Here is a 57,671-nt window from a genome sequence, read left to right as displayed (position 1 = left end):
AAAGGGGTGGCAGTGGCTTGTTCTTTTTTGATGCTGGCGCTGGCGGTAGAGGTCAGCGCGGTTTTAATCTGAGCGGCGCTCCAGTCGGGATGTGCCTGGCGCAGCAGTGCGGCAGCACCTGCCACCTGGGGTGACGACATACTGGTGCCACTGATGAGGGCAAACACCGGCTGCTCATTATCCGGATCCGACATGGGCGGCAGGCCTGGCGGAAATATCACATCCGGGCGAGGTGCGGCGGCAGACAGAATATCTGTGCCTGGTGCGGTGATATCGGGTTTAAGCACATTGGGATTGGTATTCGGGCCCACCGAGCTGCCCGGATTTAACTGGTTATACAGGCTTTCATCTACCAATGCCTCGCGGTTGCCGGATATCGTGACACTGATTGGAGTCAGCGCCCGCTCCTGCAACATGCGCCCCTGTTCTCTGGTCAGGCCTAATACCGGTACGGGGAAATCACCGGAAATCTGGTTAAAAGGCCGCAGCGTCTCAAAATCAGATAAGTTTTCCTGATAAATCAACAGGGCCTGGCCACCGGCCTGTGCAACGTTGTGCGCCAGGGTATCCAGTGGGCAGCCGTTGTTGTAATCAATCAGTGCTGCTGCCCCGCTAAATACCGTTGTACTAATGCTGTTGCAGGCATCAGAACTGAGATTGCGGGCTGACATCAGAGGCAGTTGCAAGTCCTCAAAGGCCAGCAGATTATCACCCGATGAGCTGACAATCTGCATATCCCCAAGGGTTATCTTATGCCCAAAAGTGCGGCCGTGGGTGCTGTTTGCTACCGTGATACCAGACTCGATACAACCTGGGCAATTAATCGCATTATCACCCCAGGCACCATTGTTCCCGGCGGAATTGACTATCACTATGCCCATTTGCTCTGCCACAGCAAACACTGCGGCAAACACCGAGGCTTGCGGGTCTTCGTCCTGGATGGCGCCCCAGGAGTTATTAATCACGTCTGCGCCGTCTTTTACCGCGTATTCCAGCGCTTGTAGTAGCATGGCATCCGAGCCCCTGACAACGCCGCCATTATCAAACAGCGCCTTGTAGACCATCAGATAGGCACCGGGTGCCACGCCGGACAAGCTTACATTCACATCTTCGAAGGTGACATCAATCGGCACACCGGCGGCGATACCGGCCACATGGCTGCCATGGCGGTTGTTGTCCAGTGGTGAAATCTCGACGCCAGGTTCTAAGTGAAATATATCGTCTTCCGAAGGCGGAAATACCCGGGCGATAATCACCTTATTGTTGCAAAAATTTGGGTCTCCCCCGACCTGACGACAATAGTCCGGGTTTTCCTGAAGCCAGCTATGCTTGGCCAGATCCGGCGCATCCAAACCGTTGTCGGAAAACATTGGGTTACGCGGCTGAATACCAGAGTCGATAATGGCAATCTTTACCCCTTTGCCAGCATGCTGCTGCCCGCCCAGCAGTTGCCAGCCCTGCACACTGCCGGTGACCTGATGACTGGCATCCAGATGGGCATAACGCATTCTTACCGGGTAAATCTGTTTCACTGCCGGTAGCGCCAACAAGGCGGGTAACTGGCTGTCGTCGATAGCCACTTCCACCGCATTGATCAAGGTATCAAAACGACGTTTTATGCGGGCGCCTGGCACCTGCCGTTTTACCTGCCGGGAAAATACCTGCTGCTGATGATGAACTTGCTGACGGGCAAGGGCAGAAACCGACTGGGTTGCCAGTTGCAGCTGGTCAGAGGGCGCTGAGATTGTTGGTCCATCCAGAACAACGATATAGTGGCCGGCAAGGCGCTCTGCAGAACCCTGAGCATAGGTTGCTGTCGCCATAAAAATGGCTAGCACTTTGGCTGAACAGACGAAATAACACCGGCAGAAATTAGGCATTGTCCCTTCCATTGGCATGATGGGGCGAAAAGTTAGTCAGATGTTAATTAGAAAGTCAGAGCAAAAAACGAACAGTTAGTGAATAAGTGCTACAGGGTGTAATTGGTTTGCCAGCAGTGATTGGAAACTTGTGGTTTCTGAACTGCAAAGTTTCGGTAAACGTATCTACCGTAACCAGATACCCAGACTATGGTTTATCTCCATCTTTACTTAATCTCTTGCCATTGGTGCTATTGCCCTTTCTGGCGCGAAATGCTGCCACTTTCATGCGGTTTCCACAGGTTGCCATACTGCACCATCTGCGTCGGTGTGACTTGGTTAAGTCATGAAAAAGCAAAACGCAATCATCTGCTTCACAGCACCTGACATATTCAAACTTACTGCTGGTGAGCAACTGCGCAAGTGCTTTCGCGACAGGCTCAAGCAGACAGGCTGGACTGTTATCACGGATTTGGGTAATAAGCTTGTATGCATTGTTTTCACTATCCCACGTCAGCTCCCTTCTTGGGCGTCCCAGCTCCAATATTTGGTTGATCAGTTCAGACTTTGCTGAAGAGCCGGTCATTGCCGCAGCCACTACTTCTCTTGCTTGATTGCGCAACTGGCGTGCGAGCACGAGCAGCCCGGTAGGGGCTTTGTTCTGAACTTCAGGCGAAAGCAACTTGGCCGCCTGCAGCCAAGTCATGACGCTATTGTCATCGGTGAAACCATCGTGATGGTGGTCACCTGCCCCATATTGGGTATTGATAAAGTCGAGGGCAACATTGTCTGCCAAGAAGAGCGTGCCAGCAGGCAGTTGGGTCGTTGATTTCATAATTCAAATGTAACCTTAAAAATGATATTTGACAGGTTACCAAAGTGTGGCGTAACCTTCAAATTTGGTTTTAGTGGTTACGATGGCTTTATGAGTTTTAACCAGATATGTCTGACAGGTCTTATATTAACTGGCATCGTGCCAGTATCTGAGGCTGCGCCCAATCAGATTAGTTATCGCTATGAGCAAGTTGGAGACGTCAACGTTTTCTATCGTGAGGCGGGAAGTGTTGAAAAACCTACTGTTCTGCTCTTGCATGGATTTGCAGCTTCTTCTTTTATGTTTCGCGATTTAATCCCCCAACTGGCCGACAGCTATCACGTGGTAGCACCAGACCTACCGGCCTTTGGGTTTACCCAATCACCTGCCAGAGCTAATTACAGCTACACCTTCGGTCAGTTGACACAGACCATTGATCAGTTTACCGAGCAACTTAAACTGGATAGCTATGCTTTGATAGTGCATGACTACGGGGCTCCTGTCGGTTGGCGTCTGGCCATTAAGCACCCTTCCCGGATAACCGCTATAGTATCGCAAAATGGCAATGCCTATGAAGACGGCTTGAGCGAAGGCTGGGCACTAATTCAAAAATACTGGCGCGAGCGCACGCAAGACAGCCGTGATGCCTTGCGAGAGTTCTTCACTCCAGCATCGATAAGGTGGCAATATTTGGAAGGCGTATCAAATAAGCATCTGGTATCACCAGATGCTTATACTTTGGAAGGAAAGCATATTTCTCAAGCTGGCAACGCTGAGATTCAGTTAGATTTGGTGCTCGATTACGCCAGCAATGTGGCGATGTATCCTCAGTTCCAAGCATATTTTCGCAAGCATCAACCGCCTTTGCTGGCCGTTTGGGGCAGAAACGATCCCTTTTTCCTACCCGCAGGGGCACAAGCATGGAAACGTGATATTCCCAATGCGGATATTCGCTTTTACGACACCGGGCATTTTGCGTTGGAAACTCACGGTAATGAGATCATCCCTGTTATTCGTGCGTTCCTGGATGAAAATATCAAGTGATAGTCAAAATATTAAAAAAGGGGCCCGAAGGCCCCAAAGGCTTTGGTTGGAAACTTATTCCACGGTCACAGATTTGGCCAGGTTGCGTGGCTGGTCGACGTCGGTGCCTTTAATAATGGCGACGTAGTAGCTGAGCAACTGCAGTGGCAGGGTATACACGATAGGCGCGGTCACACTGTCCACATGCGGCAGGTTAATCACCCGCATGGTGGCGTCGCTGGCAAATTTTGCGTCTTTGTCGGCAAATACATACATGATGCCGCCGCGAGCGCGTACTTCTTCAACGTTGGATTTAAGTTTTTCCAACAGTTCATTATTCGGTGCTACCACAATCACCGGCATTTCATCGTCAATCAGCGCCAGCGGGCCATGTTTAAGCTCACCGGACGCGTAAGCTTCGGCGTGAATATAAGAAATTTCTTTAAGCTTTAGTGCCCCTTCCATGGCAATGGGATACTGATCGCCACGACCCAGGAACAAGCTGTGATGTTTATCGGCAAATTCTTCCGCCAGTTTTTCAATACCAGCGGACAGCGCCAGGGTTTCTTCCAGTTTGGCCGGCAGACTGTGCAGAGCACTGACAATCTTGCCATGGTCGCTGGTGGTCATGCCGTTAAACTGCCCCAGCGCCAGTGTCAGCATTAACAATCCGGTTAACTGGGTAGTAAAGGCTTTAGTGGAAGCCACGCCGATTTCTGCGCCCGCCAGGGTCATAAAGGCCAGATCGGACTCCCGTACCAAGGACGAACCAGGTACGTTACAAATGGTCAGGCTGGCCATATAGCCCAGTTCCTTGCCCAGGCGCAGTGCCGCCAGAGTGTCGGCGGTTTCACCAGACTGGGAGATGGTGACCAGCAAGCTGTCAGGGTGAACAAACGACTTGCGGTAGCGGAATTCTGAGGCGATCTCCACGTTGCAGGACACATTGGCATATTGCTCCAGCCAGTAACGGGCCGTCATACCTGAGTGATAGCTGGTGCCACAGGCGACAATCTGTACATGCTTAACCTTGGCCAGTAAATCCGGGGCCATGGCGCCAAAAATACGCGGATCCACCCCTTCGTCACTTAAGCGGTCCTGCAGGGTATTGCGCACCACGGTAGGCTGCTCATGAATTTCCTTGAGCATATAGTGGCGATAGCCGCCTTTGTCACCGGCATCGTGTTCAATATCCGAGTCATGTACCGGGCGCAGTACTTCATGGCCGTCCTTGTCGAATATATGTACCTGGGTACGGCTAATCTGTGCCACATCGCCTTCTTCTAAAAAGATAAAGCGGCGGGTTACCGGCAGTAACGCTAACTGATCCGAGGCAATAAAGTTCTCATCAATACCCAGACCAATCACCAGCGGGCTGCCTGAACGGGCCACCACCACATGCTCGGGGTTTTGCTGATCCATCACCACTGTGCCGTAGGCACCATGGAATTTTTTCACCGCACGCTGCACTGCGCTCAGCAGACTGTCGGCGCTTTGCAGTTCCAGCTCCACCTGATGGGCAATGGTTTCGGTGTCGGTGTCGGAACTGAAGTGAAAGCCCTGGCCGCGCAATTGTTCACGCAGTTCCAGATAGTTTTCGATAATACCATTATGTACCACCGCAATGCGTTCGGTGGAAAAGTGCGGGTGGGCATTGGCCTCGGTGACGCCGCCATGGGTGGCCCAGCGGGTATGGGCAATACCGGTACTGCCTTTAATGGGACTGCTGGCCAGTGCATCGGCCAGTTCCTGCACCTTGCCGGTGCGACGTACCCGCTGCAACTGACCTTCGCTATCCAGCACGGCCACACCGGCGGAGTCATAGCCGCGGTATTCCAGACGTTTTAATCCTTCCAGCAAAATGCTGACTACGTTACGTTCGGCGATGGCGCCCACTATTCCACACATGTTGTTTCTCCGTTTATTCGGTTTTGGCGCAGATTACCTGTACGCCTTTCTGTTCAATCTGTTGTCTGGCGGCTGCCGGGATCTGATCGTCCGTGACCAGCACGGAAATTTGTGACCAGGGCAGCTCCAGATTGGGTATCTTGCGTTGCAGCTTTTCGGATTCGGCCAGCACAATCACTTCGCGCGCCACTTCGGCCATTACCTTGGATAACTGGGTTAATTCATTAAAAGTGGTGGTACCTTTGTCCAGGTCCAGCCCGGCTGCGCCTAAAAAGGCCTGGTCAAAGTTATAGGCCCTAAGCATCTGTTCGGCCATCTGGCCCTGAAAAGAATGTGACTGGTTGTCCCAGGTGCCGCCGGTCATCAACACGGTGGGCTCGTTTTCCAGTTCCAGCAAACTGGCAGACACATGCAGGGCATTGGTCATGACCACCAGGCCACGCTTATGATTGAGTTCCGGGATCAGGGCCGAGGTGGTACTGCCGCTGTCGATAATGATGCGGTTATGGTCGCGGATCAGTTGACTGGCGGCTTTGGCAATGGATATCTTTCGAAACGAAACTTCTTCTTCCAGTTCCGGGGCATCCTGCGGCAGCAACATCGCACCGCCGTACTTACGCACTAATAATCCACTGCGTTCAAGCTCGGTCAGATCTTTTCTGATGGTCACTTCGGAGGTGCTGAATTCCTTGGTCAGGGCATCCACTGTCACTTCTCCCTGCGACATCAGGCGGTCGACTATGGCGCGTCGACGAAATTGAGTGTTTCGTTTATACATCAAATCGAAATATTAAGTTTCACAACGAAACTTATGATAGTAGATCTTTTACTCTATGCAAGTAAAAAATGCCCAGAGGTCAGATCGGCTTGTGTTTTGTCAGACCATCGCCATCCGGCAGCAAGGGTATCAGTTGGCGTAAACCGACAACGCTTTGCTTTGGCCGTTATAAAGTTCCAGTTTTTTGCCGACATCATCCAGAGTTGCCGCATAACTGAAAGTATTAGATCAAATTAATGAAAGACTTTCAGTTTTGCTGAAAAAATATTCGCTTTGTTTGGCCAACAAAGCCTTTATTACTGTATGATGCGCGGCAAAAAATAATACTGAAATACCGTCTGAAAGTTTTTAATCTGGAGTACCCCGATGACCTCTGTTCCCCCCAATGTGTTAGTGGATTTAACCCCTGCCGAGTTAATTGAACAAGCGCTGGCCCGCGGCGAAGGAAAACTGGCCGCCAATGGTGCGCTGGTGGTGGAAACTGGTGCCCGCACGGGTCGTTCACCCAAAGATCGTTTTATTGTCAGGGAAGCCTCTACTGAACAGGACATTGAGTGGGGCGCGGTGAATCGCCCATTCGATGCAAGCCAGTTTGATGCACTTTGGGACAGAGTCGAAGCCTATTTACTGGGTAAAAGCCACTTTATGTCGCACCTGGAAGTGGGCGCTGATCCAGAACATTACCTGCCGTTGCAGGTACGCACAGAGACAGCCTGGCACCAATTGTTTGCCCGTAACCTGTTTATTCGCCCGCAAAACTGGAATCACGCCGGTAAAGATGCCTGGCAAATTCTGAATGCCCCAGGCTTTATCTGTCAACCCGAGCGTGACGGCACCAACTCAGACGGTGTGGTGATTATCAATTTCGCCAAACGCAGAGTCTTGCTGGCGGGAATGCGCTATGCCGGGGAAATGAAAAAATCCATGTTCTCGGTGCAAAACTTCCTGTTACCGGGCAAAGATGTATTACCTATGCACTGTAGTGCCAATGTTGGTGAACAGGGTGACGTGACATTGTTCTTCGGCCTGTCTGGCACCGGTAAAACCACGTTGTCAGCCGATCCTTCGCGTTTTCTGATTGGTGACGATGAGCATGGCTGGGCACCTGGCTCGGTATTTAATATTGAAGGCGGTTGTTACGCCAAATGTATCGACCTGTCACAACAAAATGAACCTGTCATCTGGGACGCTATTCGCTTCGGTACGGTACTGGAAAACGTGGTGCTGGATGACAAACGCAAACCGGACTATCAGGATTGCAGCCTGACTCAGAACAGTCGCGCCGCTTACCCGCTGGAGCATATTGAAAAGCGTGAAGTGGCCAATCGTGCCGGTGAACCCCGCGCCGTAGTGTTTCTGACTTGCGATGTCAGTGGTGTATTGCCACCGGTATCTATTCTGTCAGAACAGGCGGCTGCTTATCATTTCTTGTCTGGCTACACCGCCAAGGTGGGCTCCACCGAAATTGGCTCCACAGCCGCCATTGAGTCCACCTTCTCTACCTGCTTTGGTGCCCCCTTCTTCCCGCGTCCGGCTGGCGTCTATGCCGAGCTGCTGATGAAGCGGGTACGTGAATTCGGTGCCAAAGTATATCTGGTGAATACCGGCTGGACTGGCGGTCCTTATGGTGAAGGTAAGCGCTTTGATATTCCTACTACCCGTGCGGTGGTGGACGCCATTGTTAACAATAAGCTGGATGGGGTGGAAACCCAACATATTGAACAGCTTAACCTGGATGTTCCAGTGGCTGTGCATGGGGTGGACAGCAAACTACTGAATCCCAGAAATACCTGGGCAGATCAGGCTAAATATGACGAGTACGCCAGCCGTTTGGCCGCAGAGTTTAAACAGAACTTTGCCAAATACGCCGTATCTGAAGAGATTCGTCAGGCTGGCCCTAAGGCCTGATAGGCTGAAACGTAAAAAGGGTTGCAACTGCAACCCTTTTTTCTGGCTACTTAACCGCAGATTGTAAGGTCAGTTATGCTGCAAGGCTTCAATAGGGTCTAATTGCGATGCCTTGACCGCCGGATAAATACCAAAACCCAGGCCTATAGCGGTACAGATACTGAAGGACAGAATAATCGCGGCCAGTGACCAGCTCACCGCCCAGCCACTAAACAAGGCGATAACTTCCGACAGGCCAATACCAAATAAAATCCCCAGCAGGCCGCCGACAATGGAAATGGTCAGGCTTTCTGCCACAAACTGCACGCGAATATCCTGGCAGGTAGCGCCTACCGCGCGCAGCAGGCCGATTTCTGTGGTGCGCTCTAATACGGTGGCCAGCATAATGTTCATAATGCCAATGCCGCCAACCAGCAGGGAAATCCCCGCCACACAGGACATGACGATATTAAAAATCTGCTGAGTTTGCTTTTGCTGGGCCAGCAAAGCGGCCGGCACCAGCATATCGTAGTCGTCAATCTGGTTATGACGCTGTTCCAGTAACCTGTTAATGGCCTTAGCCGCCACCATAGGATCAGTGTCTTCGCTGATTTTCAGCTTCAGGCTGCTGATCTCGCTGTCCAGCCATTCGGCCGGAAACTTACGCATGGCAGTTTGCAAGGGAATAAACACCTGGTTTTGTTCACCGCCCAGCTTAATCCCCTGGAATTCTTCTTTACTCAGAAACGGGGCTTGCAGCACACCTACCACCTTAAACCACAAGTGGTTAATTTTGATATTCTGCCCCAGCGCATCGCCGAGCGGGAACAACTGGGCAGCGGTATTGGCCCCCAGCAACGCCACCTGAGCCAGATGGCGTTCGTCTTCGTCATTCAGTACCCGGCCTTCGGCCAGGTCCAGCTTACTCAGTTCAAAATAACTGGCACTGACCCCGACGGCTTCACCGTCGCTGCGCCCGGACAGGCTGAATAACTCGTAGGTGTCCAGTTTGCGTTGTGCGGCGAAATCGCTGACAAAGGGCAGGCTGGTGGTGGCAATTTCACCGTCACGCAAACTCAGGCCGCGGGAATGCTTACGCTGTTCCTGTAAGGCTTCCTGCTCGAATTCACGCGCATTAATGATCAGATTGCGCAGGCCCATGCTGTCGATCATACGCAGGGCTTCACGTTCGGCCCCGGCCCCGATATTCAGCATGGCAATCACCGCGCCAACACCGAAAATCATTCCCAGCAGAGTTAAAAAGGTGCGCAGGGCATGCTGGCGCAGCTCTTCCAGGGTATCCAGCAACAACATCAGGTACTTCATGGCTGTGCATCCTTAACATTCACCAACGCCACTTCATCGCCCTCTTCCAGACCGCTGAGGATCTGAGCAAACGACAAACTGGTACGTCCTATCTGCACGGGAACAGGGTCGAAGCCACTGCCGTTTTTGCGATAAACAATATGCTGGTTTTGTTGGTTAAACAGGCTTTGCAGCGGCACCACCAGGCTGTCTGGTTGGTCCAGCACCTGAATCTTTGCTTCCACTTTCCGCCCTGGCACCAAAAGATCCCTGTTCTGCTGATTCAGGCTGACGGTTACTTCATAATATTTCTGCGGATCATTGCGGCGGATGCTGGATGGCATAGGCGCCACCGATTCCACCTCGCCTTTCAGTTCGGTCTGCGGTTGTGCTACCAGATACAGGCTGACAGCCTGCCCCGGGGCCAGGCTTAGCGCTTCGGCTTCCAGTACAAAAAGCTTGGCCTTGATCAGGCTTAAATCTGGCAGTGTGGCAATTTTCGAGCCTGGCCACATAGTCTGCCCGACACTGGGTTTTTGCCCAGACCAGTCGGCATAATACACCAGGGTGCCATCATGGGGGGCTTTGACTTCCAGCAAATCCAAACTGCTGGTAAAAGACTCCAGGCGCTGTTGGTGCTGAGATTTTTGCATGGCCAGCAAGCCCAGCTCACCGGCGGAACTTTGCTGGAAGCTGTCGTCTTTCCAATGCAGATATTCCTGCTTGGCACCCAGATATTCCTTGTCCTGCAAAGACTCCAGTATTTCCAGTTTAGAGCGGATCTGCAGGTCTTCGATGGCGAACTGCTCGGCAAAGGTTTTTTCTTCTCCCACCAGTTCGATGTCTTTGCTGATAGCATCGCCCTGGGTACTGAGTTCGGCATCTTTTTCCTGAATATCCAGGTCGCTCAGGGCCATGCGGTGTTGTGACTGCTCTGCCCGTAATTGCAAGCTTTCGGCGTCAAAACGGGCAATCACGTCTCCTTTGCTGACCTGGCTAAACTCAGGAGCCAGCCAGGCCAGACTTTGTGGGCCATTACGAAAGGCCGGGGCCGTTACCATTTCTGAACGGGCCGCAAACAACTCACCACTGGCGGGCACCACCACAGACAAGGTTTGCTGATTGGCCTCGTACAAGGGAATTTGTTCTGTATCTTCACTGCAGGCACCAAGCAGTAACAGGGCAAAAGGCATCAGTTTTTTCATGGCAGCACCCAATCCCCTTCGCTCAGCCCCTGATTAATCACAGCCTTACCCTGGGTCAGTGACGTGACTTCCACATCCTGGCGGGAACCGTCGGCCAGCATTACCCAATAACCCTGCTCATCCTTCTTCACCAGTTGCTGAGGTAAGGTCAGGGCTTCATCAAAGGTTTGGGTATGAATTTTAACCCTGGCGGTCATACCGGGTCGCATACTGTCCAGATCGACCGTATCCAGTACGATGGCGGCATCAATAATACGCCGTTTATCCTGGCGCGACATATTGCGAAATACCTGGCCCAGGGACTCCACCTTGCCGCTGACCACCACTTCCTGACTACCGGACAGAATAACTTCAACGCTTTGGCCGGGTTTCACCTGACCACTGTCGGATTCACGTACCTGGGCAATCACCTGTAGCTGATCGGGCTTGGCAATTTCCAATACCGCCTGGCCAAAATTAACCGATTCCCCCACCAGGGGCTTTTCGCCATTCCAGTCTGCTTTGTACAGCACTATGCCGGCAAAAGGGGCATGGATCTGTAGCTTGTCGATAGATTGCTGTAACTCGCGTACTTCCCCTTGCAGGCGCTCAACTTTACCGCTGGCCAATTTAATGTTGCGGGCCTTGGAGGCATGATGATGATTGAGTTTCTCCTTGGCGAGGTGCAGATCAATTTGTGCGATTTTAAAGTCCAGTACGCTTTTTTGCCGTTCCAGTTCGGAACGGGAGTTATCAACGATGTCAGCCCGGCGTTTGGCTTTATCGTAATTCATCTGCATTTCTGCCAATTGCAGTTTTAATTCCTCGCCATCGGCTTCTTGCTTGAGTGTCTGGTTTTCCAGTTCTTTTTCTGCGGTGGCCAGCTCTGCCTGCTTGTCCAGCAACCGGTCTCTGACCTGTTTATCGTCAAAGGCCAGTACCAGTTGTCCTGCTTCAACCCGACTGTTATCCGGTGCCATATGCTTGATCTGGAATTGCCACATGCGTTCCACCGCAGGTGGTGCCAACACCGCGCTTTGCAGCGGTTTCAGCTCACCACTGGCTTCCACCAGATTGGTTAGTTTTTCCCGCTGTGCCTGTTGACCTTGTGGTGGGCTGCAGGCGGTTAACAGGCCCAGCCACAGCAGCGATAGCCATTTATACATCCTGTTCTCCCTGCAGTTCCAATTGTGCACTCATACCCGGCAGCAAGGTCAGATTGTCCGGCACATCAAATTCAAAGGTGGCGCGGAAATAGGCATCATTACCCCATTCGCGCCGTTGTTCGGGTTGTTGCGAGACATCCTTGAGTTTTGCCTCAAAGCGCCGCTGGGGGAAGGCATCCAGGCTCAACCAGGCGGCCTGGCCGGGTTGCAGTCTTGCCTGGTCGGCTTCGTGCACCCAGGCCTCTACATATAAACCGGAAATGGCCGGAATTTCGGCAATACGCCAACCGGGCTGGGCAGTAGCGCCGACAAACATTTTTTCACCATTCCAGGGGTGATCGGCATAGATAACCGGGCCGCTACGCTGGGCGGTTTGATTCATCAGGGTCAGCTTGTGGCGGTGGTAGGCCAGTTGCCGCTCATGGTTTTCAATTTTAAGTTGCTGCTTCTCCAGGGCAGTCTGGTGGCTGAATTTGGCCTGATCCAGCTTATCCACCGCTTTGGTTTTGGCAACCAGGGCCTTTTCCAGCTCCAACTGATACTTCTCATAATCAAAGGTGCTGTGTGTGCCCTTGGGTACCGACGCATCCAGCCGTGCTTTTTGTACCAGCAGCTCAGCTCTGTCCAGGCCCGACTGGGCTTCCAGTACTTTTAGCTCTCCGTCTGACTGCTGGCGAACCAGCTCTTCTCGGGCATTGATCAGGCTGACTTCTTCCTGATCAATACTGGCCTGAATACCACTGCCATCGAATACCACTACGGGATCGCCGACCTGGGCAACCTGACCTTCCTTCATCATCCAGTCTACCTGCACACGCCAGTTGTCGGTGCGTGGTGCATAAAACACCTGACTGTCTGCCGCCCTGACCTGACCTGTGAGTAATAAGGGGCTGGCCAGCAAGGGACATGACAACCAGGCCAGCAATAGAATTCTTAATTGCATAAGCTGTCCTCCACTACCAGACCATCTTTCATGCGGATAATACGGCCGGCATGGGCGGCAATATCTTCCTCATGGGTGACCATGACGATGGTTTGCCCTTGTTTATGCAGCCCGGTTAGCAAAGCCATTATTTCTTCGGAAGTACGGGTATCCAGGTTGCCGGTGGGTTCGTCGGCAAAAATCACTTTGGGTTGATTGACCAAAGCCCTGGCAATAGCCACCCGCTGGCGCTGCCCACCAGACATTTCAAATGGTTTATGGTGAGCGCGATGACCAAGGCCCACCTGAGCGAGCATATCACTGGCACGCTGACGGGCGTCCTGAATACTGATATCTGAATAACGTAGCGGCAGCATGACATTCTGCACCGCATTTAATCGCGGCAATAAATGGAATGTCTGGAAGATAAAGCCAATCTGGCGGTTGCGGATCCCTGACAGGGACTCATCATCCAGGCTGGCGATATTCTGGCCTGCCAGTCGGTACTGGCCTGTGGTGGGAGAATCCAGGCAGCCGAGAATATTCATCAGGGTGGACTTACCTGAACCCGATGTACCCATGATGGCGACAAATTCATTTGCACCGATGCGCAACGACACATCATCCAGTGCTGTTACGCGGGTTTCTCCGCTACCATAGATGCGACTCAATTTTTCTACTTCAATCATCCCTGCGACTCGTGTGGGGCTGGCGGGGCAGCAACATAATGCAATCAAAGGGCACCGGTGCATCGCAGCACCGGCAAAGCCCAGGCCTTAGAGGCCGTAAACAGATTTAAGTTCGGCAACCTGACCAAGCTGTTGTTGCACGGCAGGATCACCTACAACGACCAGTGTCATTTTGTCCAATGGCAGGTACTTTGCCGCCAGTGCGGAAATCTGCTCCGGGGTCAAAGCATTCACTTTCTGCAGGTAAGTTTGCAGATGAGACAGCGGCAGGCCATGACTCTTCAGGTTCCACAACTGGTTGATAATGGCGGTGCGCGATGAATTCTGCAACACATAAATGCCAGACAAATAGTTTTTAAAACCCTCTAATTCTTGTTTAGCGGGCGCTTCAGTCTGCAGGCGCTTTATCTCTTTAATAATCTCTGCAATGGCCGCGCCGGTTGACTCTGCCGTGACATCAGCACCCTCATACCAAAGGGCAGCACCCACACGCGTGGCCAGACTGCTGTTTGGTGAGTAGGTATAGCCCTTGTCCTCACGAATATTAGAGGTAATGCGACTGGAAAAAGCCCCCCCGAGCAGGGTATTCATGGTGGTCAGGCCGACAAAATCCGGGTGTGACGGATCCACCACGGGTAAGCCGAGGCGAATGGTGGACTGTGGAGCCTGCTCCCTGGCGATAAATACCAGCTCGGCTTCGGCCTGATGGCTGGGTTTGGTCAATGTCCGCGCCTGGCCGCCAGACATGTCGGCAAAGGCCTGGCGCACCGCCTGCTCAGTGCTGGCTTCGTCAAACTGGCCTGACACATATAAGTGGCTGCGTTTGGCCACAAGGTTAGTACTGACAAAGCTCTGCACGTCGGCCAGGGTCAGTGCCTGAACCTTGGCTTCATCGGCAAACACATTGGCATAGGGATGGTCGCCATACACGGCACGGTAGAAAGCTTCGGTTGCCTGACTCTGCGCCTGAGATTTACTGACTTTCAGATCCCGTACAAAGTTGGCGACGGCCCGTTGCAGGTCCGCTTCGGCAAATTTCGGACGGATAGCCAGGTCGGCCAGCAAGCGCACCGCATCCGGGGCAAATTCGCTCAGGACATCCATTTGCAAAAAGCTGGCATTGGTGGCCACCGAGGTATTCACCTGTCCGCCCATCTCTGCTGCAGCTTCGGCGATTTGTTTGGCGTTGAGGGTTTGGGTGCCTTCAGTCAGCAACTGATAGCTGATATCCGATACCGCGTCTTTACCCTGATCATCCACGTTGCCGGTGTCGGTAATCAGGCGCAGAGTGACCTTGGGCGTTTTGCCATATTGCACAAAGGTCACCGTCAGACCGTTGTCCAATTGAATGTCGCGGGTTTGAGTCAGTTTAAAATCCTGGGGTTGCCCACCTTGTGGTGGCAGTTCCTTGGCCTGAACATGAACATTCAGCAACAGGGCACCACACAGCATGTACAAAGCGTTTCTCATTGTTGTTCTCCTTGCGAGGCTGCCTGGGATGGGGCTTCACCCGGTGTCAGGGTTAGGATGGTGCGATTACCCGGACGTAAATACTCTTTTACCGTGGCCTTGATAAGCTCAGGGGTAACGGCCTTGAAGTTGGCTTCCAGTTCGTTAATGCGTGCCGGGTTGTCATCGAACAAGGCGAAGCTGGCCAGCAGGTCCAGTTTGCCAAAGCCGTAGAAGCCATCAATGTTGTCATACAGATCTGAACGCAGTTTCACCAGGGCGCGCTGGATATCTTTTTCATCTATGGGTTGCTCGGCCAGCCTGGCCACCACCGCATCCACTGCTGATACCAGATCTTTTTCGCTGTGTTGCTCGTCATGGGTAAATGAGCTCATCCACAACATGGGGCCGTTATAATTAAACATGTTGCCCAGCAAATAATTGATACCCCCGCCCACATCACCTGTCACCTGGCGTTCTTTAACCAGTTCCTGATGCAGCAGACTGTCATCGCCTTGCACCAGCAACTGATCAATGATGCCCATGGCATAATATTCAGGTGTGTTACGTGGCGGCATTTTATAGGCAAACGCAAAGGCCGGTTTAGGCGCTAACCGGTCAAATTTGTTAAAGCGCTTTTCCTGCTCCTGACGCAGTTCGGTCAGATCTGGCTGGGCCGCTAATTCGGCGCTGGGAATGGCCCCAAAGTATTGCTTAACCATGGCCAGGGTTTGGTCTACGTCTACGTCACCCACTACCACCACCACGGCATTATTGGGCGCATAGTACATATCGAAGAAGGCTTTTACATCTTCCAGGGTCGCGGCATCCAAATCGGCCAGGTCGCCGTAGAAGTTGTGCGCGTTATACCAGTTATTGAAGGCGTACTGCGGCATATCCAGCCAGGGGAAACCACCATAAGGTTGGTTAAGAACGTTCACTTTCACCTCGTTCTTAACGACCCCTTGTTGGTTTGTCAGGTTTTCCTGAGTAATGGCCAGACCCTTCATGCGGTCAGCTTCGGCCCATAGCATGGTTTCCAGCTTGTGCGCCGGAACAATTTCAAAATAGTTGGTGTAATCAAAGCGGGTCGAACCGTTCAGCACGCCGCCATTGTTTTGCACCAGACTGATAAATTCCATCTTGCCCAGATTTTCCGAGCCCTGAAACATCATATGCTCAAACAAGTGGGCAAAACCGGTTCTGTCTTTGGGCTCGATGCGAAAGCCAATGTTGTAGTAAACCCCAACAGTCGCGATGGGGGCGGTGTTATCCGGTGAGATAACCACTTTTAAGCCATTGTCCAGCTTACTGTAATGCACCGGGACATTAAAACTCACCGGGCTGGACATGGGCTGGGCTTTTTCTGCCAGTTTATCTGCCATGGCGTCGGTACTGGTGTCTGCAGGTTTGGGACTGCAACCCAGCATCAACATGGCCGCGGCGAGTGCAACGACTTTATATGCCATAATTATTCCTTACTATTGTTATCAGAGGCTGTTTGTCATTTTTCGGCGAAGGTAGTCAAGCTCATAGTACCAGCCGCCCAGATGGCCGCAATGTTAAGCAAGGATTGCCATAGGTTAATGATGTGGGAAAATTGTAAAATTCTGTGTGTGTGGTGCTAAGGTAATTTGCCGCTGCTGTCCAGCTTGCTCGGCAAAGCCACTTTGGCAATCAGCCCTCCATCCGGATGATTTTCCAGTCTGATACTGCCAAGATGCATATCAACGATACGTTTAATAATGGCCAGTCCCAAACCCGAGCCGAGGCTGCCCCTGGCCTTGTCGCCCTGCGTAAAGGGTTGAAACAGATTGTCGATTTGATCTTCTGGAATGCCCGGGCCATGGTCTCGCACACTAAAGGTCACTTCGCGGCGTTTTTTGTTGTAATCGGAACTAATCTCTATATGCGGGCTGCCGTAACGAAATGCGTTTTCAATCAGATTGTCCAACACGCGCTTGATGGCCACTTTGCGCAGTTGTAAGTCCGGCACTTCGGCCAGTTCAAGCTTGATGTGGTGATTTTCTTCGATGTCCCTGACGCGCACAACATCGTCGATCAGACTGTTAAGATTAACTCGCTCCAACTTCTCTTGTCGGTCCTGGCGCACATAATTGATAAATTGATCGATGATATCGTTCATATCCTCAATATCATGATTAATGCCATCGCGAATCCATTCCTGTTGGTCTGGTAACATTTCGGTGGCCAGACGGATACGGGTTAACGGCGTGCGCAAATCATGGGAAATTCCTGCTGTCAGCAATGCCCGGTCGTCTTCAAGCTGCTTAATACCTCGTGACATCTGATTGAACGCACGGGTTACCGCCATAATCTCACTTGAGCCACTTTCTTTCAGCGGGGCTGGAAAATTACCCCGGGCCACGGCCATGGCGGCATGTTGAAGGGCCTGCAGGGGTTTGTTAAGGCGCCGCACAAATAACCAGCCGCCCGCCACGCTGAGTACACCAATGACCATCAGATAGATAGTCAGTGGCGAAATGTCGGTTTCGCCCAGACCCTGCATGGGAATGGTGATCCACAAATTGGGGTCCTGTGGAGGATTGACCCAGAACATATAGGGATCGCCCGGCGTAATACGCACATCGGCACTGCCACCCAGGCGCTCCGACATTTGTCTGGATAATGACTGATAATGTCTGGCCTGGTCCAAACCCTGTTGTCTGGCCTCTGCTTCGGACAAAATACGAATACCCGTGGCATCAAAGAATTCCCTGTGTAAATCAGGGTCCTGATGGTCCAGTCCTTCCAGGAAAATCACATTAACCTGATTTGCCAGCAGATGATTGATCTGCTGGTAAGTGGGACGAATAAAGTAATAGGTCACCGACAGGTAAGACACCACCTGGTTGATCAACAGCAACAAACCGATCAGCAGTACGGTCTGACCAAAGGCGCTCTTAGGCAATACACGCATAATGTTAATTGATATTCAGAACTAGGCGTTCTTCTTCTCACCATCCGGCACAAACACGTAGCCTAAACCCCATACGGTCTGAATATAGCGAGGGTTGGCAGGGTCGTCTTCCAGCATACGACGCAGACGCGAAACCTGCACATCAATGCTGCGCTCCAGCGCACTGTAGTCGCGGCCTCTGGCAAGGTTCATCAGTTTATCTCTGGACAACGGCACTCTGGGGTGGGTCACCAAAGACTTAAGTACGGCAAATTCACCACTGGTCAGTGTCATCGGCTGACCGTCTGCATTCATTTCACGGGTGGCCAGATTAAGACTGTATTTACCAAATGTGACCATTTGTTCTTCTTGCGAAGGTGCACCAGGAGCTTCGGTGGTACGACGACGCAATACGGCCTTGATGCGGGCCAGCAGCTCACGCGGATTAAAGGGTTTGGGCAGGTAATCATCGGCACCCATCTCCAGGCCGATTATGCGATCTACTTCATCGCCTTTGGCTGTCAGCATCACAATAGGGATTTCATTTTCGCGCTGACGCAGGCGACGACAAATGGACAGGCCGTCTTCACCGGGTAACATCAGGTCCAGCACCATCATATGGAAGTTTTCCCGTTCCAGCAGCCTGTCCATTTGTTCTGAATTGGCTGCCGTTCTGACCTGATAGCCCTGCTCAACCAGATAGCGTTCCAGCAAGCTACGCAGACGCATATCATCATCAACTACCAGTACCTTAGGTGTTTCCTGTCCCATTGCTTATTTACCTGCAAAAAATACCGCTGATATCCAACACCAAAAGGGGACTTGGTGCAACTCAGCCACAATGTTTGTCACTATAAGGTAAAGCATAAGTAAATTAAAAGCTTGCCTGCCTGACATGCGCAGTTGTTACAAAGTTTGTGTGTCTGCATGGCGCTGGCGTAAAACCTTACCTTTAGGCAAAATAACCGCAAACAAACGCGTCTGGCCACAATGTGCCAGGCACTATGGAGTGAAACGAATGCAGGCATCAGTTAAGTGGGTGGATGGTTACCGTTTTGTTGGCACGTCAGACAGCGGCCACGCGGTAGTGATGGATGGTGACAAAAGTAGCGCCGCTAGTCCGATGGAAATGGTGATGATGGCCGCGGGCAGTTGCGCCTCGGTGGATGTGGTCAGCATCCTGAAAAAGGCCAAACAGAAAGTAACAGGTGTTGAAGTGAAACTCAGCGGTGAGCGTGCGGATGCCGTGCCTGCAGTATTTACCAAGCTGCATTTACACTTTGTGGTCAGTGGCCAGGATGTAAGTGAAAAACATGTGGAAAGAGCAGTAAATCTGTCGGCCGAAAAATACTGCTCGGTGTCCATTATGCTGGGTAAATCGGTGGCAGTAAGCCACAGTTTTGAAGTGCTTGAAGCCGAGTTCTGAGATTAAAACTGTACTCAAAAGGTTAACACGCTCTACTTATGTCCAATTTTTTTACAGTGCTGGGTTGGTATTTTTCCAGTACTTACTTTTGTTTATTTTTATATCTTTGAATTGTATGGATATTATCCAAAGTTGGATTGCTGGCATTGACTATGCATTGGGCAAGCTCGGTCGGTTGTGAATCGGCATAGTGCCGGTCAGACTGTCAGTAATCTTTGGAGACGTTTATGCAAAAGTCCGTTATTTTTCGGCCAAAATCTCTGAGCCTGGCCGTTGCCACTATTCTGGGTGTGGCCGTTATGCCAGCCCAGGCAACACTGTTAAATTACACTATTTCCACTGAGACCGGATACCAGATAGGTGATCCGCTGTATGACGAGGACAGCAACAGCGATTCTGATCCAAGCTGGTCTTCGTCCTATATCGACAGATACGGCTCAGACGCCGACACCTCGGGTGGGGCCAGCGGCAACGATGTAGGCTGGATGTATTCCCGCTCCTATGGCGTGGGCGCACATTACCACCAATTTTCTACTGTTACCCAATCCGTTGATGTTCTGAACAGCAGTGGCCTCGCCCAGCTATATAGTTATGATTTCAGCATTAACCGGGGCTCCCTGGATGCTGAAAACTATGGCTTTACCACGTCGGAAGAGTTTTCTACCGCGGGTTATATTGTTGATATCAGCGTAGACGGCAACTCGCTATGGAGCAGCATGTTTACTCTGGATACTGATATCAATGGGTCACAGGCAACCTATTCCGGCACTATGCTCGGCAGTTACCAGAATGGCGACAGCTACTACTGGTGGTCCGCCTTTTCCGACACCCTGAACCTTGGTGTATGGGGAGCCGGTGAGTCGTTCAATCTGACCTACAGTATCACGACCTTTGTGCAAGGTAATCACCTGAAAAGTTGCGACAACGGTTATGGCAATTATGGTACAGCAAACCTGGCAAGCGTCAGTGCGGTTACCGAGGATTGCGGCTATGGTGAATACGGCGAATATGGTTCCTGGGGCTCTTACACTGGCTATACCTATGCGCAGTTTGGTGACCCAAATGGTTTCAGCACCGTGCCTGTTGCCTTTAACGACAACAATATCAGACAAAACTCCACCTCGGTGCCAGAACCCGCCAGTATCGCGCTGTTAGGTGCGGGCCTGGCTGGTCTGGCTTTCCGTCGGCGCAGGAAAACCCAATAGCATTATTGTATGGCTATACAAAGCCCGGTGTTAAGCCGGGCTTTTTATTTTCCAGCAAGGTTTGCAGTGCTTCCAACATTCCCTGCTTTTGCTCCTGATGAGAAAAACCCGCATAAGTATTGGCAAATGCCGTCAGGTTTTGTCTGAGTTTATCGTCATTCAATATTCTGTTTATTTTGTCGGCCAGATTCTGGTAGTCGCCTTCGGGGGGGATAAAATATGCAAGATAGCGGCGACACAGTAACTCCGCCAATATCCATTGTTCAAGCTGCTTGGGCAGCAATAGCAAAGGTACGGCATTGAGCAGCATACCTGACAGAGTACCATGGCCGGCATGACAGATGACTAAATCGCACTCAGCAGCTACCGCAGCCAGATTAACCGCATCCCGATGCCAGGTAAACTTAGGGTATTGCGCCGTTACATCCTGCTCTATACCGGAAATATGTAATGACACGGCCGCATCCAGTTCATGCAATTGCTGCAAAATGGTTGGCATGGCAACGAAATCCTGGTGCAGATACACAAATATTCTGGGCTTATCTTCCTGTGACCACTGCGGCAATGCACCCTGCTCAAAATCGAAACAAGGGCCCCAATATTCAGCGTCCTGGCGTTGTGAGTAATGATCAAACTCTGGCAGAGTACAAAGAAAACAATCGTCGGCCTGGCTAAACAACTGACTGAAATACGCCAGGGGGGGCTTCCTGGCACTTTGCAGGAAAGCATTGCACTGTGACAGGACCTGGTCTTCGGCACCACTTTGTTGTTCACCAAGCAAATGACTCAGTAAGAAGGGTAAGGGTTTCGTGTCGGGCGGGATAAAAAAGCCGGTGCCCATCAGCACTCTGGGGATGTCGGCAGCATGGCTCACTAACAACGCTGTGGGAGCATGATCTATCAGCACAATATCGGGTTGCAGCTCAGTGAAAATATCCAGCCAGGCCTGGCAGCGATTTAACGTGTTTCGTTGATCATGAAAGCCGTTGTTTACCAGAATTTCCGCCAGATTGCGGGTTGGGTTATGTTTAACTTGTCTGTCTGTGGCCGGTGTGGCACGGATATCCTGGATCTCGGGCAGCATTTTACGGCTGACGTCCAGGTTTTTTGTCACACAACTCACCCGCCAGCCTTGTTCCAGCAAACGCAATGCCAAGTGCCGGAAATTAAGCACATGACCGTAGCCCTGACCCAATTCCCAACAATAAAGCAGATGCGGGGCCATGTTTGTTCCTTATTTTTCCGCCACCCAATCCATCTGGAAACTGGCGCGGCGTTTTTTATCCATCAATTCTTCGATCAGGGGTGACAGGATCAATTCCATTGCCAACCCCATTTTGCCCCCAGGTACCACTATGGTATTGATTCTGGACATAAAGGCCCCTTCGATCATCTGCAGCAGATAAGGGTAATTGACATTGCGCATTTCACGGCGAAAACGCACCACCACAAAACTTTCGTCATGGGACGGAATTTCCCTGGCGCTGAACGGATTAGAGGTGTCTACCGTGGGCACCCGCTGAAAATTCACATGGGTACGGGAAAACTGCGGGGTAATGTATTGGAAGTAGTCGTCCATACTGCGCACGATACTGCTCATCACCGCCTCGCGCGAGTGACCGCGGTCGGTGGTGTCGCGCACAATTTTCTGGATCCATTCCAGGTTAACAATAGGCACCATGCCAACCAGAAGATCCACATGTTTGGCGGCATCGGCTTCGTCTGTTACCACGCCGCCATGTAAGCCTTCGTAAAACAGCAGTTCGGTACTTTTGGGTAAGTCCTGCCAAGGCGTAAAGGTGCCGGGCATCTGGTTGAAGGGCACTGCATCGTCAAAGCTATGCAGGTAATGGCGGTATTTTCCTGAGCCGGTCTCACCATATTCCTTAAACAAGTTCTCAAGTAGCACAAAATCATTGGCTCTGGGGCCAAAATAGCTGATATGCCGACCTTGTTCCTGGGCCTTGCGGATCTCCACTTCCATTTCCGGACGGGTAAAACGGTGGAAACTGTCTCCTTCCACAAAGGCCGCATTCAAACCCAGATTGCGGAAAATATGGCGTATGGCATTGGTGGTCGTTGTGGTGCCTGCACCGGAAGAACCCGTAATGGCAATAATGGGGTGCTTTGCTGACATGATTATGCTGGTTTGGAAACCGAACGCTATTTATAAGCAAGGCGACTTAGAGGGTCAAGGAATTCAGTGTCAGTCTGGCGATTCAATGAGGCCATTTGTTTCACTTGAAAATTCTCTGCTCAACCCCAAATACAGGCTAATCTCATATGAATATCCGCCAGACGGATACGAATTCTTAAGGAGTCCGGGTGACTACGATAGTTTCAGTTAGGCGCAATAATCAGGTTGTCATCGCTGGCGACGGCCAGGTGTCTCTTGGCAATACCGTAATGAAGGGCAATGCCAGAAAAGTTCGCCGCCTGTATCAGAACAAAGTTCTGGCTGGATTTGCCGGTGGTACGGCGGATGCGTTTACCTTGTTTGAGCGCTTTGAATCCAAATTGGAAATTCATCAGGGGCATCTGATGCGTGCTGCGGTGGAATTGGCTAAAGACTGGCGTACTGACCGTATGTTAAGGCGTCTGGAAGCATTGCTGGCGGTGGCTGATGAAACCGCGTCGCTGATTATTACCGGCAACGGTGACGTATTGCAGCCTGAAATGGATTTAATCGCCATTGGCTCGGGTGGCCCTTTTGCTCAGGCTGCGGCAACCGCTTTGCTGCAAAATACCGAACTCAGTGCGCGTGAAATCGCCGAAAAGAGCCTGACCATTGCGGGTGATATCTGTGTGTTCACCAACCACAATCATACCGTTGAGCAACTGGATTACTGATCAATTTTCAGGGGGCCTGAACTGCTTAGGCACCCTGATACCCATAAATTTTGCAATATAAGGTTTATCCATGTCGGAAATGACCCCCAGAGAAATTGTCCACGAACTGGACCGTCATATTATCGGCCAGCAGGGTGCCAAACGTGCCGTGGCCATTGCCCTGCGTAACCGCTGGCGACGTATGCAATTGAATGAAGAGCTGCGTCATGAAGTGACGCCCAAAAATATCCTGATGATTGGCCCAACCGGGGTGGGTAAAACCGAAATCGCCCGTCGCCTGGCCAAACTGGCAAATGCCCCATTTATTAAAGTCGAAGCGACTAAGTTTACTGAAGTGGGGTATGTAGGTAAGGAAGTGGAAGCCATCATTCGTGACCTGGCCGATATCTCGGTGAAGATGACCAAAGAACAGGAAATGGCCAAAGTACGCTACCGTGCTGAGGAAGCGGCCGAGGAGCGCGTACTGGATGCCCTGCTACCCCGTCCTGAAAATGTCTGGGGTGAACGTGAAGAAGGCCAGGACAAGGGCACGCGCCAGGCGTTTCGTAAGAAACTGCGTGAAGGGCAGTTGGACGACAAAGAAATCGATGTGGATGTAGCGCTGCCGCAGATGGGGGTGGAAATTATGGCCCCACCCGGCATGGAAGAGATGACCAACCAGCTGCAAAGCATGTTCCAGAACCTGTCCGGTTCGCACAAAAAGAAGAAGAAGTTAAAGGTCAAAGAAGCCTTTAAGCTGTTGATTGAGGAAGAAGCTGCGCGTTTGGTGAATCAGGAAGATCTGAAAGAGAAAGCGCTGTATAACGTTGAGCAGAACGGCATCGTATTTATTGATGAGATAGACAAAATCTGTAAAAGGGAAAATACCAGTGGCGCTGACGTTTCCCGCGAAGGCGTGCAGCGTGACCTGCTACCACTGGTGGAAGGCTCAACCGTCAGTACCAAGCACGGTATGGTGAAAACCGATCATATTCTGTTTATTGCCTCTGGCGCGTTTCAGATGGCCAAACCATCGGATTTAATTCCGGAGCTGCAAGGTCGATTGCCCATCAGGGTAGAACTGAGTGCGCTTACTGCCAATGACTTTATTCGTATTCTGACCGAACCTAATGCCTCACTAACCGAGCAGTATTCGGAGCTTATGCGTACCGAAGGGGTGGAAGTAGAGTTTACTCAGGATGGTATTGAGCGCATTGCGCAGGCGGCCTGGCAAGTCAACGAGCGTACCGAAAACATTGGGGCCAGACGATTGCATACGGTGATGGAAAAGCTGATGGAAGACATTTCCTTCAGTGCGTCTGAAAAACAGGGCGAGAAATTGCTGATCGATGCCGACTATGTCAAAGGCCACCTGGACAGCCTGGTGGAAGATGAAGATCTAAGCCGTTTTATTTTGTAACGTTAAGGGCCTGCGGGCCCTTTTTTACTGGGTTGGAACAAAATCTATACTTGAAAGATAAACAGCCCCTAGCCTGTGTTGGTCCTTTTGGTATGGTTGTGCAGCCGTATTTGCAACTGAGCGTTTTTCCATGCCCATACCGATAGCAGCACATGCAGATTAAGCATCAATATCAGTCCCCATTCCACCGCATTTTCCAGTCTCTGATACTGCTCGCCCAGGCTGGCGTCCAATAACAGAGACAACAGCGCCAACAGCAAGGTCATTGCACTAAGTGCGAATAAGCGACGACCATCCGTGCGGGTTTCTGTTTGCCTGGCAAGGGTTGACGCGAGCAGCAACTGGCAAATAAAAGTCAAACCAAGATAAGTGATCACGCCGCTACGTCGCAGCAGGTAGGGGATGTTGCCATCATGGCCGAGGCTGAGTGTGTAGATAATTAAGGCCGCACTGGCCAGACTGCCACACCAGCCCAGGGCCCTGTTTTTTTGCCCGGTCAGACCCTGAAGCCAGGTTTGGTTGATCAGCCAATAAAGCGCCAGCAGCACCATGGCGGTGATCATACCGCCCTTAAACACAAAGTAGGCAGTGCCCTGTCTGCCGGTGGCGCTAATGCTATGGCAGTCCAGCCAATAGGGGTTGCACCAGGCCAGATAATTCTCATAACCACTGAGCAGCAGACAAATATGTGTGGTAAACAGTGGCAGCAGCGCCGTTAGCAAGCCTAACCGGTAAAGTTGAAGCTGGGCTAAATCAGACACACACGCGGTTACGACCCAGGTCCTTGGCCTGATAAAGACGGTTATCAGCCTCAACCAGCATGCTGTGGCCCAAATCGCTGTCCAGCTTATCACTGATACCGAAGCTGATAGTGACATGCAGTTCACTGGCCAGTTGATGCCAGGGCCAGGCTTCTACCTTGGCACGGATTCTGTCAATTAAACCCTCTGCCTGACGTTTATCGGTATGGGCCATCAGGATCACAAATTCCTCGCCACCGTATCGGGCTAACACGTCGGCCTCCCGAATTTCTTTTTGCATCAGCACTGCGACCTGCTTAAGCACGGCGTCACCAATATGGTGTGAGAATCTGTCATTGATTTGTTTAAAGTTATCAATATCGCCTAAGGCTAAAGCCAGGGCGTCCTGATAGCGAATCGCCTGGTGATGCATCAAGCGAAATTGTTGATTGAAGTAGCGACGATTATGCAGGCCGGTCAGCTCATCACGCAGTGACAGCTCCTGCATGGCTTCCGCCTGAGCTTTGATGGTTTCATTGGACGCTTTAAGCTCAGCGTAAGTGTTATTCAGCTCCTGGGCCATGCGGTTGAATTCCCTGGCCAGCAGCGCAACTTCATCTTTACCTTCCACCTGCACTCGCTGATTCAGGTTGCCTTTACTCATTTCAATGGCTGCCCGGGTCAGAGCCTGTAAGTGTTTTACCAACTGGCTACCCATAGTCAAACTTAGCAGCAATGTCACGGCCAGACCTGCTGCAGCTCCAATCAACATACTGCGGCTTTGGATCAGCAAATAGGACTTATCCTGGTCGGTAAGCGGAAGTTCACCACCACCTAATGCATACCCGACTAATTCACCATCCAGGGTCAGTGGATTGGCTTGTTGCAGTTGCTCAGCACTAAGTTGCTGGCCTAATTCATATTCAAAAAACGGGAGAAAAACAAACCCCTGGTGATCGGTCAGAACGAAGCGAAAACTGTTGGAAACTGTTGGTCGCTGATCGCTAAGGGCTGGTCTGATTGGAGCCGCTTGGCGATTGCTTAGATACTGATTGATCAGAAGTGCAGATTGACGCCCCCCCCACTCCTGATGATCCTGGCGGAACTCTTCGATTGCGCGCACAAAACCCTTGAAGTGCACTTCCCTGGCTTCATTGACAAACCTTTGCTCCAACAACCAAGGCGTAATCAGTGCCATGACACTAATTGCGGCCAGGCTGGTGATCAGCATAGATAAGGTCAGTTTGGTGCGCAACGAATTCAACAACGACTTCTCCTGCAAATTCCTTGTCCCTGGTTATTCACCAGATGTTCCCCCTCAAACTAAGAGGTGGTTGTTTGCTGGCATGATAGAACAATTTACCGGCAAGTACAGCGGCAATGCCCTGGCTGAAGAAAATTACTGCGGGTAGTGTAATAAAATTGCCTGCCATTGGCGCGATATTTGCCAAAATCACAGGGCAGAATAGATTTTATTTTGGAAACTTTTGCCAATCGTGCTATATCGCAGCACAATTTAAGCAAGCACAAAGCCTTTGGCTTAAATCCAGGACAAACACATGATGACACTCGGCTGGAGGGAATGGGGCGGTTTACCCCAATTGGGCATAAAGCAAGTTAAGATGAAAGTGGATACAGGCGCGAAAACATCCTGTCTGCACGCATTTCAATTAGATCCTTTTGAACGGGATGGGCAGACATGGATTCGCATTCACCTGCACCCGGTTCAGGATAACAACGACATTGAACATGTGTGCGAAGCCAGAGTCGTTGACAGGCGCAAAGTGAGAGACTCGGGTGGGCACGAAGAAGAGCGATTTGTGGTGGAAACCGAACTGGAAATCGGCGGCCAATGTTTTCCCATCGAGCTGACTCTGACTAACAGAGATTCCATGCGCTTTCGCATGTTGCTGGGGCGACAGGCCATGTGTGGACGTTTTTTGGTTGATCCACAAGCTTCCTATCTGCTCGGCCAACCTTTAAGCTGAGGAAATCAAAAAGGAACACGCTTCCCGTTGAATTGAAAAAGCGTCAGGTGACTGCCACACTGAGGCCGGCACATTGCCGTGCGTCGGCGCCTGACGACCGGGATTGCACAGTATTTCAGGTCCAATGCCTGCTGCAGGCCAGGGTCATTATCATTTTATTACAAGGTTTCGTACCATGAGAATCGCCGTTCTTTCGCGTAACAACAGTCTGTACTCCACCAGGCGCCTTAAAGAAGCCGGTGAAGCAAGGGGTCATGAAGTGCATGTGATTGATCCCCTGAAATGCTACATGAACATCAATATGCAGAGTTCTTCTGTGCATATTAAGGGTAAGGAACTGCCTGAGTTTGATGCCATTATCCCGCGTATTGGTGCATCTATTACTTTTTACGGCACTGCCGTGCTCCGTCAGTTTGAAATGATGGGGGTATACCCGCTGAATGAGTCGGTGGCCATCAGCCGCAGTCGCGACAAATTGCGCTCTTTGCAGCTACTTTCCCGCAAGGGCATCGGGTTACCTATCACTGGTTTTGCTAACCAGGCCAGTAATATACCTGATTTGATTGAAATGGTGGGCGGTGCACCGCTGGTGATTAAACTGCTTGAGGGAACCCAGGGTATCGGAGTGGTGTTGGCCGAAACCCGCAAAGCCGCCGAAAGTGTGATTGAAGCCTTTATGGGGCTTAAAGCCGATATTATGGTACAGGAATACATCAGTGAAGCCGGTGGTGCAGATATTCGTTGTTTCGTTATTGGTGACAAGGTGATTGCTGCCATGAAACGACAGGCCAAGCCGGGAGAGTTCCGCTCCAACTTACACCGCGGCGGTAGTGCTTCCCTGGTGCGCCTTACCCCGGAAGAACGCAGTACCGCAGTGCGTGCCGCCAGGACCATGGGGCTGAATGTGGCGGGTGTCGATATTCTGCGTTCCAATCACGGCCCGGTGGTGATGGAAGTCAATTCATCGCCAGGCCTGGAAGGTATCGAAACCGCCACAGGTAAAAATATTGCAGATAAGATCATCGAATTTATCGAGAAAAATGCCAAGGCCCACAGCACCCGAACCCGGGGCAAGGGCTGATGGCCAGACAGCCGGCTTTTGAACTGGCAGAACAACGTATTCCGGCTGGTAGTCAGCGCGGCATCAAGCTACCGGCGGCCAGGTTATACAATGACACCCCCATGGATTTACATGTTGAAGTGTTGCATGGTCAGAAGGCCGGGCCGACGTTGCTGGTTTGTGCGGCCATTCATGGTGATGAGCTGAATGGCATTGATATTTGTCGGCGTTTGATTAAAAAGGTCAATCCTAAGCGCCTGAATGGCACCTTGATGGTGGTGCCAATTGTTAATGTGTTCGGCTTTATTCAGCAAACCCGCTATCTGCCGGATAGGCGTGACCTGAATCGTTGCTTTCCAGGCTCCCAACGTGGCGCATTAGGTAGCAGGCTGGCGCATTTGTTTTACAGTCAATTGTTGCAGCGGGCTACCCATCTGATTGATCTGCACACAGGTGCGATTCATCGCAGTAATTTGCCGCAAATTCGCACAGATATACAGGATCCTCTGGCCTTGCAGATGGCGGAAGAGTTTCATGCACCGGTTATTTTGCACGCCAAAGAAAGGGATGGCTCGCTACGGGCCTGCGCGTCTGAGCTGGGTGTGCACTCTATATTGTATGAGGCCGGTGAGGCGCTGCGCTTTGACGAAGCCTCTATTCGCACCGGTTTGAATGGCATTCTTAATGTTATGAAAAGCCTCGGTATGTCAAACCGGCGGGGGAGCCGCAAGAAGTTTGAACCTATGGTGGCCAACAGCAGCCAATGGGTGCGTAATGAAATGGATGGTTTGATTGTCAGCAAAGTGCGCCTCGGTGATCTGGTCAGCAAAAATCAGATACTGGCTTATTCCACTAACCCTCATGGGGATAGTGAGGTACCTATTCGCTCCCCTCTTGATGGCATTATTATAGGTATGTCTAACATACCCATCGCCAATGAAGGGGAAGCGCTGTTTCATGTGGCCAAGTTTGATTCAGAACTCATTGATCAGGCGGGTGAAATTGTTGACGCCTTTATCGAAGATTTTGAGCCCCGGGTGCTATAGATTGCTCTGACTGGCCACCGGTTTCTCATTTTGTGTCTGCAAGGGCTCGTAATCGGCCAAATGACGTTTCAGTCGTTCAGGAAACTGAACTTGCTGCCACAGCTGATTGCAAATGGACTGAGTATCCTGCCATTGACCCTGTAACAACCAATCCACCAGGATCTGCGGGTCGCTGGGAAACGCGATGGGCTCTGCCGCTGGTAACTCCAGCCAGGCTTCCACTTCCTCGACATCCAGGCTGGACATACTTTGGCATAAGCTGAGCTGTTCCAGGGTAAGAATATTGGAAAGCTGTTCAAACTGGCCATGCAGAGGCTTCAATAACAACTTCTTACCCAATTTCAGACATTCGCTGGACAGTTCAAAGCCACCGTTGGCTATCACGCCGTTGGCGGATTGCAGGGCCAGATGAAAACCTTCCTTACTGGTTTTACGCCACTTAATGTGACCCTGATCCGAATCCTGGCGAATATCGGGATGAAAACACAGGAAATTCACTTCACTGAGCGGATCCAGAAACTGGCCAATATCTTCAATTGACTCAAACGGTAGGTAGACCAATACATGGTCAGCCCCGGAATCAGGCACGTATTCATCTTCAATAAAGGGCGGCATGATGGGAAAACCAAAATGATACCAATGCACTCCCAGTTGAATTTTTGATGGCGCAAAATACTTCAGTACCAAGCGGTTAATCAGGTTGTCTCCCTGCTTAGGCACATTGTGCCGGAAAGAGTCCTGGTGGCTGATGGAAATACAAGGAACATTCTGCCGCTTTGCTGCCCAGGCACTAATGGGTTCAAAGTCGTTGATAACCAGGTCATAGCCACTTAAATCCAGAGACATCACATCACGTATAAAGCGCACAGGCCTGAATGCCTTAAAGGTACGCCAGTGGTCTATGGCGCCCTGATGATGGACAAAGGTGAATCCTCTGCGGGTCTGATAATCACCAAACACCTGCATATCAAAATAGCGATCCTCATCGCGACCCGAAAACAGATAATCCACCTGAATATCATCCCGCTGATTAAAGGCTTTCGCCATTACCCTGGCGCGGGTTGTATGACCGTTACCGGTGCCTTGCACGCCGTATAGTATTTTCATGGTTGCTTCCCTTTCCCTGGGGCTGATAGACAAACTAACGTTTCTAAACGACAAAATGGATTCATGAATAGACGGATCCCGGACAACAGAGACGGACAGATATCAGGCTAGCAGAGACAGGCTGAACAGGGAAATAGTCAACCCCAGACTGGCTCCGGCCAGAATGTCACTGGGGTAATGCACACCCAGCAGTACTCTGGACAAACCAATGGTGGCGGCCCAGGTGTACACCAATAATGTGAAGCCTGGGTAGTAGTGAGCAATCAGGGAAGCCATCAGGAACGCTGCTGCGGTGTGGCCTGAAGGCAGACTGAACTTATCCGATGGCGAAATATGTGCGCTGAAATTACGCAGCAGGTCACACGGACGGGTCCGTTTGAACAGTTTCTTCAGTACCACATATATAGGGAGTTCAAGCGCGTAGGCCAGCAAAGCAGTATAAAGAAACAGGTCGCCATGCGTGGGCTCAAACATCCATAGAATCAGGCCGAGCAACAGATACAAGTGGCCGTCACCGGTTCTGGATATCCAGCGAATCGGCGTACAATTTCGTCCGGCTGTTTTGTTAAATAGCCAGTAGAAAAGCTGTATATCTGCGCGGGCAAATAAGTTCATATCTGTATAAACCTTGCTCATTTGCCAGCCAATCCTAAGAACCTAGTGTGAATAAAAGGTGACAAAAGCAAGAAGACTTTGTGACAAATGCGCCCCAAAGCCAGCCTTGGCAAGTTTTAGATGAATTTAGCCGTTGCGAGTTCCTGCAACAGATGGACAGCCTGGAAATACTCACAGTATACTGGGTTGCAACCCACCCAAAGCAGATGGAAACCTCATGGATTACAACACTTCCGAACTCTGTGACTTGTTTGCCGATAGTGTCGACGTGGTAGAGCCCATGTTTGTTAACTATGGGGGCCGTCGCTCCTACGGCGGAGCTATCACCACTATTAAGTGTTTTGAGGACAAGGGCCTGATAGAAAAGGTTCTGCAGCAGCCAGGTAAGGGCAAAGTGCTGCTGGTGGACGGCGGCGGTTCACTGCGCCGGGCGTTGATTGATGCCAGTACCGCACAGTTGGCGCTGGAAAACGAGTGGGAAGGCATTGTCTGTTATGGCAGTGTGCGAGACGTGGACAGCCTGGAAGACATGGAAATAGGCGTGCACGCATTGGCTTCCATTCCGGTTTCTGCCGAATATGAACAAATCGGTGAGGTCGACATTGCGGTTAATTTCGGTGGGGTCACCTTTTTGCCGGAAGATCACCTTTACGCCGATAGTACCGGTATTATCCTGTCCCCAGAGCCACTGGATATCGAATAACGCATTATGTCCTTGGTGCGATTTCTGGATGGCGAAGCAGTGTTGCAGCTTTGCAACGCCAGACCGGGTGAGACAAAACTGGGTCAGGTTGTGCAGTGCATGGGCAACTTTGCTGATTATGCCGAGGCGTATGCCGCAGGGTGTCGCTTTGCACTGGTTGGGGTGCCGGAACAGGTTGGGCCTACTGCCAACTGCGGTAAGGGTGGCGCACAACTTGGCTGGTCAGCCTTTCTGAGAACTTTCCTTAATTTGCAGGCCAATAGCTGTCTCAGTGGCGAGAATATTCTGCTGCTTGGCGAAGTGATTTGTGACGACCTGCCAGCCACCACAGAGCTTGGCGAGTTAAGAACGCAGTGTGAGGAGATTGACAGACGCTTGGTCAGTGCCCTTAAACCTGTGTTTGCCGCTGGATTAACGCCGCTGGTTATCGGCGGTGGACATAACAACGCCTACGGCATTATCCGGGCCTGCAGTGAATCGGGTGGGCAGCCGTTGGCGGTAGTGAATCTGGATCCCCATAGTGACTTTCGCCCGTTAGAAGGCCGCCATAGTGGCAATCCATTTCGCTATGCCTATCAGCATGGCTATCTGTCGCACTACGCGGTTTTGGGATTGCACGAACAAAAGAATTCCGCAGACGCGCTACAGGCGCTGCGCGAGGCCGGTTTTCCGTGGTTTAGCATTCAGCAGATATGCTGGCGGCGGGAACTCAGTTTTGAGCAGGCTCTGACAACCCTCTGCGACTACTTACTGGCATCCGGCAAGCCGCTGGGTCTGGAATTAGATGTGGATGCTATCTCTGAGTTACCCAGCAGTGCAATGACCTTTGCCGGAGTGAATTTGAATGATGCACTTTACTACGTGCACCATATTGCCTCGCAAGCCAATACTCAATATCTGCATCTGGCCGAGGGGGCACCGGAGCGCCACCCTGCGGGCATCGAAGCAGGAAACCGGGTGGTCGGCCAGGCTCTGAGTGAACTGGTCTGCACTTTTATCAAAGCCAGGTCTGAATGGCCGCAGCATCGATAACCCGAAAGCGGATAGAATCGGATTATCGAGCCTACCAAAGGCGTAATGATGTGCCTTAATACTTAAGCGCGTTTAACCCTGAAGAAGGCCGCGTAGAGCACCGGCACCACCCCAAGGGTTAACACCGTCCCGATTCCCAGACCAAAGGCAATCACACTGGCCATGCCATGAAACAGCGGGTCACGACCAATAATCAGCGGCAGTAATCCCATAATGGTGGTGATCGTGGTCATGGCAATAGGACGAAGCCGGGTCAGACTGGCGGCGACTATGGCCTGGTAGTCCGTTTTACCCTCGGCCTTTTCAATTTCAATCCGGTCAATCAACACGATGGCATTATTAATCACTATACCGGCCAGGCTATACAGGCCCAACGAGACCATAAAGCCAAAGGGGGCCTGAGTGGCAAACAGGCCGATAACCGCGCCAATAAACGCCAGAGGAATGGTCAGCACAATCACCAGAGGGCGGCGGAAGGAGTTAAACTGTGCCACCAGTAAAACCAGGATCAGGCCCAGTACCATTGGCATGCTGGCACTCAGGGCTTTTTGCGCTGCGGCTGACTCAGTGATAACACCGTCATATTCAATATGATGATTGATGGGCAGATCCTCTGCCAACAGTTGTAATTTAGGGTCGACCAGACGTTTCAGATCTTCCGCCGCCATATGGGTATTGCGCGCTTCTACGCTGATGGTACGGAACATATCTTCGCGATGAATGATGGAATACTGATTGACCGGGGCAAACTCGGCAACCTGGAACAGTGGCACGGCCAGGCCGGTCTTCTCGGAATAGACATTCAGAGTGCGCAGGCGGTCAAGATTGCTGCGCTCGGCGTCGGCAGCCCGCAGCATAACCGGGATAATATCGTCGCCTTCGCGAAATTCGGTGATAACTGCGCCCGAGAAATAGCCCTGCAACGCGGTGGCAATATCACTGGAGGTCAGCCCCGCCCGGCGGGCGCGGTGTTGGTCCACCTGCACTTCTATCTTAACAATACGGTTTTCCCAATCACTGCGAACATCCAGGGTGTGTGGAATGTCGCCAAGCAGTGCCATAATCTGCTGCGCCTTGGCATAAATGACGTTTTCATCCGGACCTTTGACCTGGATTTTGATAATGCTGGAATCCGACGGCCCCAAGAACATTTTCTTTACCCGCGCAGCGATGTTGGGGAAATCGCTTTCAAGGGCCCGGTCCAGCTCAAGGGTCAGGGCAGACAGGTCGACCCCTTCATGCACGTTGAGCACGATAAAGCCCTTGTTCTCGGCTGGATCTTCGGGGTTCAGTGACAACACAAAACGCGGCCCGCTAAAGCCCACATAGCCGGAATAACTGTCTATTACAGACTGGTATCTGTCTTGTTCAAGCCAGGTGAAAATGTCGCGCATTTGCCGGTCAGTTTCTCTGGATGAGGTACCTTTGGGCAGGTCGATATTGACCAGAATTTGCGTGCGGTCAGAATCCGGAAAGAACTGCTTGGGTACCAGTCTCATACTGACAACAGACAGCAGTAACAAGGCAAACATACTCAGCATAAAGAGTAACTTGTGCGCCATTACCCAATGCAGAAAAGCTTCATAGCGACCAATCCACTTGCCATTTTTCGGTGCCTGGCTGCTTCCTTCCGGCACTTTAACGAAGTAGTAGCACAGGGTCGGTGTGACACACAGTGCCAGTACCCAACTGCTTAACAGGGTAATCAGGATCACCAACGATATGGAGCGGGTGTATTCACCGGCCACATGTTCCGCCAACATCAGGGGTAAAAAGAAAAATACTGTGGTGGCTGATGAACTCAGCAGCGGTAGGGCCAGTTCCTTACCACCTCGGCACATGGCGTCAAACCTGTCTGCGCCTTCTTCCAGGCGACGTTTGAAATCCTCAGCGATAACAATGCCGTTGTCCACCAACAGGCCCAGGGCGATAATCAGGGTGGCCAGGCTCATGCGTTCCAGTTTTATGCCGGAGAACTGCATAACAGACAGGGTCACCAACATCACGAAGGGTACAATAGTGCCAACAATCAGCCCGGTCCGCATACCCAGGAACAGCACCACCACCACCAAGACGATGGCCAGGGTCTGCAGCACATTCACCGATACGCCGTATACGGTTTTAGCCACTTGTTCGGCCTGGTAAGTGGCAATATCCAGCTCATAACCTATGGGTAAACTAGCTTCCAACTGCTTGATATGTTTGAGCATTTTGGGAGCGTAATCAAGAATGTTGTAGCCCGGCAACATGGATATGGCGAAGAATATCGCGGGTTGACCATTGAAATACGCCAGCTTATCCGGTGGGTCGATGTAACCCCGCTGGATCTCCACTACATCGGTCAGGGCAATAAACTCTTCACTACCGGGAATACTCAGGTGGGTATTGGCGATATCCTCAACGGAGCGGAAATTTCCGGACGGTTCGATGACAAAACTACTGCGCCCGGTGTCTACCTGGCCGCCTGGACTGATAATGTTCTGATTTTGTAATTCAGCAATGAGCTGGCGGGGAGAGATGCCAAGTTGCGCCAGTCTGGCGTTAGAAACCTGCAGGTAAATACGTTCTTCCTGGCGACCCAAAATTTCAATTTTCTTGGTGCCTTCCACTGCATACAGTGTATCGCGGATATGCTTGGCGGCGTCGTACATCTCCCCCATACCAAAGCCATCAGCGGTAAGGGCCAGAGTAATCACGGAAACGTCACCAAATTCGTCATTCACCTGTGACGGGTAGGTGCCGTCCGGCAAATGGCGCTGGGCCTGCTCAACTTTGTTGCGCAGATCCTGCCAGATATTGTCCAGGTTAAAGTATCTGTCGTAGATTTTTACATGAATAATCGACAGCCCGGTGGACGAGGAAGACGTCAGCTTTTTCACTTCCGGGATCTTGCGAATTTCCTCTTCCAGCTTTTTGGTGATCAGCTCTTCAACCCGTTGCGGTGCCATACCCGGGTAGGCGGTACTGACAATGGCCTCACGGATGGTAATAGTGGGATCTTCCTGAGCCGGCAAGGTAAAATAAGCTATCAAGCCGTTAACCAGTAATAACACCAGCAGCATCAGCACAGTTTTGCGATAGGTAAATGACAAAGACGTCAGGTTCATCATTCTGTCCTTAATTAAACTGACGAATTTGCTTATCCAACAGGCTGACCGCCTGGCCATCACGCAGGAAAGCAACCCCGGCTGTGGCGACTATCTCCCCTTCCTGTAAGCCGTCGGAAATATATACTTCGTTATTGATAATATTCTCGGTCTGCACCCGACGCTTGAAGACTTTTTGTTGCTGTGGGTCATAAACAAACAAATACACGGCATTGCCGGTATCGGCGGCCAGGGACGATACTGGCACGCGTAAGCTGCGACCGGCAAAACCTGAGCGACCCACACCGTCGAAGGTAATGTCGACTTCGGCGGTCATACCGGCACGTAAACGGCCATCATGTTCATTCAGCGTAATAACAGTAGGAAAGGCATTGGCCGCTTCTGCGCGGGTTCCGATTTCAGAAATTCGACCTTTCAGCACCAGCTCCGGTAAGACGGGAAAGCGTACGGGTAGCTCCATACCATTTTGTAATTCCTGAATAATGGTTTCCGGCACCATCAGGCGTACTTCCAAACCGTGCTCGCCTTCAATCTCAAATACGGTCTGACCGGCGGCTATTTGTTGTGAAGGCTCGACCCGACGCTTAGTGATTATGCCGTCGTAGGGCGCTAATAGGACACTGTCATGCAGATTTTTGCGGGCAATATCAAGCTGAGCCTGGGCCACGCCCACGGCACTGCGTGAAGATTCAAACGCCGCTTTGGCATTGTCAAAGCCGGATTTGGATACCACACCTTGTTCAACCAGTTCTGCATAGCGTTTGTACTCGTTTTCGGCTTCTGTAAAACTGGCATGTGCCTGCTCCAGTGTAGCCTGGGCGGATTGCAGACTCAGAGTGAAACTGCGTTGATTCAATCTGGCCAGTTCCTGGCCTTGCTTGACGTTCTCGCCCAGATTAACACTGACACTTTCTGTCTTGCCGCTAACTTCAAAACTCAGGCTGGCCGCTTCCACTGGCGCCATAGTGCCTGACAAGCGACGCACCTGTTCCAGTGGCGAGGCCGTGGCTTCGGTCCAGGCAATGGGCCTAATCAAGGGTTTCTCATCGGGCAGGTCGTCCTGACAACCAACCACACTGAGCAGGGCTAAGAGTAAAAGGGCAAAACGCAGCATACTGACTTCCTTAATAACAATGCATGCAAATGATAAGGAATCTTAACTCAATCTAAATGAATTTCGGGTCAGTAAGGAAATTAATCTGCTATTCCTGCTTATCGCCGATGCGTGCTCTGTGCCAGGTCGGCATATCCTTTATGTGAGGATATCGTCGCTTATGTGCATCCCTGCCACTGCGACATAAATAAAAAACCCGCACAAGTGCGGGTTTCTCTTCTTAGTCAGCGCTTCTGGAAGCACGCTTACGGTCATTTTCCGTCAGCAGCTTTTTACGCAGACGGATATGGTTGGGGGTGACTTCCACCAACTCGTCGTCATCAATAAACTCCAGTGCCCGCTCTAACGTCATACGGATAGGTGGCGTCAGGGTCAGGGCCTCATCCGTACCAGCGGCACGAATGTTGGTCAGTTGCTTACCCTTCAGGCAGTTTACTGTCAGATCGTTGTCGCGGCTGTGAATACCGATAATCTGACCTTCGTATACTTCCGCACCATGGCCGATAAACAAGCGGCCACGCTCCTGCAGGTTAAACAATGCATAAGCAAGTGCCTTACCTTTGGCGTTGGAGATCAATACGCCGTTGTTGCGCTGACCGATACGGCCACCTGCGTGCGGGCCGTATTCCAGGAAAGTGTGGTACATCAGACCGGTACCAGAGGTCAGCGTCATAAAGTCAGTCTGGAAACCAATCAGACCGCGGCTGGGTACCACAAAGTCAATGCGCACCCGGCCTTTGCCGTCTGGGTTCATATCACGCATTTCTGCTTTGCGCAGACCCAACTGTTCCATAATGGAGCCCTGATTCTCTTCTTCGATATCTACCGTCAAAGTTTCATAGGGTTCCAGCAACTGCTCGCCATCTTTACGCAGAATCACTTCCGGGCGGGATACTGCCAGCTCGTAGCCTTCGCGACGCATGTTTTCTATCAGCACACCCAAGTGCAGCTCACCACGGCCGGATACGCGGAACTTGTCCGGATCAGCCGTTTCTTCAACCCGCAGTGCAACGTTGTGTTTCAGTTCGGTTTGCAGTCTTTCCAGAATCTGGCGTGAGGTAACGAATTTACCGTCCTGGCCAGCGAAAGGCGAGGTATTAACCTGGAAGGTCATGGTTACCGTGGGTTCATCAACGGTCAGGGGCGGCAGAGCTTCTACATTGTCCACTGCACAAACGGTGTCAGAGATTTTCAGTTCACCCAGACCACTGATAGCAACAATGTCACCAGCGCTGGCACTTTCTGCTTCATATCTGTCCAGGCCCAGATAACCAAATACCTGACCCACTTTACCGTTGCGCTTTTTGCCATCGGCACCCATTACGGTTACCTGCTGGTTAACCTTAACCTGGCCACGCTTGATGCGACCAATGCCGATAATGCCCAGGTAGCTGGAGTAGTCCAACTGGGAGATCTGCATCTGTAATGACCCTTCCGGGTCGGCATTCGGGGGTGAAACTTTGTCAACAATGGCCTGGAACAAAGGTTCCATGTCGCCGCTCTGTTGGTTTTCGTCCATGCTGGCCCAGCCCTGCAGCGCCGAAGCGTAAACAACCGGGAAGTCCAGTTGCTGGTCGTTGGCACCCAGGTTGTCAAACAAATCAAAAACCTGATCCATTACCCAGTCAGGTCGTGCACCCGGACGGTCAATCTTGTTGATAACTACAATGGGATTCAGACCATGAGCAAAGGCTTTTTGCGTGACAAAGCGGGTCTGTGGCATTGGGCCGTCCACTGCATCGACCAACAGCAGTACAGAGTCTGCCATAGACAATACCCGTTCAACTTCACCACCGAAGTCGGCGTGTCCGGGGGTATCCAGAATGTTGATACGGTAGTCTTTCCAGTTGATGGCGGTATTTTTGGCCAGGATGGTAATACCACGCTCTTTTTCCAACGCATTGGAATCCATAACGCGTTCGTCCGTGCCCTTGCGGCTGTCCAGGGTGCCGGACTGTTGAAGCAGCTTGTCGACCAGCGTGGTTTTACCATGGTCAACGTGGGCAATAATGGCAATGTTCCTCAGTTTTTCCAGTGAGGTATGTTGTGAACTCATCAGATTCTCTCTTGGTGGCATGGAGCGGATGATGTCGTCATCCAAACAGGCTATTCAGTCTGAAGTGTATTTCATCCTGACTTAACAGGTCGGGTTTTATGCCGGCTTTGCCGAAATTTTCACCCAATTCCCATTTTCAGGCGGCGGATTGTACAGTTTTATCTGTGACTTTGCGATGACACTTTGTGTTTTTTACGCAGCCTTGTTGACTTTGCTTTGCAGCTAGCCGGAATTCGACTACTTTTAGGTGCATCTTTCTGGCGCATCTCGCGCCATTTTGGTGCTTGTCTGCACTGTGTTGGTGCAATCCCGTGCGCCGTTTTGGTACCTTGTTCAATGTGTTGCGCGTCAACAGGGCGTTGCAGAGGCAATTATTGAGTTGGCATGGAAATCGCTTTTGTCAGCAGCAGAAAATTCGACTTACCCGCAGAAGCTGAATCTGCGTTTTGAATATCAACCTGGAGGACATAATGTCAGTAGAAAAGGCACTGGACCTGATCAAAGAAAGTGAAGCCAAGTTTGTTGACCTGCGTTTTACCGATACCAAAGGTAAAGAGCAGCACGTTTCCATTCCTGCCAGCCTGGTGGACGAAGAGTTCTTCGAGGAAGGCAAAATGTTTGATGGTTCCTCCATCGCAGGCTGGAAAGGTATTAATGATTCTGACATGGTGTTAATGCCTGACGCCAGCTCAGCAGTTTTAGATCCTTTTGCTGAAGAAACCCAGGTAAACATCCGTTGCGACATTTATGAACCCTCTACCATGCAGGGCTACGATCGTGATCCACGCTCTATCGCCAGACGCGCAGAAGAGTACCTGAAATCTACCGGTATCGGTGACACCGTACTGATGGGTCCAGAGCCTGAATTCTTTATGTTTGACGATATTCGTTTCCACACCGATATGGCCGGTTCTTTCTATGAAATCGACTCTATGGAAGCCAAGTGGAATTCAGGCGTTGAATTCGAAGGTGGTAACAAGGGTCACCGTCCAAGTGTGAAAGGCGGTTATTTCCCGGTTCCACCTGTTGACTCTGCTCACGATATCCGTGCCGCCATGTGTTTGGTGATGGAAGAAATGGGCTTGTCCATTGAAGCTCACCACCATGAAGTGGCCACAGCCGGACAAAACGAGATCGCCTGCCGTTTCAACACCATGACCACCAAGGCTGATGAAGTGCAAATCTACAAATATGTAGTGCATAACGTCGCCGATGCCTATGGTAAAACCGCGACCTTTATGCCCAAGCCTTTGGTGGGTGATAACGGTTCTGGTATGCACGTTCACCAGTCCATCAGTAAAGATGGCAAGAACATCTTCGCTGGTGATAAATACGCTGGTCTGTCTGAAGAAGCTTTGTACTACATCGGTGGTATTATTAAGCACGCCCGCGCTATCAACGCATTTGCTAACCCAACCACCAACTCGTATAAGCGTTTGGTCCCAGGGTTCGAAGCGCCTGTTATGCTGGCTTACTCGGCCCGTAACCGCTCTGCCTCTATCCGTATTCCGCACGTACCCAGCGTGAAGGGACGTCGTATTGAAGTTCGCTTCCCTGACCCGGCGGCTAACCCTTACCTGGCGTTTACGGCTATGTTGATGGCTGGCCTGGATGGCATTAAGAACAAGATCCACCCTGGTGATGCCATGGACAAGGACCTGTACGACCTGCCGCCAGAAGAAGCCAAAGATATTCCAACTGTTTCTCACAGCCTGGAAATGGCGTTGGATGCACTGGATGCAGACCGTGAATTCCTGAAGGAAGGCGGTGTGATGAGCGACGACATGATCGACGCCTACATTGCCATCAAGCGCCTGGAAGTGGAAAAACTGGCCATGACCACGCACCCTGTAGAATTCGATATGTATTACAGCGTGTAAGTTTCGCTTTGCATACCAAGGCCCGCCTAGTGCGGGCTTTTTTGTTGCCGGGTCTGCAGCTACACTGCTGTAAGGCAGCTTGTAAAGGTACAAAGGATGAAACTGGCGTGGGTACTGGCATTGGTAACGTTTTCGGTTAACAGCGCCACCTTATATAAAGTCGTGAAAGCCGACGGCACAGTGATTTACACAGACCGGCCGGTGGCTGGTGCAGTGCCTGTTAGTTTGCCTAAAGCCAACACCGCCGATTCCCTTGCACCAAAACAGGTCAACTCTACGATGCCCCCCAAAAAACCGGACAAAACCTATCAATTAAACATTCTGGCGCCAGCGCATGAGGCGACGATTCGCAACAATCTTGGCGAAGTACAGGTCAGTGGCAGTATTAGTCCTAACGCCGTTGGTAGCTTCCAGTTACTGCTGGATGGCCAGGTCATGGCCACCGGTGCCAGCCCAAATTTTAACCTGCAGGGTGTGCCTCGCGGTGCACACCAGATTCAGATTCAACTTATTAACAAATCGGGCAAGATCCTTGCATCGTCTCCTGAGCATACCTTCTATCTGCATCAGGCTTCTGTACTGAACCGGGCAGATTAAGGCATCCCAACGACATAAAAGCTGGCAGCGCATTAAAATAAAGCATGCTACAGTTTCTGTGCACCATGTTGGTGCATAGAGTTGATGGTAACAGACCAGCTCAGATTTTATTCACGAGGTATGGGTGACAACAGGATCTCCGGAAAGTCTGATCGGCCATTTGTCCCTGGCGGTGTTGCTGCTGGACGATGAGCTGAAGGTGAGATATGCCAATCCTGCGGCAGAGTCTTTCTTCGAGCAAAGTTTTAATCAACTACAGGGCCAGGAGCTGCGCAAACTGTTTTTACAGTCCAGTCTGGAAACCCAACGTTTACTCGGTGCGCTGCAATACCGGGAAAGCTTTTCTGATAGCGAAGTGCAGGTGACTTTTGCCGACGGACGTCATTCTCTGGCCGACATCATGGTCACCAGCATTGAGCAGCGCAAACAGCCTATGCTGCTGTTGGAAATTAAAAAAATCGATAATCTGCGGCGCATCAGCCAGGAAAACCAGCAATGGGCACAACAACAGGCAGCCCGCGAACTGGTGCGCGGCCTGGCCCATGAAATTAAAAACCCCCTAGGTGGCCTGCGGGGAGCGGCACAGCTGTTGGAAAAACAACTGGCTGACCCGGAGCTAAGGGAATTTACCCAACTGATTATTGAGCAATCGGACCGCTTGCGTAATCTGGTTGATCGCTTACTGGGTCCGAATAAGCCGCCAAACTTCCAGTGGCATAATCTGCACTGGGTGCTGGAAAAAATCCGTACCCTGCTGAGTCTGGATGAAATTGCCGATGTACAGTTGGTGCGCGACTACGATCCCAGTATTCCGGAGCTGTGGATTGACGATGAAAAAATTCAGCAGGCGGTGCTGAATATTGCCCGTAACGCCGTACAGGTGCTGGAGGGCAAGGGCGTTATTCGCTTTATAACCCGCATTGAGCGGCAAGTGACTATTCATGGCAAGCGCTTCCCGCTCTGCGCACAGATTAAAATTATTGATAACGGCCCAGGCATTCCCGATCGCCTTAAGGACACACTTTTCTACCCCATGGTCACAGGCAAACAGGATGGCACCGGGCTGGGGCTGTCGATAGCCCAGAATCTAATCGATCACCACAGGGGTAAAATTGAAGTGGAAAGCTGGCCCGGCCATACCGAATTTACCATTTACCTGCCCATTGATAAGAAGGAGCCCGGACTATGAGTGCTGCACCGGTTTGGATAGTGGACGACGACAGCTCCATTCGCTGGGTACTGCAAAAGGCCCTGCAGACAGCAGATATTGAATGCTATAGCTTTGACAATCCACAGGACTTACTGCGCCAGTTGGAAGCCGGCCAGCAACCAGAGGTGATTGTGTCGGATATCCGCATGCCACAAATGGATGGCATGCAGTTGCTGGAGGAAATACATCGCCAGTTTGCCAATCTGCCGGTCATTATTATGACCGCCCATTCCGATCTGGACAGTGCGGTGAACGCCTATCAGGGCGGCGCCTTTGAATATTTACCCAAACCCTTTGACATCGATGAGGCGGTAAATCTGGTGAAACGGGCGCTGGCCCATTCCCGCGAACATCTGAAACAGCAACAGCGCCAGGTGCCAAGGCTGGAAACCGAAATCATCGGTGAAGCGCCGGCCATGCAGGAGGTATTTCGCGCTATTGGTCGTTTGTCTCGCTCCAGTATCAGTGTGTTGATCAACGGTGAGTCTGGTACAGGTAAAGAGCTGGTGGCCAGAGCGCTACACAAACACAGCCCCAGAGCAAAGCAGCCATTTATTGCCCTGAATATGGCAGCGATTCCCACCGACTTAATTGAATCCGAATTATTTGGCCACGAGAAAGGCGCTTTTACTGGCGCACAGAATGCCAGGCAGGGGCGTTTTGAGCAGGCCGATGGCGGCACCTTGTTTCTGGATGAGATTGGCGATATGCCGCTGGATGTGCAGACCCGCTTGCTCAGGGTGTTGGCCGACGGTCAGTTTTACCGGGTTGGTGGGCATAATCCGGTATCGGTGGATGTGCGTATTATTGCGGCCACACACCAGAATCTGGAACAGCGGGTGGGCCAGGGCAAATTCCGTGAGGATTTGTTTCACCGCCTGAATGTGATTCGTATCCATATTCCGCGTCTGGCAGAACGGCGTGAAGATATTGGCCCGCTGGCCGAACACTTTCTGCTTAAAGCGGCCAAAGAGCTGGAAGTGGAAGCCAAAACCCTGGGCAAGGATACCGCCAGAATCCTCAGTCAGTTGCCGTGGCAGGGGAACGTCCGTCAGTTGGAAAACCTGTGTCGCTGGTTAACCGTCATGGCCAGTGGCAAAGAAATCATTCCTTCAGACTTACCCCAGGAGTTGCATGAACAGCCTATTGGGCGTGATGGTACAGAACCTGGTGGTGACTGGCAGAGTCTATTGGCCGTCTGGGCTGACAAACAATTGCAGTCAGGACGCCAGAATATTCTGAATGACGCCAGTATCAGTTTTGAAAAAATCCTGCTTGAACGGGCCTTGCATCATACCCATGGCCATAAACAGGAAGCGGCACGTAAACTGGGGTGGGGGCGCAATACCCTGACCAGGAAATTAAAAGAACTGGGAGTAGAGTAGCACCGCTGGTCAGGCGGGATTATGCGTGCCATTCATACAGACAAATAGTATGGCCATCATCGTCAAATTCCCTGACCAGCAACATGCCAGCTTTTTCCAGCACCCGTCTGGATGCCAGGTTTTGTGGGTAAACAGTGGCAATAATCAGCTCCAGTCCATGCACCTGGGCGCCGTGATTCAACAACGCTGGTACAAACTCACTGGCCAGACCCTGGCCCCACAGGTTGCGTCTTAGCGCGTACTTGATCTCGGCTTGTGGTTGGTTACCGGGATGGACCAGCCCACAAAAGCCGGCAATCTGGCCGCTGGTTTGCTCTTCAAGGGTAAACATTCCGTAGCCTCGGGTTGCATAGTTGCGGGCCGTGACATGCAACCAATTGTGACACTCAGGCAAGCTGATCGGTTTTCTGTCCCCCACCCATTGCATTGCCAATGGGTCGGAATACACCTGATACAGGGCATCCAGATCACTGTTACGCCAGCGCCGACAAACTAGCCGCGGCGTATTAAACAGACATTCGTTGTGTTGCTCGGGCCTAATCACTACTGCCTACATGGGTAAAGGGGACGGCTTTAATCTACCAATCTATTCAGTCAGCTCCCACACGCCAGCATTAACCAGCGGTAATATGCTGTGGCACAGTGCAGTTAAGCTGATTTCGCTGATGTCATCTGGCTTGTACCAAACCGTATCAGTACATAATGTTTCAATATAGGGCAAAAGTGCTTTATCTACCTGTTGATTGAGTTCGCCAAAGTGCAACAATATGCAACTGTCATTGCACTCCAGCCATACACCTTTATATTCAAGCTGACGCTGCAAAGGTTTGGCGGCCAGCAAATACGCGGCCAGTTCCGGGGCCCGAATATTCTGGGTTTGCGTCTCCGCCATCTCTGGCCCTTTGCTCAGAAACTCTCCCAACCACAGTTCAAATTCTGGCTGATGCAGACTGGCTTGAATTAATTGCCTGATGCATTCAACTTCAGTGCTGAGTACTTCACCGGCGAATCTGCGTGGCGCTAAACCCTTATCCTCGTAGCGTTGATGAAATGCGTCCTGCTGCAAAGCAAAATCCGCCAGCGAAGACAGCAGTTCCTGTTGATTGGGGGCGCGAAAACCTACTGAATAATTTAAGCAAGGCTCCAATGCTTCACCGCAATGGGGGAAACCTGGCGGAATATACAAAATATCGCCGGCGGTCAGCACTTCATCAATCAACGGCTTAAAGGCGGCCACCTGGCTCAGGCGTGGATGAGGGCGGGTTTGTTGATGCTGCCCCTTGTCACCTACCTGCCAGCGGCGACTGCCCTTACCCTGTATAATAAACACATCGTACTGGTCTAAATGCGGGCCGACCCCGGCGCCGGGCACCGAAAAGCTTACCATCAGGTCGTCGACCCGCCAGCGCGGTACGAAGTTAAAGGCATTCAGCAGTTCGCTGGCTTCATCCAGATATCTGTCCCCCCCTTGTACCAGCAGACTCCATTGCCCCTGACAATGCTGGCTGAATTCCGTAAAAGGGCCCTGTGTTACCTGCCAGTTATCGCCCTGCCTGGACACAATGCGGGCATCGATATCGGGCTCCTGAGCCAGCCCGGCTAAATCATGTTCATCCAGGGGATCGAGAAATTCGCTAAAGCCGCCTCTGATCAGCACAGGCTGCTTTTGCCAGTGTTGTTGAAGAAACTGTTGTGGGTCAAATGCGTTGAGTTGGTACATAAGGAACAGAGCTATACGTGAATATCAGGCAATGCCGCTACTATAACCTGTTTTACCGCAAGCGGACGTATTCCAGTCTTACGGAGTAGGCTGAGGATCCAAGTGCAGCCCAACAATAGCCGCCAGGATAATAGTCACATAGAGAATTCTTTGTGCACTTACTGGTTCGCCAAAGATCAACGCACCAAAAATCACAGACCCGGCAGCACCAATGCCAGTCCAAACGGCGTAGGCCAAACCCAGCGGCAGCACATTCAGTGCTTTACCCAGGGTAATGACAAAACCTGCCAGCAAGATTACTGACAAACAGGTCCATCCGAGTTGGGTCATACCTAAAGACTTTTTGGTGGCGATTGCCCAAAACACGTCGAGCACGCCGGACAATATCAGCAGCACCCAGGCGGTGACTTGACTCATATCAGTGCTCCTGCGGTTGGCGCTACGGAAAACACCTGGATATCAGTCAGGCCAATAAAAGCCAGAGAAGCTTTAATATTTAGCAAAGTCGTCATGCAATCTTTCCCGCAGTTAAACTCTGGTTATTATTAATTTGTGTGAATGCGAATGATAGAGCATGATTTGCGAAACATATTTGCAAGGGTGCGAAAATGCTTACCTATCAGGACCTGCAATTGGTGGCGGCATTGGCTCGCGAAGGCACCCCTGTGGCGGCCTCTAAATATCTGAATATTCATTTGGCCACCTTATATCGGCGTTTGAAGGAGCTGGAGTGTCATCCCGCCGGGCCGCTCTTTAAGCGTGTAAGGGGGCGCTATGTACTCAGTTCCCTGGGCGAAGAACTGGCCCAGGCGGCTGGGAAAATGGAAGAACAACTGGCCGTGGCACGTCGTCGGTTGGCAAGTGGCGAGGAGCAGTTGCAAGGGAGGGTAACCGTAACCACGGCCGACTCGCTGGTACCTTTGGTTACCCGTGTTATGCAGGCGTTTCGCATATTGCATCCAGCTATTCATTTTGAGTTAGTGGTGACCAATCAGTTTGCCGATCTGGCCCGCTATGAAGCCGAAGTGGCGATTCGGCCAACCAATACGCCGCCAGAAACCTGGATAGGTAAAAACGTTGGCGATTTTGACTATGGGATTTATACCGGGGCAGGCACTCAGGAACCGTTATTCTGGATCAACTTGGATAGTAGCCTGTCGTCAATTCCTGCTGGACGTTGGCTGGCCAAGCATGTTCCTGCCCAGCAGGTGGTGTTAAAGGTTAACAGTATGTGGGCTGCAGCTCAGGCCGCGGCGAGCGGTGTAGGTAAGGCACTATTGCCCGATTATCTGGCCCGATATTTACGCCTGCAGCGTTTGCAAGGAATAGACCCACAACTGTCGTGCCCGTTATGGCTGCTTATCCATCCAGACCTGCGTTACACACCAAGAGTGCAGACCTTCTTGCGCTTTGCCACCGAGATGCTACGAAAGGAACTACAGGCGGCCTGATACAGGGCCTTGTTCAATTCACGGCTGTGCCGGTACTTTCCAGCGATTAAACAAAAACTGCCACACGGCTTGTGCGGCTTTACTGCGCTCACCCAGGCATAATAAGTGAATTGGGCTGCTGTCCGGATGATGCCAATCGGTAAAGACCGGAATCAACTTGCCATCTTTGCGTTCGCTGGCAATAAACATAGGGTCAATCATCATAATACCCAGTCCGGCACAGGCCATATCGACCAGCAGCCGACTGTTGTCGGTTTGTATGGCAGGTTTAACCTCAACCGTTTGGGTCTGGCCCTGAGCATTGGCAAAAGGCCAGAAATTAAAACGGCTGGTACGGTTGCTAAACACCAGGCATTCATGAGCTTCTAACTCGCTTGGATCATTTGGCGTGCCTTTGTTGGTCAGGTATGCCGGTGCGGCAAACCAGCCCCAGCGTTTCATACCGATTTTTCGGGCGATCAGGGACGAGTCCGGTAATTGGCCAATGCGAATAGCAATATCCACTTTTTCTTCCAGCAGATCGACGGTGCGATCATCCAGGCTGAGATCCAACTCAATATCCGGGTAAGTGTCACGCAATCCTCCAAGTAGCGGTAGCAGAAAGGTCTGGCCCATCAGTACACTGGCACTGATCTTCACCCGGCCTTTAGGGGCGAGCTGCATATCATCTTTAAGGTGATGCAAATTGCTTAATACCCCTTCCAGGTCACCTGTGCTGCTGAGCAGATTTTGCCCAACATCGGTTAAATGCAACTGTCGGGTTGAGCGCTTAAGTAAGGGCTGGCCGACAAAATCCTCTAACTGACGAATTTTCTTACTGACCGACGAACGCGGTAGGTCGAGTTCTGTGGCGGCGGCCTGGAAGCTGCCGCGGGCCGCAACCAGATGAAAAACATGCAGCAGGGGCAAATTCAGATAAGACATTGCTCTATTGTTTCTATATGGGAATCATTTGGTGTCTATATTGGTGCCTTATTGTTGCCTGATCAAGTTGCTAATCTGTTGCGACTTCAGCAATTCAATAGGAACAGAATGATGAGCAATAAAACGATCTTAATCACCGGGGGTACGGCGGGTATTGGCCGCGCGTTAGCCGAACATCTGCTGGCCGCAGGTAACAGAGTGATTATTACCGGCCGCAATCAGGCCAGGGTAGATGAGGCAAGCAAACAGCTGGGCTGCATGGGGTTTGTGGCAGACAGCACGGACAGCGCACAGCTCGCCAGCTTAGCCAGTGCATTGCAAAGTGACAGGGTTACACTGGATGGCCTGGTGCTGAATGCTGGTGTGTTTTATCCACAATCGATACTGGCCAGCCAGGAAAGTGACTTTGATCTGACCATGGCCGCCAATGCCAAAGGACCGCTGATAACCTTGCAGCAACTTCAACCTTTACTGAATAATCCATCCAGCGTGGTATTTGTATCCAGTGTGGCGGTGACCAAAGCCTTTGCCGGTGCGGCAGTTTATGCTGCCAGCAAAGCCGCATTTGAAGCCATTGCCCGGGTCGCTAACCTTGAGCTGGCGTCTCTGGGTATTCGGATAAGCTCGGTTCGTCCCGGTGTCACTGCCACAGAAATCCAGGGCAAAGCGGGTATGAGTCAGGAACAGCAGGATGCCTTCTTTGCTACCTTGCAGAGCACGCCGCTGGGGCGGGTGATGACGCCGCAGGATCAGATTGGTGCCATCGCGTTTTTACTTTCAGACCAATCTTTTGCTATGCGCAACGCCGTGCTGGAAGTAGACGGTGGCTACTTGCTGTAATGATTTCAGTTCCGGCATGGCATTGCGAAAGCGGGTCAGCCAGATGCGGTCTGCTAACAGAATATGATTCATAGTGGCATGAATCGATGCGAAGAATGCCCCATATTCTGTTTTCGCTGCGCATCGCTTAGCTCTGCCAATTGCCCGAACAAAGGTTGATTGAACTGCATATTGTATTTGGCAAAACCTCGAAACTGGTTCTGGTGTGCGCCCACGTTGGATCCAATAGCCTTAGGTATGATGTATTTGCTTATTTTGCCGCAGATTGATCAAGTTAAAAAATTCGCGTGCATGAACCGTAATATGTCAAAGGAGACTCCCGCCTTAACCTATGGTTAAATGGCTATGTGTTCCATTCAAACAGGACGTTGATTGTCAGGAGCATGATTAAGTGCCGTTTTCGTTGCGGCTGTAACAGACGTTATTTGTAGTTGAGTTTGCATTGAACGGTATCACCGCTTTTACCGTAGATATTACCACCCTGGCACTGGCTCGTGGCATCGTGCAGATGATGCTGGGAGGACTGCTGCTTTACTTGGGTAGCCGCCACAGTGACGCACGGGATGCCAGATGGTGGGCGATAGGTTTTTTTGTTAACGGTCTCTCACTGTTTGTTTTTCCATTTGCCTTGCCAGCCGCATGGGAACCCCCCAGGGTTATCTTAAACCATCTGACCTTAGGGGCTTCTTCACTGTTCTTTTTGATAGGATTCTGGAAGTTTGGCCAACAGCCTGTCAGACCCTGGTTGTTGGTATTGTTGATGCTTTTTCCCATCGTCAGTCTGACTGCCTGGGAGTATCTATGGCCTAATGCCCGCTATCGCATATTGTTTACGGCTGCAGGGCAGATACTGTATTTGTTTTTGTTACAGCACAGCTTATCTCACCCACCCCGCGAAGAGATCGCGCGCTTATATAAACGCTTACGTTATGCAGTGGTCGTTTATATTCTGGTGTATATATGGTCTTACGCCAGTATTGCGGAAATTCTGCCAACCACGGCGCGTCTGACCCTGGGATACCATCGTTCTATCTTCAGTGTAGCGTCGTTACTCTATATGCTGACGCTGGCGGTGGGTTGTCTGACACTACAGTTTGCCATGCTGGCAGCCCGAAATGCTGACCTGGCTCGTATAGACTGGCTTACCGGATTACTGAACCGGCGCGGTTTTTTTAATGCTTTGCAGCTTAAACAGCAGGGGCAAAGAAACCATTCACCCACCAGTATTGTGGCGATAGATATCGACCACTTTAAAAGTATCAATGACCGTTACGGGCATGCTTGTGGTGATCTGGTTTTGCAGGACTTCAGTCAGCAGCTTCAGGCGCATGCCGGTAACGGCAGACTGATAGCCCGTATGGGGGGCGAAGAATTCTTAATTGTTATGGATGAGGATCTTAACGCTGCTGCCACACTGGCCGAAGAAATTAGAAAAGCGCTTGAACAGCGGTCTTTAGTTACTTCTGACGGGATAACCTTGCGGGTGACTGTGAGTATCGGCATCCATCAGGTAGGCACTGCTGAAAGTATTGAAAAGGCGTTAATTAATGCAGACCAGGCATTGTATACAGCCAAAGAGAATGGCCGTAATCAGGTTGTATGTTGGTCGTTTCGCGATCTTCCGGCCGACCAGCGCCACTACCGTGCAGATAGTCGCATGAGAGCGCATCAACCACAAAATAGTTAGATTCCCTTCCAACTGGCGGAGGGCACCTTTGCCACTTGTACCAAAATTTACAAATTGATTATCTTACTTACTCCTTATGCCCTACTGGCAACCTTTATATTGGCAGGCGATTTACCCAAACCCCAGTCAAATTAAAGGAGTAGTTGAAGTTGAAGATGTTATTGATTGCAGGGACATTAACCCTGGTGCTTAGCGCCTGTGGAGGTTCTTCGGGTGACAATAAAGAGGCCGACAAGCCTGTCAATCCACCGCCTGTGACCGAACCGACCCCGGACCCTGCTCGGACATTCCCGGACAATACCCTGTGGGGAGAAAGTATCCGCTACTTTGCCGAGGAGCAGGAGGGGCAAAATCGGATCACCTCCGTAACGCACAGTGCTGAGGGCAATCTGTGTTATCTGACAGAGCAAACATTACCGGAGAACTATTATCGTTTTCCACCCAAATGGGGGAGCCGGGTTGATTGCAAAAATGCCCAGGGCGAGGTGTTTTTTAGCCACCACAGCACCGGCAATAATATTTTGAAGCAGGTGTTGTTTACTCAGCAGGGGCAGTTTGTGGTGGCGGAGTTAATTCAGGCCACTGCGGATGGTGCAAGGTTTCTCCAATACTATCTGCAACTGACATTGCACAATAGTCAGGGAGAGGTGTTGCAGCAAAAGCTGGTCAGCCATGATGCCAGCAAACACGAACAGTACCTGTATGTGTTTGATGCAAGTCCGGAGTATGAGGCCGGGCCGGAAGGGGTTTACCGCTTTACACTGAATAACACCGCCAAGCAGGGCAACGCACTGTTGTTTGATATCAGCACGGTGAAGCTGCAATGGCATGCGCAGTCACTGTATATGCTTTCCTATATTGATGGAGTGTCACTGTACCGCTTTGACGCTAATCTTGAGCAACGCTGGGTCAAACAGGTTGCGCCCAATTACAGTTTATTGCATTCCCGGCTGGGATTCTTTAATCCTGCTTTTACTTTTTCCGATGATGAAATTCTGCTGGCATTTGAGTCAACGGATGCAGAAGCCAAAGCCTATAACTGGCATTTCGGTCGCAATCTGCCGTTACGCGGGGGGGATAAGCAAGGGTATAAGAATATTACGCTGGCGGCTTATGATTTACAGGGGGAATTTTTACGTGATTTCCGCTTGCTCAGTGAAGGTCGCCATGAAAAGCTGGTGGATCTGACCTATCAGCAGGGCAGCTTGTTTATCGGTGCCAACACGCATGTGAAAAAATTTGATAAGCCCAATTACACCACAGAGTTTGACCTGGTGTTAATGCGCACCAATCCGGCCTCTGGCGATATTCTTGACTACTATGTGCTGGACATCAATCAGGAAGATTACGCTACTGTGTTTGTACCCATGCCCAATCAACGTTTTTTGTTTGCCGGTCAGAATGGCTATCGCCAGGTAGACAGTAACAGTCAGGTGTCAGATGGTCAGGGCATGGTACTGGAAGTCACGGCCAACGGCGAAATCACCCGGACCATGTTTCTTCATCAGCCGCGTAATGTGTCTATTGAATCCGTGGTCGTTACTGAGCAGATGCAGTTACTGTTTGGTGGTATTTATGACGGCCCCATCAGCCATACTTGTGATAACGGCGATATGAGTATGTGTTATCAAAAGGCGATGTTGGGGCTGGGTAGTCTGACGCCACTGGCGCAATAACCACCTAAATCGTGGAGTAGGTTTGACTATTTTCCAAGCCGGGCCTTTGGCAAATTGCCAAAGGCCCGGCTTGTTCGCTGTTCATCGCAGTGGAGAGTTCAGCAAGCCTTGATGCCACTCAGATGGCGCTTGTCACCGCAATAATGCTCAGTTCTTTTTGCTTTTTCTTACTGAGCCCGCCTGCCACAATCCGATAAGACTCGGACAGGTAATACCTTAACTCTTCATCCAGTTCACCATCTGTTGCCGTTTGCTGTATCCATTTCATCCCCCGGCTGGCCAGGTACGGGGCTGGAATATAGCCGTCTTTGTGGCTTAAGAACTCAAAGTTCAGATCAGAGGTTTTAAAGGTAAACGCCGGTGTCGATGCCTTACTTTGAGTGCCGATGGCAAAGACCTTTCCACCCACTTTCCACACATCGGAATTACCCCATTGAACGACATGAGTGGTGGCCAAAAAAGTGCTGCAGAACTGATTAAATTCCTTGTGGTTCATATTTTACCTGCGTCCTTTGAATGTTGTCTGATCAGGGTGATCAGCCAACTAAGCGGGTTTCGGCAATGCGTAGATATCCCTGCTCAGGCCGTCACTAAAGGTCTGCCGCCGGACCTTGCGGCCACCCAACTTTTCAACCAGATGACGGGCCGCGACATTTTCATCATTCATATAGGTTTCCACCTGATCCCATTTGAACTGGTTATAAGCATACAATAACGCCGCTTTGGATGCTTCGGTGGCAATACCCTTACCCCGGCTGTCCGGCATAACCCACCAGGTGAGTTCCCTGGGCCAGTCTGCCCCCTGCCAGAAACCGCAGGTGCCAATCTGACGATGATCGGATTTTTGCTGAATAACCCAGACACCAAAACCCAATAGGTGCCATGAGCCAATATCTGCCTTTAACCTGGCCCAAACCTGCTCTTTACCTATGGGACCGCCATACAGGGCGGATGCTTCCGGGTCGGTATAAAAGCGCTGATAAACATCAAAGCTGTCCAGGTTTGGCGGGATTAATCTCAGTCGATCTGTTTCTAATGTTGGTATCATCTTCTTGCTCTGCTGACGGTTTACATTTATCCACCTCAGACATTGTTACTGCGAGGCGTATTCAGGGCGACCAGATGGCATGCTTTTGTTGCTAATAATGTGAGCAGACTTTTTCACCACCTGGCTTGATTCAGCCCGACAGTTTGGTTCAACGTCCAACTCAGCGTCTGAGCCTACCGGGTTAGAGAGTGTTATGGAAGGTGCATGCTCGTATAGAATTAGGTTGATTACCTTGGTTTCAACCCAGTAAATATCGCTTTCGGGGCAGTGTTGAAAAGCCTCATTCAAAACCCGGAGGGCTTGAGACTACCGCACGCATTTCAAAGGTAGTATCAGTTTGCATATAAGGTTTAAACCCTAATTTTTCATAAAGTTTTTTAGCCGGATTGGACCGCAGTACACTTAGTTTTACTGAAGCACCTGATGCGAAAGCTCTTTTAAGCACATCTTTAATTACGCGTTGGCCGATGCCTTTTCCTCGAAAATGCGTATCGATTTGAATTTGAATAAGATCCCACTCGTCTCCTTCCTCCACAAGTTTCAACAACCCGCAAACTTTGCCCTTTACGCTGATTATTTTTGCCGAGTCAAATCTTAGCTTAATTCTGTTTAAGTGTTCTTCGTCATCTTGGGTTAAGCCTTCAGCTTGAATATGAGGGGTCATTGACTCCTTACGAAGCATAAGAAGGTAGTCGATGTCCTTTGAAGTCGCTTTCCTGTATTCAATATCCACATTAATACCTGAAAAATAATACCGATTCTCTCCCAGGGGCTTTGCCTCGTCTATCTGGCAATCATTGAGGAGATTCGTCCATGCTTGACTTTAATTGTTTCGACGGCGTGCCAGTCCCATTCAGGTTACCCAGTAGCGTCCAAAAAGCATGTGTCATTTTGGCCTGTAACAAATACCTTCACGTACAGATTGGGAGCAACAGCACCATACCACAGAGCAAAATGTACAGCTGCTGCTAAGGTTACTCACGTGGTATATCGATCAGCGGTTCTGCTAGGATATTACCGTCTTCAGATGTGATCTCAGCCATCAACTTATAGTGGAATTTGTCAATTGGATGCTTTAATTGCATAGAAATTTCAAAAACTCGCCTGATTGATTTGGCGCGAAGATACCAGAGGAGATACTTCTCCCCATCTATTTCGACCTTGAACCAAGATTCAATTTGAACTTCTTCATCTTGTAAAGTAGCTGCCGCTTCGTCTAACCGAGACGCTATGGTGCTCCGCCATTCCTCGACTTTATCCTCTGTTCCGGCCTTTAGCTTGATTAGCCCTGAAGCGTATTCCATTGGTTCATTCTCTCTTAAAATACAACGAATGATCTGGACTCTCCGTTCCCAGGTCAAGCTTAACTGGCTACCTTTGATGAGAACAGTCCATGTCTGATTACAACTATGGCTATGGCCGTGAATTAGCCAAACAGTGTTAAGTATCTTTGGTGAATACCGCCATAGCAAGGCTTGAATGCATGATCTCCTTGCCTTTACGACATGCCGTCCGTGGCGTGCCAGTCCCATTCGAGTGTCCTGCCTGTTGCCCTGAGCCAGCTAAAGCTGTTTAATCTGGTGCCCCTCCAGACTATTTCCCTATGATAGTTAGTTAATACATTTCACCACGAAGAGCACGAAGTGCACGAAGGACAGTAGCTATTGTCCATTCTTCGTGTTCTTCGTGTTCTTCGTGTTCTTCGTGTTCTTCGTGGTGGAAAAATAATTACTTAGAAAGATCGGTTGTTGGTTTTGGCGTCTGGCAAGTAATAACAGAGTTATGTTTCCGGGGATGCTATCTCTGAGGTGTCTTCCACTCAACTTGCTTCCAGCAAATTGCCCACCTTTTAGTCGTGCCCTGAACTGACCGGGAATTTTCTAGCGGGGCGCAAAGCTGCTTGGGCCGCTTGGGGGCAAAGCTTTGGCTTAGTTGTCCCATTACCAATATCAATGTACCTGACCCTGTTGATCCTGTTGATCGCAAGCATCACCGAATTTAAAGCAAACCCCATGAAAGTGGCAACTAGCGCCTTTGGTGCGCCTGTTGCTGTACTCAACCGCAATGAGCCTGCTTTTTATTGTGTCCCTGCAAGCACATACGAAATCATGATGGATAAACTCGAAGATCTTGAGCTGCTCGCTATTGCCAAGGAACGCTTAAATGAAGAAAGCGTTTCAGAGGTAAACTAGAATGGTCGGGTGATCTAGACGACATGAGACGCGCTTAGTGATCCTTTCGAGAAAGCCCTTCTCGCAGAGTCGCTGAGAACTCAGAGTAATTGAAAACAACAACTACCCCAGCGAGCTTTTCTCTGCGCCCTCTGTGTCACAGCGAGAGGCATTTCAATATCGGCCCAGGGCCGGTTCGTGACTTTTGGTGTAGTTCGTGGTCGTCTATTTTATTACCACCGGGGACGTGTAGAGATTGTTGACTTAACTTGCTTCCAGTGCGAAAACGCCCGGTATCAACCAGGCACTATCCGACGCCTACCTAAAGCAGACCGGATTGGTCTCACTGCGTGATGGATGGATCAAGCTTCACTATTCTGGATGAAACGCCCTCGGCTCTGGCTCCTGCTTCGCCCCACCTCCTGCATCCTAGCACTCGTGTGCACAGCCACATGCAGGGTGTTGTGGGGACTGGGGGCTAGAACCCCCCGGTTACGCGACTAGGCTTTTGCCAGCCGCTGAAAATTAATTGCAATGTATTTTCTAAAACGTTCGTGGCAATGCTCTTTGTACTCTCCAGTTTCTTTGTTTTTACGCTTACCATTGAACCAAATTGAACGCTTACCAATATTTTTGCCTGACTTATTTTGTACTGATTCTTGGATAAACTCTTCAGAACTCATAATCCAGAATGTTTCTAAACGCTCGGAATAGAAAACAAAATAGTAGTTTTCACGGTGCTCGTGGGTTAGTGCGGCAAAAAGCGCCGCGTCGCCCATTTTTACATCGTTGGATCGAGCTTTAACCTGAATCTCTACAAAAGTTCCATCTTCTCGGCGAACTACAGCATCAATACCGTTATCGTCGATTAAAGGCATATAGACATCAATGCCTTCTTTGAGCATTAAGCCTGCGACCCAATATTCAATGCGCTTTCCAAAACCAGCAGAATGTCTAAATGGTATGGTCATGTTTAAAGCCTAACGCCGCGCTCTGCGGAAATTTAGGAGCGCTAGTGAGTAAATTTTCCGTAGCAGCGCCTTGTTAAATGCCATGTGGCGATAACCCCGTAAGCACCGTATATGCAGTACACGCCCTATAAAATAGATCATCATAGGTTAAAAACTCATCTACGTTGTATTGCTGAATTATTATCTCCTTATATCTATTGATATCTGCTACGTTATTAAAACTAGATTGAGTCGAACGACTCATTATAAGGCTTGTTTTGCACTTGGTATGAATTCCAGGATACCTTGTTCGTATTTGGTTATAGTGCTCTCTAATGTAGTGTACCCACTCGGCAGTTTGAAATGCTGCTTGACCAACTTCTGCTCTTGGTTGGCCTTGTTTAGTGGCAACATTCTTAGAAGCTCTTTCTAGTTCAACTAACTTGTAAGATTGATCAGCGTAGGAAACTATAAAATCCGGCTCTACATATGTTTTCCCAATAGGCGATAACTCTCCATCTGGGTAATGTAGCTTAGGCTTACTTTCACAACTGCCATATACATCTAATAGAATTGGATGTTTTTCTATTAGCTTATGAAATACATCTTCAGTTTCATGAGATTGAAATAGTAGAGTATTTCTAAAATCATCTATTGCTAGTTTTAATGTGCCTAAGCGATTTGTATAATTCTCCACCCACTGATTAGTTGCTCTGTAGTGGTCAAGTCATATTGGCCACAGGTTTATAGTTACGCCAGTATCTTCGTTCTGACTCGTTT

Annotated in this window: 52 protein-coding genes (1 of these 52 running past the window's edge); 20 read left to right on the top strand and 32 right to left on the bottom strand. The window is 50.8% G+C overall.

Annotation, left to right across the window (positions count from 1 at the left end; translation table 11 throughout):
* Positions 1–1,823, bottom strand: partial view of a S8 family serine peptidase gene (locus ABD028_RS11265; protein WP_343844941.1) — the 5' end (the start) only. It extends 2,020 nt beyond the left edge of the window; 1,823 of the gene's 3,843 nt are visible here — the first part of the coding sequence; its start codon is at positions 1,821–1,823; the stop codon falls past the left edge of the window.
* 244 nt (positions 1,824–2,067) lie between these two features.
* Positions 2,068–2,694 carry a CGNR zinc finger domain-containing protein gene (locus ABD028_RS11260; RefSeq protein WP_343844939.1) on the bottom strand — a complete coding sequence of 209 codons (627 nt, stop codon included), beginning with the start codon at positions 2,692–2,694 and terminating at the stop codon, positions 2,068–2,070.
* A 90-nt stretch (positions 2,695–2,784) separates the two neighbouring features.
* Here ABD028_RS11260 and ABD028_RS11255 point away from each other — a divergent pair, with 90 nt between their 5' ends.
* On the top strand, positions 2,785–3,717 hold the full coding sequence (locus ABD028_RS11255) for an alpha/beta fold hydrolase (protein WP_343844937.1): 933 nt from the start codon (positions 2,785–2,787) through the stop codon (positions 3,715–3,717).
* A 54-nt stretch (positions 3,718–3,771) separates the two neighbouring features.
* Here ABD028_RS11255 and glmS read toward each other — a convergent pair whose 3' ends face one another.
* Positions 3,772–5,604, bottom strand: a complete 1,833-nt coding sequence (gene glmS / locus ABD028_RS11250) for a glutamine--fructose-6-phosphate transaminase (isomerizing) (RefSeq protein ID WP_343844936.1) — start codon at positions 5,602–5,604, stop codon at positions 3,772–3,774.
* 13 nt (positions 5,605–5,617) lie between these two features.
* The gene (locus ABD028_RS11245) at positions 5,618–6,382 is read right to left on the bottom strand and encodes a DeoR/GlpR family DNA-binding transcription regulator (protein WP_343844934.1); all 765 of its coding nucleotides are present in this window, start codon (positions 6,380–6,382) and stop codon (positions 5,618–5,620) included.
* Between the two features lie 366 nt (positions 6,383–6,748).
* On the opposite strand from ABD028_RS11245, the gene ABD028_RS11240 reads away from it, so the two are divergent.
* Entirely contained in the window at positions 6,749–8,290 is a 1,542-nt protein-coding gene (locus ABD028_RS11240) for a phosphoenolpyruvate carboxykinase (RefSeq protein ID WP_343844932.1), read from the top strand.
* A 69-nt stretch (positions 8,291–8,359) separates the two neighbouring features.
* On the opposite strand, the gene ABD028_RS11235 is transcribed toward ABD028_RS11240, so the two are convergent.
* The 9 genes from ABD028_RS11235 to ompR all read right to left on the bottom strand — a co-directional run bounded on the left by ABD028_RS11235 (position 8,360) and on the right by ompR (position 18,675).
* Positions 8,360–9,595, bottom strand: coding sequence for an ABC transporter permease (locus tag ABD028_RS11235; protein WP_343844930.1), 1,236 nt, complete (start codon positions 9,593–9,595; stop codon positions 8,360–8,362).
* A complete protein-coding gene (locus ABD028_RS11230; protein ID WP_343844928.1) occupies positions 9,592–10,779 on the bottom strand; it encodes an efflux RND transporter periplasmic adaptor subunit in 1,188 nt (395 codons plus the stop codon). The genes ABD028_RS11235 and ABD028_RS11230 overlap by 4 nt, the downstream gene beginning before the upstream one ends.
* A complete protein-coding gene (locus ABD028_RS11225; RefSeq protein ID WP_102794597.1) occupies positions 10,776–11,924 on the bottom strand; it encodes an efflux RND transporter periplasmic adaptor subunit in 1,149 nt (382 codons plus the stop codon). Before ABD028_RS11225 ends, ABD028_RS11230 begins: the two co-directional genes overlap by 4 nt.
* Positions 11,917–12,867: an HlyD family secretion protein gene (locus tag ABD028_RS11220; RefSeq protein WP_102794596.1), complete on the bottom strand. Its 951-nt coding sequence runs from the start codon at positions 12,865–12,867 to the stop codon at positions 11,917–11,919. Before ABD028_RS11220 ends, ABD028_RS11225 begins: the two co-directional genes overlap by 8 nt.
* Positions 12,858–13,535: an ABC transporter ATP-binding protein gene (locus ABD028_RS11215; RefSeq protein WP_343844925.1), complete on the bottom strand. Its 678-nt coding sequence runs from the start codon at positions 13,533–13,535 to the stop codon at positions 12,858–12,860. The genes ABD028_RS11220 and ABD028_RS11215 overlap by 10 nt, the downstream gene beginning before the upstream one ends.
* A gap of 87 nt (positions 13,536–13,622) precedes the next feature.
* Complete coding sequence (locus tag ABD028_RS11210) at positions 13,623–15,005, bottom strand: M16 family metallopeptidase (protein ID WP_343844924.1); 1,383 nt, start codon at positions 15,003–15,005, stop codon at positions 13,623–13,625.
* The gene (locus ABD028_RS11205; protein WP_343844922.1) at positions 15,002–16,453 is read right to left on the bottom strand and encodes a M16 family metallopeptidase; all 1,452 of its coding nucleotides are present in this window, start codon (positions 16,451–16,453) and stop codon (positions 15,002–15,004) included. The genes ABD028_RS11210 and ABD028_RS11205 overlap by 4 nt, the downstream gene beginning before the upstream one ends.
* A 155-nt stretch (positions 16,454–16,608) precedes the next feature.
* Complete coding sequence (gene envZ / locus ABD028_RS11200; protein ID WP_343844921.1) at positions 16,609–17,925, bottom strand: two-component system sensor histidine kinase EnvZ; 1,317 nt, start codon at positions 17,923–17,925, stop codon at positions 16,609–16,611.
* Positions 17,926–17,946: 21 nt separating this feature from the next.
* The gene (gene ompR, locus ABD028_RS11195; RefSeq protein ID WP_102794592.1) at positions 17,947–18,675 is read right to left on the bottom strand and encodes an osmolarity response regulator transcription factor OmpR; all 729 of its coding nucleotides are present in this window, start codon (positions 18,673–18,675) and stop codon (positions 17,947–17,949) included.
* A 247-nt stretch (positions 18,676–18,922) separates the two neighbouring features.
* Between ompR and ABD028_RS11190 the strand changes: the two genes are divergently transcribed.
* Together ABD028_RS11190 and ABD028_RS11185 are read left to right on the top strand one after the other, a co-directional pair.
* Positions 18,923–19,330, top strand: coding sequence for an OsmC family protein (locus ABD028_RS11190; protein WP_102794591.1), 408 nt, complete (start codon positions 18,923–18,925; stop codon positions 19,328–19,330).
* Between the two features lie 227 nt (positions 19,331–19,557).
* On the top strand, positions 19,558–20,535 hold the full coding sequence (locus tag ABD028_RS11185) for a PEP-CTERM sorting domain-containing protein (RefSeq protein ID WP_343844917.1): 978 nt from the start codon (positions 19,558–19,560) through the stop codon (positions 20,533–20,535).
* Between the two features lie 13 nt (positions 20,536–20,548).
* Here ABD028_RS11185 and ABD028_RS11180 read toward each other — a convergent pair whose 3' ends face one another.
* Together ABD028_RS11180 and ABD028_RS11175 are read right to left on the bottom strand one after the other, a co-directional pair.
* A complete protein-coding gene (locus tag ABD028_RS11180; protein WP_343844916.1) occupies positions 20,549–21,760 on the bottom strand; it encodes a glycosyltransferase in 1,212 nt (403 codons plus the stop codon).
* 9 nt (positions 21,761–21,769) lie between these two features.
* Positions 21,770–22,672 carry a phosphoribulokinase gene (locus ABD028_RS11175; protein ID WP_102794588.1) on the bottom strand — a complete coding sequence of 301 codons (903 nt, stop codon included), beginning with the start codon at positions 22,670–22,672 and terminating at the stop codon, positions 21,770–21,772.
* A gap of 188 nt (positions 22,673–22,860) precedes the next feature.
* Between ABD028_RS11175 and hslV the strand changes: the two genes are divergently transcribed.
* Both hslV and hslU read left to right on the top strand, forming a co-directional pair.
* A complete protein-coding gene (gene hslV / locus ABD028_RS11170) occupies positions 22,861–23,385 on the top strand; it encodes an ATP-dependent protease subunit HslV (RefSeq protein ID WP_102794587.1) in 525 nt (174 codons plus the stop codon).
* A 70-nt stretch (positions 23,386–23,455) separates the two neighbouring features.
* Positions 23,456–24,784: an ATP-dependent protease ATPase subunit HslU gene (gene hslU, locus ABD028_RS11165; protein WP_102794586.1), complete on the top strand. Its 1,329-nt coding sequence runs from the start codon at positions 23,456–23,458 to the stop codon at positions 24,782–24,784.
* Positions 24,785–24,852: 68 nt separating this feature from the next.
* On the opposite strand, the gene ABD028_RS11160 is transcribed toward hslU, so the two are convergent.
* Positions 24,853–25,545 (bottom strand): hypothetical protein, encoded by a 693-nt coding sequence (locus ABD028_RS11160; RefSeq protein ID WP_343844915.1) that lies wholly within the window; start codon positions 25,543–25,545, stop codon positions 24,853–24,855.
* Positions 25,538–26,791 (bottom strand): GGDEF domain-containing protein, encoded by a 1,254-nt coding sequence (locus tag ABD028_RS11155; protein ID WP_343844914.1) that lies wholly within the window; start codon positions 26,789–26,791, stop codon positions 25,538–25,540. Before ABD028_RS11155 ends, ABD028_RS11160 begins: the two co-directional genes overlap by 8 nt.
* A gap of 292 nt (positions 26,792–27,083) precedes the next feature.
* On the opposite strand from ABD028_RS11155, the gene ABD028_RS11150 reads away from it, so the two are divergent.
* The 3 genes from ABD028_RS11150 (at position 27,084) to ABD028_RS11140 (ending at position 29,618) form a co-directional block, all read left to right on the top strand.
* Entirely contained in the window at positions 27,084–27,512 is a 429-nt protein-coding gene (locus ABD028_RS11150) for an ATP-dependent zinc protease family protein (RefSeq protein WP_343844912.1), read from the top strand.
* Positions 27,513–27,687: 175 nt separating this feature from the next.
* The gene (gene rimK, locus ABD028_RS11145; protein ID WP_102794581.1) at positions 27,688–28,593 is read left to right on the top strand and encodes a 30S ribosomal protein S6--L-glutamate ligase; all 906 of its coding nucleotides are present in this window, start codon (positions 27,688–27,690) and stop codon (positions 28,591–28,593) included.
* Entirely contained in the window at positions 28,590–29,618 is a 1,029-nt protein-coding gene (locus tag ABD028_RS11140) for a succinylglutamate desuccinylase/aspartoacylase family protein (protein WP_343845196.1), read from the top strand. Before rimK ends, ABD028_RS11140 begins: the two co-directional genes overlap by 4 nt.
* Here ABD028_RS11140 and ABD028_RS11135 read toward each other — a convergent pair.
* Together ABD028_RS11135 and ABD028_RS11130 are read right to left on the bottom strand one after the other, a co-directional pair.
* Positions 29,613–30,725, bottom strand: coding sequence for an MJ1255/VC2487 family glycosyltransferase (locus ABD028_RS11135; protein WP_343844911.1), 1,113 nt, complete (start codon positions 30,723–30,725; stop codon positions 29,613–29,615). The genes ABD028_RS11140 and ABD028_RS11135 overlap by 6 nt on opposite strands.
* Before the next feature lie 102 nt (positions 30,726–30,827).
* Positions 30,828–31,340, bottom strand: a complete 513-nt coding sequence (locus ABD028_RS11130; protein WP_425542100.1) for a phosphatase PAP2 family protein — start codon at positions 31,338–31,340, stop codon at positions 30,828–30,830.
* A 217-nt stretch (positions 31,341–31,557) separates the two neighbouring features.
* Here ABD028_RS11130 and rraA point away from each other — a divergent pair, with 217 nt between their 5' ends.
* A complete protein-coding gene (gene rraA, locus ABD028_RS11125) occupies positions 31,558–32,043 on the top strand; it encodes a ribonuclease E activity regulator RraA (RefSeq protein ID WP_102794578.1) in 486 nt (161 codons plus the stop codon).
* Between the two features lie 6 nt (positions 32,044–32,049).
* Entirely contained in the window at positions 32,050–33,075 is a 1,026-nt protein-coding gene (locus tag ABD028_RS11120; protein WP_343844907.1) for a formimidoylglutamase, read from the top strand.
* A 62-nt stretch (positions 33,076–33,137) separates the two neighbouring features.
* Here ABD028_RS11120 and ABD028_RS11115 read toward each other — a convergent pair whose 3' ends face one another.
* The 3 genes from ABD028_RS11115 to typA form a co-directional block, all read right to left on the bottom strand.
* Positions 33,138–36,182, bottom strand: a complete 3,045-nt coding sequence (locus ABD028_RS11115; protein WP_343844905.1) for an efflux RND transporter permease subunit — start codon at positions 36,180–36,182, stop codon at positions 33,138–33,140.
* 10 nt (positions 36,183–36,192) lie between these two features.
* Positions 36,193–37,296, bottom strand: a complete 1,104-nt coding sequence (locus tag ABD028_RS11110; protein WP_343844903.1) for an efflux RND transporter periplasmic adaptor subunit — start codon at positions 37,294–37,296, stop codon at positions 36,193–36,195.
* Between the two features lie 220 nt (positions 37,297–37,516).
* The gene (typA, locus tag ABD028_RS11105; RefSeq protein WP_102794574.1) at positions 37,517–39,352 is read right to left on the bottom strand and encodes a translational GTPase TypA; all 1,836 of its coding nucleotides are present in this window, start codon (positions 39,350–39,352) and stop codon (positions 37,517–37,519) included.
* A gap of 470 nt (positions 39,353–39,822) precedes the next feature.
* On the opposite strand from typA, the gene glnA reads away from it, so the two are divergent.
* The 4 genes from glnA (at position 39,823) to glnG (ending at position 44,424) form a co-directional block, all read left to right on the top strand.
* The gene (gene glnA / locus ABD028_RS11100) at positions 39,823–41,232 is read left to right on the top strand and encodes a glutamate--ammonia ligase (RefSeq protein ID WP_102794573.1); all 1,410 of its coding nucleotides are present in this window, start codon (positions 39,823–39,825) and stop codon (positions 41,230–41,232) included.
* A 96-nt stretch (positions 41,233–41,328) separates the two neighbouring features.
* Complete coding sequence (locus ABD028_RS11095) at positions 41,329–41,829, top strand: DUF4124 domain-containing protein (protein ID WP_343844901.1); 501 nt, start codon at positions 41,329–41,331, stop codon at positions 41,827–41,829.
* Positions 41,830–41,953: 124 nt separating this feature from the next.
* Positions 41,954–43,018, top strand: coding sequence for a nitrogen regulation protein NR(II) (glnL, locus tag ABD028_RS11090; RefSeq protein ID WP_343844899.1), 1,065 nt, complete (start codon positions 41,954–41,956; stop codon positions 43,016–43,018).
* The gene (glnG, locus tag ABD028_RS11085; protein WP_102794570.1) at positions 43,015–44,424 is read left to right on the top strand and encodes a nitrogen regulation protein NR(I); all 1,410 of its coding nucleotides are present in this window, start codon (positions 43,015–43,017) and stop codon (positions 44,422–44,424) included. Before glnL ends, glnG begins: the two co-directional genes overlap by 4 nt.
* A 19-nt stretch (positions 44,425–44,443) precedes the next feature.
* Here glnG and ABD028_RS11080 read toward each other — a convergent pair whose 3' ends face one another.
* From ABD028_RS11080 to ABD028_RS11070, 3 genes are all read right to left on the bottom strand, one after another.
* Entirely contained in the window at positions 44,444–44,968 is a 525-nt protein-coding gene (locus tag ABD028_RS11080) for a GNAT family N-acetyltransferase (RefSeq protein WP_343844897.1), read from the bottom strand.
* Positions 44,969–45,010: 42 nt separating this feature from the next.
* Positions 45,011–46,144 (bottom strand): cupin domain-containing protein, encoded by a 1,134-nt coding sequence (locus ABD028_RS11075; protein WP_343844896.1) that lies wholly within the window; start codon positions 46,142–46,144, stop codon positions 45,011–45,013.
* A 78-nt stretch (positions 46,145–46,222) separates the two neighbouring features.
* Positions 46,223–46,561 carry a DMT family transporter gene (locus tag ABD028_RS11070; protein ID WP_343844894.1) on the bottom strand — a complete coding sequence of 113 codons (339 nt, stop codon included), beginning with the start codon at positions 46,559–46,561 and terminating at the stop codon, positions 46,223–46,225.
* A 191-nt stretch (positions 46,562–46,752) separates the two neighbouring features.
* Between ABD028_RS11070 and ABD028_RS11065 the strand changes: the two genes are divergently transcribed.
* Positions 46,753–47,595, top strand: a complete 843-nt coding sequence (locus ABD028_RS11065) for a LysR family transcriptional regulator (protein WP_343844892.1) — start codon at positions 46,753–46,755, stop codon at positions 47,593–47,595.
* A gap of 18 nt (positions 47,596–47,613) precedes the next feature.
* Here ABD028_RS11065 and ABD028_RS11060 read toward each other — a convergent pair whose 3' ends face one another.
* The gene (locus ABD028_RS11060) at positions 47,614–48,519 is read right to left on the bottom strand and encodes a LysR family transcriptional regulator (RefSeq protein WP_343844891.1); all 906 of its coding nucleotides are present in this window, start codon (positions 48,517–48,519) and stop codon (positions 47,614–47,616) included.
* Between the two features lie 111 nt (positions 48,520–48,630).
* Here ABD028_RS11060 and ABD028_RS11055 point away from each other — a divergent pair, with 111 nt between their 5' ends.
* The 3 genes from ABD028_RS11055 to ABD028_RS11045 all read left to right on the top strand — a co-directional run bounded on the left by ABD028_RS11055 (position 48,631) and on the right by ABD028_RS11045 (position 52,722).
* Entirely contained in the window at positions 48,631–49,359 is a 729-nt protein-coding gene (locus tag ABD028_RS11055) for an SDR family oxidoreductase (protein ID WP_343844889.1), read from the top strand.
* 442 nt (positions 49,360–49,801) lie between these two features.
* Positions 49,802–51,046, top strand: coding sequence for a GGDEF domain-containing protein (locus tag ABD028_RS11050; protein WP_343844887.1), 1,245 nt, complete (start codon positions 49,802–49,804; stop codon positions 51,044–51,046).
* Between the two features lie 149 nt (positions 51,047–51,195).
* Positions 51,196–52,722 carry a hypothetical protein gene (locus tag ABD028_RS11045; RefSeq protein WP_343844885.1) on the top strand — a complete coding sequence of 509 codons (1,527 nt, stop codon included), beginning with the start codon at positions 51,196–51,198 and terminating at the stop codon, positions 52,720–52,722.
* Positions 52,723–52,840: 118 nt separating this feature from the next.
* Here ABD028_RS11045 and ABD028_RS11040 read toward each other — a convergent pair whose 3' ends face one another.
* From ABD028_RS11040 to ABD028_RS11025, 4 genes are all read right to left on the bottom strand, one after another.
* Positions 52,841–53,218, bottom strand: a complete 378-nt coding sequence (locus ABD028_RS11040) for an MmcQ/YjbR family DNA-binding protein (protein WP_343844883.1) — start codon at positions 53,216–53,218, stop codon at positions 52,841–52,843.
* 48 nt (positions 53,219–53,266) lie between these two features.
* Positions 53,267–53,770, bottom strand: a complete 504-nt coding sequence (locus ABD028_RS11035) for a GNAT family N-acetyltransferase (RefSeq protein ID WP_343844881.1) — start codon at positions 53,768–53,770, stop codon at positions 53,267–53,269.
* Positions 53,771–54,050: 280 nt separating this feature from the next.
* Entirely contained in the window at positions 54,051–54,503 is a 453-nt protein-coding gene (locus tag ABD028_RS11030) for a GNAT family N-acetyltransferase (protein WP_343844879.1), read from the bottom strand.
* Between the two features lie 241 nt (positions 54,504–54,744).
* Positions 54,745–55,074, bottom strand: coding sequence for a DUF6176 family protein (locus ABD028_RS11025; protein WP_343844877.1), 330 nt, complete (start codon positions 55,072–55,074; stop codon positions 54,745–54,747).
* Positions 55,075–55,722: 648 nt separating this feature from the next.
* On the opposite strand from ABD028_RS11025, the gene ABD028_RS11020 reads away from it, so the two are divergent.
* On the top strand, positions 55,723–55,962 hold the full coding sequence (locus ABD028_RS11020; protein WP_343844875.1) for a type II toxin-antitoxin system Phd/YefM family antitoxin: 240 nt from the start codon (positions 55,723–55,725) through the stop codon (positions 55,960–55,962).
* 479 nt (positions 55,963–56,441) lie between these two features.
* Here ABD028_RS11020 and ABD028_RS11015 read toward each other — a convergent pair whose 3' ends face one another.
* The gene (locus ABD028_RS11015; RefSeq protein WP_343844874.1) at positions 56,442–56,912 is read right to left on the bottom strand and encodes a PDDEXK-like family protein; all 471 of its coding nucleotides are present in this window, start codon (positions 56,910–56,912) and stop codon (positions 56,442–56,444) included.
* Between the two features lie 73 nt (positions 56,913–56,985).
* The gene (locus ABD028_RS11010) at positions 56,986–57,588 is read right to left on the bottom strand and encodes a Shedu anti-phage system protein SduA domain-containing protein (RefSeq protein WP_343844873.1); all 603 of its coding nucleotides are present in this window, start codon (positions 57,586–57,588) and stop codon (positions 56,986–56,988) included.
* Between the last annotated feature and the right edge of the window lie 83 nt (positions 57,589–57,671).

This window comes from Bowmanella denitrificans (assembly GCF_039522935.1).
GTDB classification, from domain to species: domain Bacteria; phylum Pseudomonadota; class Gammaproteobacteria; order Enterobacterales; family Alteromonadaceae; genus Bowmanella; species Bowmanella denitrificans.
Note: the sequence above shows the minus strand (reverse complement) of the source record. Positions and strands in the feature narration are given on the sequence as shown.

Bases quoted from the DNA above. Each gene is read 5' to 3' on its own strand.
- ABD028_RS11260 (WP_343844939.1), bottom strand. From the start codon at position 2,694: ATGAAATCAACGACCCAACTGCCTGCTGGCACGCTCTTCTTGGCAGAC.
- ABD028_RS11255 (WP_343844937.1), top strand. From the start codon at position 2,785: ATGAGTTTTAACCAGATATGTCTGACAGGTCTTATATTAACTGGCATC.
- glmS (WP_343844936.1), bottom strand. From the start codon at position 5,604: ATGTGTGGAATAGTGGGCGCCATCGCCGAACGTAACGTAGTCAGCATT.
- ABD028_RS11245 (WP_343844934.1), bottom strand. From the start codon at position 6,382: ATGTATAAACGAAACACTCAATTTCGTCGACGCGCCATAGTCGACCGC.
- ABD028_RS11240 (WP_343844932.1), top strand. From the start codon at position 6,749: ATGACCTCTGTTCCCCCCAATGTGTTAGTGGATTTAACCCCTGCCGAG.
- ABD028_RS11235 (WP_343844930.1), bottom strand. From the start codon at position 9,595: ATGAAGTACCTGATGTTGTTGCTGGATACCCTGGAAGAGCTGCGCCAG.
- ABD028_RS11230 (WP_343844928.1), bottom strand. From the start codon at position 10,779: ATGAAAAAACTGATGCCTTTTGCCCTGTTACTGCTTGGTGCCTGCAGT.
- ABD028_RS11225 (WP_102794597.1), bottom strand. From the start codon at position 11,924: ATGTATAAATGGCTATCGCTGCTGTGGCTGGGCCTGTTAACCGCCTGC.
- ABD028_RS11220 (WP_102794596.1), bottom strand. From the start codon at position 12,867: ATGCAATTAAGAATTCTATTGCTGGCCTGGTTGTCATGTCCCTTGCTG.
- ABD028_RS11215 (WP_343844925.1), bottom strand. From the start codon at position 13,535: ATGATTGAAGTAGAAAAATTGAGTCGCATCTATGGTAGCGGAGAAACC.
- ABD028_RS11210 (WP_343844924.1), bottom strand. From the start codon at position 15,005: ATGAGAAACGCTTTGTACATGCTGTGTGGTGCCCTGTTGCTGAATGTT.
- ABD028_RS11205 (WP_343844922.1), bottom strand. From the start codon at position 16,453: ATGGCATATAAAGTCGTTGCACTCGCCGCGGCCATGTTGATGCTGGGT.
- envZ (WP_343844921.1), bottom strand. From the start codon at position 17,925: ATGCGTGTATTGCCTAAGAGCGCCTTTGGTCAGACCGTACTGCTGATC.
- ompR (WP_102794592.1), bottom strand. From the start codon at position 18,675: ATGGGACAGGAAACACCTAAGGTACTGGTAGTTGATGATGATATGCGT.
- ABD028_RS11190 (WP_102794591.1), top strand. From the start codon at position 18,923: ATGCAGGCATCAGTTAAGTGGGTGGATGGTTACCGTTTTGTTGGCACG.
- ABD028_RS11185 (WP_343844917.1), top strand. From the start codon at position 19,558: ATGCAAAAGTCCGTTATTTTTCGGCCAAAATCTCTGAGCCTGGCCGTT.
- ABD028_RS11180 (WP_343844916.1), bottom strand. From the start codon at position 21,760: ATGGCCCCGCATCTGCTTTATTGTTGGGAATTGGGTCAGGGCTACGGT.
- ABD028_RS11175 (WP_102794588.1), bottom strand. From the start codon at position 22,672: ATGTCAGCAAAGCACCCCATTATTGCCATTACGGGTTCTTCCGGTGCA.
- hslU (WP_102794586.1), top strand. From the start codon at position 23,456: ATGTCGGAAATGACCCCCAGAGAAATTGTCCACGAACTGGACCGTCAT.
- ABD028_RS11150 (WP_343844912.1), top strand. From the start codon at position 27,084: ATGATGACACTCGGCTGGAGGGAATGGGGCGGTTTACCCCAATTGGGC.
- rimK (WP_102794581.1), top strand. From the start codon at position 27,688: ATGAGAATCGCCGTTCTTTCGCGTAACAACAGTCTGTACTCCACCAGG.
- ABD028_RS11135 (WP_343844911.1), bottom strand. From the start codon at position 30,725: ATGAAAATACTATACGGCGTGCAAGGCACCGGTAACGGTCATACAACC.
- ABD028_RS11130 (WP_425542100.1), bottom strand. From the start codon at position 31,340: ATGAACTTATTTGCCCGCGCAGATATACAGCTTTTCTACTGGCTATTT.
- rraA (WP_102794578.1), top strand. From the start codon at position 31,558: ATGGATTACAACACTTCCGAACTCTGTGACTTGTTTGCCGATAGTGTC.
- ABD028_RS11120 (WP_343844907.1), top strand. From the start codon at position 32,050: ATGTCCTTGGTGCGATTTCTGGATGGCGAAGCAGTGTTGCAGCTTTGC.
- ABD028_RS11115 (WP_343844905.1), bottom strand. From the start codon at position 36,182: ATGAACCTGACGTCTTTGTCATTTACCTATCGCAAAACTGTGCTGATG.
- ABD028_RS11110 (WP_343844903.1), bottom strand. From the start codon at position 37,296: ATGCTGCGTTTTGCCCTTTTACTCTTAGCCCTGCTCAGTGTGGTTGGT.
- typA (WP_102794574.1), bottom strand. From the start codon at position 39,352: ATGAGTTCACAACATACCTCACTGGAAAAACTGAGGAACATTGCCATT.
- glnA (WP_102794573.1), top strand. From the start codon at position 39,823: ATGTCAGTAGAAAAGGCACTGGACCTGATCAAAGAAAGTGAAGCCAAG.
- ABD028_RS11095 (WP_343844901.1), top strand. From the start codon at position 41,329: ATGAAACTGGCGTGGGTACTGGCATTGGTAACGTTTTCGGTTAACAGC.
- glnG (WP_102794570.1), top strand. From the start codon at position 43,015: ATGAGTGCTGCACCGGTTTGGATAGTGGACGACGACAGCTCCATTCGC.
- ABD028_RS11075 (WP_343844896.1), bottom strand. From the start codon at position 46,144: ATGTACCAACTCAACGCATTTGACCCACAACAGTTTCTTCAACAACAC.
- ABD028_RS11070 (WP_343844894.1), bottom strand. From the start codon at position 46,561: ATGAGTCAAGTCACCGCCTGGGTGCTGCTGATATTGTCCGGCGTGCTC.
- ABD028_RS11065 (WP_343844892.1), top strand. From the start codon at position 46,753: ATGCTTACCTATCAGGACCTGCAATTGGTGGCGGCATTGGCTCGCGAA.
- ABD028_RS11060 (WP_343844891.1), bottom strand. From the start codon at position 48,519: ATGTCTTATCTGAATTTGCCCCTGCTGCATGTTTTTCATCTGGTTGCG.
- ABD028_RS11055 (WP_343844889.1), top strand. From the start codon at position 48,631: ATGAGCAATAAAACGATCTTAATCACCGGGGGTACGGCGGGTATTGGC.
- ABD028_RS11040 (WP_343844883.1), bottom strand. From the start codon at position 53,218: ATGAACCACAAGGAATTTAATCAGTTCTGCAGCACTTTTTTGGCCACC.
- ABD028_RS11035 (WP_343844881.1), bottom strand. From the start codon at position 53,770: ATGATACCAACATTAGAAACAGATCGACTGAGATTAATCCCGCCAAAC.
- ABD028_RS11025 (WP_343844877.1), bottom strand. From the start codon at position 55,074: ATGGAATACGCTTCAGGGCTAATCAAGCTAAAGGCCGGAACAGAGGAT.
- ABD028_RS11020 (WP_343844875.1), top strand. From the start codon at position 55,723: ATGTACCTGACCCTGTTGATCCTGTTGATCGCAAGCATCACCGAATTT.
- ABD028_RS11015 (WP_343844874.1), bottom strand. From the start codon at position 56,912: ATGACCATACCATTTAGACATTCTGCTGGTTTTGGAAAGCGCATTGAA.